Origin of the sequence: Pseudomonas sp. S37 (assembly GCF_016658545.1) — a bacterium.
GTDB lineage: Bacteria > Pseudomonadota > Gammaproteobacteria > Pseudomonadales > Pseudomonadaceae > Aquipseudomonas.
Map to the genome: position 1 here is coordinate 1 of NZ_JACVZC010000051.1, position 40,587 is coordinate 40,587.

At 63.0% G+C, this 40,587-nt stretch carries 29 protein-coding genes and 3 pseudogenes; 14 read left to right on the forward strand and 18 right to left on the reverse strand.

Annotation, left to right across the window (positions count from 1 at the left end):
- Positions 1–636: 636 nt before the first annotated feature.
- The 11 genes from bcsC to IAE39_RS16525 all read right to left on the reverse strand — a co-directional run bounded on the left by bcsC (position 637) and on the right by IAE39_RS16525 (position 17,210).
- Positions 637–4,155 (reverse strand): cellulose synthase complex outer membrane protein BcsC, encoded by a 3,519-nt coding sequence (gene bcsC / locus IAE39_RS16475; RefSeq protein WP_201204343.1) that lies wholly within the window; start codon positions 4,153–4,155, stop codon positions 637–639.
- Positions 4,143–5,258 (reverse strand): cellulose synthase complex periplasmic endoglucanase BcsZ, encoded by a 1,116-nt coding sequence (gene bcsZ / locus IAE39_RS16480; protein ID WP_201204345.1) that lies wholly within the window; start codon positions 5,256–5,258, stop codon positions 4,143–4,145. Before bcsZ ends, bcsC begins: the two co-directional genes overlap by 13 nt.
- Positions 5,258–7,555 carry a cellulose biosynthesis cyclic di-GMP-binding regulatory protein BcsB gene (gene bcsB, locus IAE39_RS16485; RefSeq protein ID WP_201204346.1) on the reverse strand — a complete coding sequence of 766 codons (2,298 nt, stop codon included), beginning with the start codon at positions 7,553–7,555 and terminating at the stop codon, positions 5,258–5,260. Before bcsB ends, bcsZ begins: the two co-directional genes overlap by 1 nt.
- Positions 7,552–10,161, reverse strand: a complete 2,610-nt coding sequence (gene bcsA / locus IAE39_RS16490; RefSeq protein WP_201204348.1) for a UDP-forming cellulose synthase catalytic subunit — start codon at positions 10,159–10,161, stop codon at positions 7,552–7,554. Before bcsA ends, bcsB begins: the two co-directional genes overlap by 4 nt.
- On the reverse strand, positions 10,158–10,865 hold the full coding sequence (gene bcsQ, locus IAE39_RS16495) for a cellulose biosynthesis protein BcsQ (protein WP_201204356.1): 708 nt from the start codon (positions 10,863–10,865) through the stop codon (positions 10,158–10,160). The genes bcsA and bcsQ overlap by 4 nt, the downstream gene beginning before the upstream one ends.
- Positions 10,862–11,080 carry a cellulose biosynthesis protein BcsR gene (gene bcsR, locus IAE39_RS16500; protein ID WP_201204358.1) on the reverse strand — a complete coding sequence of 73 codons (219 nt, stop codon included), beginning with the start codon at positions 11,078–11,080 and terminating at the stop codon, positions 10,862–10,864. Before bcsR ends, bcsQ begins: the two co-directional genes overlap by 4 nt.
- The gene (gene bcsG / locus IAE39_RS16505; RefSeq protein ID WP_201204368.1) at positions 11,077–12,690 is read right to left on the reverse strand and encodes a cellulose biosynthesis protein BcsG; all 1,614 of its coding nucleotides are present in this window, start codon (positions 12,688–12,690) and stop codon (positions 11,077–11,079) included. Before bcsG ends, bcsR begins: the two co-directional genes overlap by 4 nt.
- Entirely contained in the window at positions 12,683–12,871 is a 189-nt protein-coding gene (gene bcsF, locus IAE39_RS16510; protein WP_201204370.1) for a cellulose biosynthesis protein BcsF, read from the reverse strand. The genes bcsG and bcsF overlap by 8 nt, the downstream gene beginning before the upstream one ends.
- Positions 12,868–14,358, reverse strand: coding sequence for a BcsE family c-di-GMP-binding protein (locus tag IAE39_RS16515; RefSeq protein ID WP_201204372.1), 1,491 nt, complete (start codon positions 14,356–14,358; stop codon positions 12,868–12,870). Before IAE39_RS16515 ends, bcsF begins: the two co-directional genes overlap by 4 nt.
- Before the next feature lie 421 nt (positions 14,359–14,779).
- Positions 14,780–15,865 carry a polyamine ABC transporter substrate-binding protein gene (locus IAE39_RS16520; protein WP_201204375.1) on the reverse strand — a complete coding sequence of 362 codons (1,086 nt, stop codon included), beginning with the start codon at positions 15,863–15,865 and terminating at the stop codon, positions 14,780–14,782.
- A 46-nt stretch (positions 15,866–15,911) separates the two neighbouring features.
- A complete protein-coding gene (locus tag IAE39_RS16525; RefSeq protein WP_201204431.1) occupies positions 15,912–17,210 on the reverse strand; it encodes an NAD(P)/FAD-dependent oxidoreductase in 1,299 nt (432 codons plus the stop codon).
- A gap of 133 nt (positions 17,211–17,343) precedes the next feature.
- Between IAE39_RS16525 and IAE39_RS16530 the strand changes: the two genes are divergently transcribed.
- Positions 17,344–18,252 (forward strand): LysR substrate-binding domain-containing protein, encoded by a 909-nt coding sequence (locus tag IAE39_RS16530; protein WP_201204377.1) that lies wholly within the window; start codon positions 17,344–17,346, stop codon positions 18,250–18,252.
- An 8-nt stretch (positions 18,253–18,260) separates the two neighbouring features.
- On the opposite strand, the gene IAE39_RS16535 is transcribed toward IAE39_RS16530, so the two are convergent.
- Positions 18,261–19,592, reverse strand: a complete 1,332-nt coding sequence (locus IAE39_RS16535) for an MFS transporter (protein ID WP_201204379.1) — start codon at positions 19,590–19,592, stop codon at positions 18,261–18,263.
- A gap of 582 nt (positions 19,593–20,174) precedes the next feature.
- Here IAE39_RS16535 and IAE39_RS16540 point away from each other — a divergent pair.
- Positions 20,175–22,025, forward strand: a complete 1,851-nt coding sequence (locus tag IAE39_RS16540) for an ABC transporter ATP-binding protein (RefSeq protein WP_201204381.1) — start codon at positions 20,175–20,177, stop codon at positions 22,023–22,025.
- A gap of 150 nt (positions 22,026–22,175) precedes the next feature.
- Here the strand turns inward: IAE39_RS16540 and IAE39_RS16545 are convergent, their stop codons facing one another.
- Together IAE39_RS16545 and IAE39_RS16550 are read right to left on the reverse strand one after the other, a co-directional pair.
- On the reverse strand, positions 22,176–22,913 hold the full coding sequence (locus IAE39_RS16545) for an aldolase (protein ID WP_201204383.1): 738 nt from the start codon (positions 22,911–22,913) through the stop codon (positions 22,176–22,178).
- Between the two features lie 13 nt (positions 22,914–22,926).
- The gene (locus IAE39_RS16550) at positions 22,927–24,249 is read right to left on the reverse strand and encodes an MFS transporter (protein WP_201204385.1); all 1,323 of its coding nucleotides are present in this window, start codon (positions 24,247–24,249) and stop codon (positions 22,927–22,929) included.
- A 258-nt stretch (positions 24,250–24,507) separates the two neighbouring features.
- Here IAE39_RS16550 and IAE39_RS16555 point away from each other — a divergent pair, with 258 nt between their 5' ends.
- Positions 24,508–25,182 carry a GntR family transcriptional regulator gene (locus IAE39_RS16555; protein ID WP_201204387.1) on the forward strand — a complete coding sequence of 225 codons (675 nt, stop codon included), beginning with the start codon at positions 24,508–24,510 and terminating at the stop codon, positions 25,180–25,182.
- A gap of 76 nt (positions 25,183–25,258) precedes the next feature.
- Here IAE39_RS16555 and IAE39_RS16560 read toward each other — a convergent pair whose 3' ends face one another.
- Positions 25,259–26,029, reverse strand: a complete 771-nt coding sequence (locus IAE39_RS16560) for an IclR family transcriptional regulator domain-containing protein (RefSeq protein ID WP_201204388.1) — start codon at positions 26,027–26,029, stop codon at positions 25,259–25,261.
- 156 nt (positions 26,030–26,185) lie between these two features.
- On the opposite strand from IAE39_RS16560, the gene IAE39_RS16565 reads away from it, so the two are divergent.
- From IAE39_RS16565 to IAE39_RS16580, 4 genes are read left to right on the forward strand one after another with little or no spacing between them, the layout of a single operon-like run.
- Positions 26,186–26,995 (forward strand): shikimate dehydrogenase family protein, encoded by an 810-nt coding sequence (locus IAE39_RS16565; protein ID WP_201204390.1) that lies wholly within the window; start codon positions 26,186–26,188, stop codon positions 26,993–26,995.
- Between the two features lie 4 nt (positions 26,996–26,999).
- Positions 27,000–28,733: an FAD-dependent oxidoreductase gene (locus IAE39_RS16570; RefSeq protein WP_201204409.1), complete on the forward strand. Its 1,734-nt coding sequence runs from the start codon at positions 27,000–27,002 to the stop codon at positions 28,731–28,733.
- On the forward strand, positions 28,718–29,038 hold the full coding sequence (locus tag IAE39_RS16575) for an NIPSNAP family protein (RefSeq protein WP_201204411.1): 321 nt from the start codon (positions 28,718–28,720) through the stop codon (positions 29,036–29,038). Before IAE39_RS16570 ends, IAE39_RS16575 begins: the two co-directional genes overlap by 16 nt.
- 41 nt (positions 29,039–29,079) lie before the next feature.
- Positions 29,080–30,753, forward strand: a complete 1,674-nt coding sequence (locus IAE39_RS16580) for an FAD-dependent oxidoreductase (RefSeq protein WP_201204413.1) — start codon at positions 29,080–29,082, stop codon at positions 30,751–30,753.
- Positions 30,754–30,763: 10 nt separating this feature from the next.
- Here IAE39_RS16580 and tssM read toward each other — a convergent pair.
- Positions 30,764–32,452 (reverse strand): annotated as a pseudogene (tssM, locus tag IAE39_RS16585) (type VI secretion system membrane subunit TssM); the annotation flags it as partial.
- Here tssM and IAE39_RS29685 point away from each other — a divergent pair.
- Positions 32,439–32,825 (forward strand): annotated as a pseudogene (locus tag IAE39_RS29685) (hypothetical protein); the annotation flags it as partial. The pseudogenes tssM and IAE39_RS29685 sit on opposite strands and share 14 nt — an antisense overlap.
- On the opposite strand, the pseudogene IAE39_RS16590 reads toward IAE39_RS29685, so the two are convergent.
- Positions 32,819–33,268, reverse strand: a pseudogene (locus tag IAE39_RS16590) (toxin VasX); the annotation flags it as partial. The pseudogenes IAE39_RS29685 and IAE39_RS16590 overlap by 7 nt on opposite strands.
- Entirely contained in the window at positions 33,265–33,492 is a 228-nt protein-coding gene (locus IAE39_RS16595; protein WP_236548638.1) for a hypothetical protein, read from the reverse strand. The pseudogene IAE39_RS16590 and the gene IAE39_RS16595, both read right to left, overlap by 4 nt.
- Between IAE39_RS16595 and IAE39_RS16600 the strand changes: the two genes are divergently transcribed.
- The 6 genes from IAE39_RS16600 to IAE39_RS16625 all read left to right on the forward strand — a co-directional run bounded on the left by IAE39_RS16600 (position 33,476) and on the right by IAE39_RS16625 (position 40,458).
- Positions 33,476–35,995, forward strand: coding sequence for a DUF3742 family protein (locus IAE39_RS16600; protein WP_236548639.1), 2,520 nt, complete (start codon positions 33,476–33,478; stop codon positions 35,993–35,995). The two genes, IAE39_RS16595 and IAE39_RS16600, sit on opposite strands and share 17 nt — an antisense overlap.
- 2 nt (positions 35,996–35,997) lie before the next feature.
- The gene (locus IAE39_RS16605; RefSeq protein WP_201204415.1) at positions 35,998–36,885 is read left to right on the forward strand and encodes a hypothetical protein; all 888 of its coding nucleotides are present in this window, start codon (positions 35,998–36,000) and stop codon (positions 36,883–36,885) included.
- Between the two features lie 76 nt (positions 36,886–36,961).
- Positions 36,962–37,852, forward strand: a complete 891-nt coding sequence (locus IAE39_RS16610) for a DUF6708 domain-containing protein (RefSeq protein WP_201204423.1) — start codon at positions 36,962–36,964, stop codon at positions 37,850–37,852.
- A complete protein-coding gene (locus IAE39_RS16615) occupies positions 37,849–38,106 on the forward strand; it encodes a PAAR domain-containing protein (protein ID WP_201204425.1) in 258 nt (85 codons plus the stop codon). Before IAE39_RS16610 ends, IAE39_RS16615 begins: the two co-directional genes overlap by 4 nt.
- 335 nt (positions 38,107–38,441) lie before the next feature.
- Positions 38,442–38,855, forward strand: coding sequence for a histone-like nucleoid-structuring protein, MvaT/MvaU family (locus tag IAE39_RS16620; protein ID WP_201204427.1), 414 nt, complete (start codon positions 38,442–38,444; stop codon positions 38,853–38,855).
- 313 nt (positions 38,856–39,168) lie between these two features.
- A complete protein-coding gene (locus IAE39_RS16625) occupies positions 39,169–40,458 on the forward strand; it encodes an MFS transporter (RefSeq protein ID WP_442968449.1) in 1,290 nt (429 codons plus the stop codon).
- Positions 40,459–40,587: the final 129 nt, after the last annotated feature.

Below are 40,587 nucleotides of genomic sequence, written 5' to 3' on the forward strand. Positions count from 1 at the left end.
ATTCGCGGGTGAACCCGCTCCTACACTGGGCCGTGTAAAGGCAACCGGGGCCATACGCCGCGTCGGCCTCTTCCACATGGTTTCCTGGCCCATACGTTCGATGTAGGAGCGGGTTTACCCGCGAATACGTCTGTGGATTTGCCGGCGCATTCGCGGGTGAACCCGCTCCTACACTGGGCCGTGTAAAGGCAACCGGGGCCATACGCCGCGTCGGCCTCTTCCACATGGTTTCCTGGCCCATACGTTCGATGTAGGAGCGGGTTTACCCGCGAATACGTCTGTGGATTTGCCGGCGCATTCGCGGGTGAACCCGCTCCTACACTGGGCCGTGTAAAGGCAACCGGGGCAATACGCCGCATCGCCCTCTTGCATATGGCTTCAGGCCCATACGTTCGATGTAGGAGCGGGTTTACCCGCGAATACGTCTCTGGATTTGACGACGCATTCGCGGGTGAACCCGCTCCTACACTGGGCCGTGTGAAGGCAACCGGGGCCATACGCCGCGTCGGCCTCTTGCACATGGCTTCAGGCCAATACGGTCGATGTAGGAGCGGGTTTACCCGCGAATGCGTCTGTGGATTTACCGGCGCATTCGCGGGTGAACCCGCTCCTACAACGGGCCATGTGAAGCCCCTATCATCGCCACTCGCTGTAGGGCTCCAGGGGTGTCACCGGCAGCGCCAGGTTGCCGCGCCACGGCTCGAACAGGTAGCGCAGGTAGAGCATGGCATGGCTGGGCGCGTAATCATCGCTGTACTGCCAGTCGAAGCCGCCGCCCAATACCCACTGGTCACTCAGGCGCCGTTCGAACAGGCCGCGCAGTCGGTAGCCCAGCCCGTTGCTGTCGCTGGATGCCTGCATGGCATCAATGTTGGACTCGATGTCGTACTGCCCCAGCACCTTGCGGTTGAGGTGCTTGTCCGGGTACAGGCGGCTACTGTCACTGTGGGCCTGGGACCAGCTGACCGACCCTTCCAGCAGCACCGACCAGTCGTAGTTGCGCCAGGCATAACTGACCGGCACACCCACCGAGCTGTAGCGCTGCGGGCTGTAGTAACCACCCTGCCCCAGGCTGTAGCCACCCAGGTCCTTGTCGTGGCGCCAGTGCATCAGCGTCAGGCCCACCCGCACACGTTCGTCCGCCCTTTCCACCAGGCGATGGTAAACGCCAGCCATGGCTCGGGTGCGCTGGTTGTCGGCGACGTTCTCGCCATACAGCCAATGGTGCCCCAGGCTGGCCCAGACCCCGTTGTCGCCGCCTTGGTCCCAGCTCAGGCCAAGTGTGGCACCGTTGGCCGTGACCCCGCCCCAGCGCACACCCGTCGGGCGGTCACGTGCCCCGGCAAACGACAGCAGCGAATTGCTCATCGGCCGGCGGGAGGCCGTCAGCGACCAGCCGACCTGGCCAAGGTCACCGTTCAGCGTGGCACCACCCAGCCAGTTGTTGATCGCATAGCCCTGGGTTGTGCCCAGGTCGAAGGCCCAGCGGTTGTTCTGCCAGCCCAGCGCCAGCACGCTGCCGTCTGTGGTCTGCGAGCCGCCCCCACAGGCAGGCAGGGATCTACCGTCAGCCGTCCGACCGACAAACTGGCAACTACCGAAATCGGGCGTATAGCCACCCTCGTCATTCTGCTCGAATGACCCGGCATCCATGCCGATGCGCTCTACCCGCGCAAAGGCGGTGCCGTCCTGCCAAGGGGTGTCGACATGCAGCAGCGTCGACTGGGTACTGAGCCTGGACGTCCCAGGCGTACCGTCATCCTCGCGCCAGCCGTAGTCGTGCATCAGCGTCACATGGGTATTGCGCTGGCGGTACAGCGCATCGACGTCACTGCGCAGGCTGCGGGCCAGCCAGTCGTCAGCGTCCTGCTCACGGCTGGCAAAGGTCAGCGCGCGGTCGTCCCTTGGCGTCACGCCAGCGCGGTCGAGCAATTGCGCATCGGCCATTGCGGCTGCATAAAGGTCCAGCGCCCGCTGCGGGTCATGCTGCGCCACCAGGCGTGCGGCATCACGGCGCAACAACGGATCGGGGCGAGCCTGCTGTGTGGCAATACGGTCGAGCAACCTGGCCGCCTTGTCGTGCTCGCCCAAGGCGACCCACAGCGCCGCCAGGCGGCGCTGGGCACCGCTGTCATCAGCGGCGAACGCCGGTACCCGTACGCCCAGCATGTGCCGGGCCTGCGCCAGGTTGCCTTCGGCCACCGCACTTTCCATCACCCCTAAACGTGCATCCGGGCGCCCGGGCTGTGCGGCAAGCACACGCTGGTAATAGCCGCGGGCTTTGCCGGGCTCGCCGCGCTGTGCTGCCCAGTCGGCCAACAGCATCAGGTCGTCCGGGCTGCCATCACCACGCGCCAGGCTGGCTTCCAGCAGGGCTGTCGCCTCGGCGCTGCGGCCCTGGGCCTGCAGGTGCTGCGCCGAGGCCAGGGTCATGCGCCGCTGGATACGCTGCTGCAGCGCGCGCATGTCGGCATTCCAGCCGGCCTGCGGTACTGCGCTCAGGCTGTCCAGCGCCAGCGCATCACGGTCGCTGGACTCCAGGTACAGGCCATGGGCATAGCGGCTGGCCGGGTCGCGTGGCTGGTGCTGCACCAGCCGGGCAAATGCCGTGTCGGCTTCGCGGGTGCGCCCTTGCTGACGCAGGCTGTTGGCCAACTGATAAACCAGCCAGGGCTCATCGGGGGCCAGCGCAGCAGCCTGGCCGAGCACATTGCTGGCTGTCGCCCAGTCCTGCCGCTGCAGGGCCTCGTCCCCTTGCTGGCGCAGGCGCGCCAGTTGCAGGCTACGGCGCAGGTTGGCGAACTGTGCTTGCTGGCGTGGCGGCAGGCTGTCCAGGTAGGCCTGCGCCTTGTCGGGGGACTGCGCCTGGTACACACGTATCAGGCCACGTACGGCGCTCTCGTTGCCCGGCGCCATCCGCCGTACCTGCAAGTACTGCCGTTCGGCGGCCGCTGCATCACCCTCGGCCAGCGACACATCCGCCAGCCCCAACAAGGCGTATTCATCCTGCGGCCGTTGCTGGCGGGCCTGCAGGTACAGGGCACGTGCACCGCGTACGTCATTGGCCTGCAAGGCCCGCTCGGCCTTGTTCAGCGTGGCCCAATAGCGGCTGGATGACTCCAGGTCCTTCCATTGGCTGATCCAGTAGGTGTCCTGTTCCTTGCCGCTCGCGGCGCGGAACGCTGCATTGGCGTCCTCGTAACGGCTTTGCCGCATCAGCGCATAACCCAGTGAGCCGTGTAAACGCGCATCGTCCGGGTACTGCCGCAGCGCCCGGCGCAACTGCACCTCGGCTTCGGCATTACGGCCCTTGTCGAGCAAGGCCACGCCCCGCTGCCCGGCCTGCCAGGCCGGGTCGGCCAACAACTTGCGTTGCTGTTGCAGGGTTTCGCTGGCCTGGGCCTGCAATGGCGAGGCCGGGTAGCGCAGCAGAAAAGCTTGCCAGGCCGCCGCGCTGGCCGCGCTCACTGCTTGCCCGGACAAGTAATCGAATTCACGCTGGGCCGCAGCATCCCGTGCAGCGGGGTCGCGAGACAGTTGGTCGAGCAAGGCCAGGGCTTCGCGATCACGCTTTTCGGCAAACAACCAACCGGCCAGGGTCTGACGCAGCCCGGCACTGCCCGGGTATTGCAGGTCCAGCCGTTGCAATTGCCTGATCGCCTCTGGGCGTTGGCCTGCCAGGTTGCCGCGCACTCGCCAGTAGTCGAGGGCCAGCTCCAGGCTGGGCGGTTCGCCGGCGAACAATTGTTCGTACACCGCCAGCGCTTCCTGGTTGCGCCCGGTCACCGCCAGCAGGCGTGCCTGCTGCAAACGCTGCGCCTGCCCGGGTTGCTGCAGCGCCAGCAGGCGGCTGGCCTGGCGTGCCTGCTGGCTGCCAGGCGCCACGGCACTGATGCGGGCATTCAACTGCTCGGCTTCGCTGCTGTTCTTTTCGCGCAAGGCCAGGCTCAAGGCCGCCAGCAATACATCCGGGTTACGCGGTTCAAGCAGTTGCAGGCGGCCCAGGGCGTCACGCACCAAGTCGTCACGGTGCAATGCCTCGCCGCGACGAACCTGGTCCAGCAGCCATTGGCGTTGTTCGTTGGCATCCTTGGGTTGCACCGCCGCCTGGCAGGAAACGGCCGCCAGCATCAGCACACCGATCATTCGCTGCATGACGTGCTCCAGGCTGGTAACAGGCGGCCATTGGGGGCAAAACGGTAGCGGGACTCGTCCCAGCCCTGGCCGAACAGCGCCAGTACCTGGCTGTAGTAGGCCTTGGCTTCGACGGGCTGCTCGCGCAAGCGCTGGCGCTGCGCGGCCAACGCGGCGACGTGTTCGGGCGACGCCGCCAGCAATGGCAGCAACGCGGCAGAGAAACCGGCCGGGCCATGGCCACTGGCTTGGCCACTGCGCGCATCGACGCGCTCGGGGGGCAGCCCCTGGCGTTGGGTCAAGGCCGCCATCGGCGCATAGTGGGCCACCAGTTCGCTACGCTGCGCCGCATCCGGGGCCAACATGCCAACCCACAGGTACACGCGAATGGCGTCGTAATCACCGCCATTGCCGTGCGTGGGGTCTGCCGCAGGCGCACCGGCCGGCGTCCACAGCAACCAGTCCGGGGCAAAGCCCTTGGGCGAAGCAGCCAGCCACAAGCGCCGGGTGTTGGCCGCAAGCTCTGCCCACAAAGGATCTACTTCGCTGAAGCGGTCGAACAACTGCAGCGGCAGGTAACTGGGGTTAAGCCGGGTGCCATCAGCCCCCTCGAAGCCATAGTCGCCGGGCAGCAGCATCACCCCCAGGCCCGGTAGCTTGCGCACGGTTTGCGCGGCGATGCGCCACAGCAGGCGCTGGCCCAGCTGCGTGTACTCCGGCTTGTCCCACAGGCGCCCGGCTTCCAGCAGGCTGTAGGCAATCCACAGGTCTGCATCGCTGGCGTTGTTGGCGTCCAGCACCTGCCACTGCTGCTGGTCGTTGCGCCCCCACAGCCAGGCCGGCAGATGCCTGGCCAGGTCGCCCTCGGCGAGGTTGTTGCCGGTCCAGCGCAACAACTGGGCAAAGGCCTGGCGGTCGTTACCCACCAGGGCGAAGAACAGCCCGTAGCTCTGCCCTTCCGACGTGGTAATCAGGCGCTTGTCGCTTGGGTCGATGACCCGGCCGTCCACGCTGACCAGCTCGGCCTTGAAGCGCTCCCAGGCCGGCCACGGGCACGCGGCGCTGGCACTGGCGAAAACGGGCAAGCCCAGGGCCAGCAACCCTGCCAGCATCTGACGCGTCATCACTTGCCCTCACCCAGGCGACGCTGGCTTGCCCAGCGCAACGCACGCCACAGCAAGAAGGCGAACAACACCACGCAAACCGCCGCGATCACGGCCAGCAATACCGGGTGCTCGGACAAGTGGAACCACATCAGCAACCACCACGGCAGCGCACCAACAAAGTAAGGCTCGCCCACGAACTGGCTGCTCACGCCACTGCTGCGTACCAGTGCGACCGACCCGGCCACTGCATCCAGCTTGCCGACATCACCGAGCACGTCGCGCAGCAACGCGTAGTCGCTGTCGCTGTTGGCCAGCAAGGCGACTACGCTGCGCTGCTCGTGAAACGGCGATTTCAGCCCGGTAATGGCAGCAATCGGCGCCTGCGCGCTGACGGCTACCCGGCTACTGGCTGCCACCGCCCCGGTATCGAAGCGCTGAGTACCGGGCAACCCGGTGGTACGGCCTTGCAACAGCCAGTCGCGCTGGGCGCTGAGCAGCAGGCCGAGGTTGGGCGCATCGCTCAGGGCTTGCGGCAGGCTGCCAATCAACAGCAGGTCGGCATCGGCCGTGGCGGCCTGTTTCCAGTCATCGATCAGCTGCAGGCCAAGCGCCGGGTAACCGACCTGCCCGGCCAGCCCGCCAATGGTGTCGAGCAAGGTGCCGACCTGCATCGCCGTAGGCTTGGCCGGCATCATGACCAAGGTTTCGGAAAGGTCGGCCATGCGGCTGAACGGGAAGCCGCTGCGGGCAAAGGCACGCAGGTCCGGCATGGCAATGTAATGGTGGTAGCCGGACAGGTCGATGGTGGAGTTGTCGTCGATGGCGGCGCGCACGTCTACCGGCAACGAGGTCTGGCAGCGGTCGCGCTGGGCGCTGCCCAGGGTGCTGGCAAAGCTGAAATCGAAGCGCAGGCGATTACGGTCGCCAATTTTCAGCGCCGGTACCAGCGACTTCTCGCTCAAGGCGGTACTGTCACCGGACAACACCGCCAGGCGCATTTCTTCGAGGGTGCCGCTGCGCCGGTCATTGCCCACCAGTGGCATGCTGGTGATGTACTGGTCGTTGACGCTGATGCTCAGGCGCGATTCGTCGGTTACCGCCGGCGCCGTGTAACGGTACAGTGTACGCAGTGGGATGCCCTGGTTGCGCCAGACGAACAAGTCGGGCGGCAAGTTCAGCTCCAGCGTGACTGGCCGCGGTTGCAGGCCACTGACTTGCAGCTGCTCGGGGTAATCCAGCAGCTCGGCGAAACGCACCGGCCGGTCGGTGCGCGTCCAGTTCGGCGCATCGTAGGGTTGCCGCGGTTGCAGCGGCGTCACCTGCTCCACTTTCACCCGCGCGCCACGGAACAGATTGTTGCCCACCGCCAATGCCGAAGCGGCCTTGACCAGGTCGTCATCGTTACGCCCCAGCACCAGCAGCACTTTGCTGAAACGGTCATCCGGGTGGTCGATCATCTGCAGCACCGGGCCGTCGACCAGGGGGAACTGCTGCAGGTCAGCGAGGAACGCCGGGCGGCGGTCGTTGCTGGCGAACACAATACTTGGCGTAGGTTTGGCGCCACGCGCCGGCAGGCTGTTGTACAGCACAGGGAAGCTGGCCTTGCGCCAACCCGCCTGGCTGCCGAAGTAGGAGGCCAGGATCGCCGCCGCTCGTTGCTCGCCCATGCTCGGCGTGCCGCTGAACACCACCGGCAGCTCGACCTTGCCGGTGTCGCGGGCATCGAAGAACGGCAGCGGGAAGTATGCCAGGTCGTTGTCCAGCACCAGCGCCTGTTCATGCAACTGCACCTGGCTCTTGCGGTTCAGGTTCAGCCACAGGCCACTGTGCGCCGGGTCTTCGCAGATGTCGGTGTAATGCCCTACAAACTCCAGGCGCACCCGGTTGAAGTCGCTGAGCAGCTTCGGGTCTAACGGCAGTTGCCGCCGTACCCGCTGGCCCAACTGGTCTTTCTCGACCGGCACCACGCCCATGAGTTCGTCATTGAGGTAGACACGCAGGTGCGACAGGTTCGGCAACAGCGCTGGCGAAGGCGTGTAGTCCAGCTGCAAGGTGGCATCGGTGGCCAGGCGGTCGCGGCGCAGGCCGAAGTCGATCTGTTCGCTGTTACGCACACCCAGCAGCAGGCTGTCGGACGCATGCCCGAGCTGCTCGAAGGTTTTCGCAACCGGCCAGTTCGGTACCGTGGGTACTGCGGGAGATGGTGCGGGCTCGGCAAGCGGGGCTACGGCAGGCGCGGCAGCGGCGTTTTGCGACAACGCAGCCAGCAGCGCCATCGCCAGGCCCCAGGTACGCGCGGGATAACCAGTCATCATGCGTCTCGATCAACAGGGTTCATGGAAGGGATGGCCCGCGGTGTGCGGGGCCAATAGCTGGCCAGCCACAGCGCCAGCGTGCGCAGTGGGCGCACCCACCGCAGCAGCCACGGTGGCAGGTGCTCGACCAGGCGCAGGTAACCGACACCGCCCAGCTTCAGCACATCAACCAGGCTGCGCAACGGGCGCTCGACCTCATGCTGGTCGCTCCAGCCCAGCCAGGCATCGGCGCGGGCAAAGGTGCAGTGGACCAGGTCGATACGCTGCTGCCGGGAGAGCGCATGGAACACCAGGCCCACGTGCTGGCCAACGGTGCGGGTGACACAGGCCTGGAAGGCAAATTCGCGCTGGCCACGGCTGAGCAACAGGCGCACCTGTTCGCCCGCTTTCAGTTCAAGGCCCGGCTGCACCTGCAAGCCGACACCACCGTCGGAATAGTCGACCAAGGTGCAGGGGTAGGCATGCCCGCTGGCCAGTACCAGCGCCGCTGGCAGGCGCATCTGCACCCGGTGGGCACGGCGCACCTGGCGCACTTCGGCTGCCACGGCCACCGCAGCGCCAATGATCAGCAGGTTGTAGATCACCCACAGCGAGCTGACGATCACCGTGCCGACCTCCGCCGTGGGGCCGGTGAACAGGCGCCACACGGCAAAGCCCAGGCCGGCCACGTTGAGCGCTGCCAGGCACAAGTACGGCTGGGCAATGCGCCAGTCGAACTGGCCCTGCTCCATCAGCCCGCCCTTGGCGGTGACGTTGAACGTGCCCTTTTTCGGCGCGAACAGCGCGACCGTGGTCGGGCGGGCGATGTACCAGGCCAGCACGGTCTCGTAGACCTCGCCCCAGAAGGTTTGCCGGTACTTGCCCTGCATGCGCGAGTTGGTCAGGCTGGCGTGGATCATGTGCGGCAGCACGTACAGCAGAATCATCAACGCCGGTGCGTAGATGATGTAGGCATGCAGCAACAGGAACGCCAGCGGCGCAGTCAGGAACACCAGCCGCGGCAGGCCGGCCAGGAAGTGCAGCATCGCGTTGGCATAGCACACCCGCTGGAACAGGCTCAGCCCACGGCCGAACAGCGGGTTGTCGGTGCGAAAGATCTGCACCATGCCGCGGGCCCAGCGAATACGCTGGCCAATGTGCGCCGACAGGCTTTCGGTGGCCAGGCCTGCGGCCTGGGGGATGCTCAGGTAGGCCGACGACCAGCCCTGGCGGTGCATGCGCAAGGCGGTGTGGGCATCTTCGGTCACGGTCTCGACGGCAAAGCCACCGATGCTTTCCAGCGCGGTGCGGCGCAGCACGGCACATGAGCCGCAGAAGAACGCCGCGTTCCACATGTCGTTGCCATCCTGGATCAGGCCGTAGAACAACTCCCCTTCATTAGGGCGCCGGCGGAACGAACCAAGGTTGCGCTCGAACGGGTCAGGCGAGAAGAAATGGTGCGGGGTTTGCACCAGCGCCAGTTTCGGGTCTTTGAGGAACCAGCCCACGGTCAGTTGCAGGAAGGAACGCACCGGCACGTGGTCGCAGTCGAAGATGGCAATCAGCTCGCTGTCGGTTACGCCCAGCGCGTGGTTGAGGTTGCCGGCCTTGGCGTGCTTGCTGTCCGGGCGCACGATGTAGCCCACCCCGACTTCGTCGGCAAACACGCGGAATGCATCGCGGCGGCCATCGTCGAGAATGTATATACGCAGGCATTCACGCGGCCAGTCCAGGCCCAAAGCCGCCAGGACCGTGGTGCGCACCACCGACAGGTCTTCGTTGTAGGTGGGGATCAGCAGGTCGACGGTCGGCCAGTGCTGCGGGTTGGCCGGCAGGTTGGCCGGCTTGCGCTGCAACGGCCAGCTGGTCTGGATGTAGCCCAGGATCAGCACGAGCCATGAATAGGTTTCAGCCGCCAGCAGGATCACCCCGAACACCAGGTCGGTGGTGTCGTTCCAGTTCAGGGTCGAGGTGTAGCGCCACCACAGGTAGCGGCAAGAGATGATGGTCGACAGCACGATCAGCATCAGCGTCGGGAAACGCCCAGGCATGTGCCGCACCAGCATGGCGATGGCCAACAGCAGGCAGATGAACACCAGCTGCGCCAGGTAGCCGAACGGTTCGGTCACGCACAGCAGGGCCAGGCTGACGGCACACAGCGTCAGCACGCTGTAGAACACGCGCCGGGCCAGCACGCTCAGGCCGCGCAGCCGCGCCGAGGCGGCGTGGGTGAAGGCGCTGGCGCGGTAACGCGCGGGTACCTGTTGCAGCCTGGCAATCAACCGGCCGTGATAGTGCTTTGCAACCTGGCCTGCCCCGCGCAGCCGCGCCCGCAATGCGCCCCAGGTGCGGCGGCCTGGCCTTGGCGCCCGCGCCTGCGACTGGCGCCGCAACAGCAGCCACAGGCTCTGGATCAGTAGGCGTACCGGGTCACCCAGGCTCGGGCGCTTGCCCGCCAGTTGCGGGTACAGCCGCTGGCGCTCGGCCAGCAGTGCCTGCCAGGCAGGTGACTCAAGGCGCAGCAACAGATACGCCAGCCACACGCCAAGGGTAAACAGCCAGGCAACCGGCAGGCGCGCGCCACGGGTGGTGAACCAGGCATAGGCAGACAGCGGCGTCAGGGTCACGGCTGGCGCCTCGTCAGGCAGCGCACCGCCAGGCTCTGCACGTCTCGGCTGGCCAGGCTCTGGGGGGCGTAATGACCCAGCGGTGCCTTGCATGCCAGGGCTTCGAGGAACGCTTCGTCGCGGTGCACCACCTGGATCGGCAGGCGATCACGGAACAGGTCACGCCACACCATCAACACATCGCTCTGCAAGCGGCTGGCCGGGTCATAGCGGTTGACCAAAAGCAGGTCGTAGTGGTCCACCGGCTGACGCCCAAGCAACAAATGGCTGGCCATTTCGGCCTCGGCAACCAGCACCCGTACATCGGTTTCAAGGTTGTGGCCCGCGCTGCCGGCCGGCAATTGCGGCAGGTCGAACAGCAACCAGTCGAAGTGCTCGGCCAACTCGTTCTGGCGCGTGCGCCATACTTTCGCGTCGGGCGCGGTGTGCTGCATGCCGCCCGGCAGGGCACCGAATGGCAACACGCACAGGCCTTCGAACACTTCATACACGGCATCGCTGAACGGCCGCCCTTCCCGCTCTGCCAGCGCCCAGCCTTCGGCCGTATCCAGTGGCAGGTTGAAGTGTAGCCCCAGCAGGTTGCCGGGGCACAAGTCGATCAGCAGCACCCGCTCCCCCACGCCTTGCAGCGCATGGCCCAGCGCCGCCAGCAAGGCGCTGCGCCCCAGGCCACCGCGTACCCCGTGCAACGCCAGGCTGGTCATGACGTAATCCCTTCGCGCCGGGTTGCCGCCGCGTACAACGTACCCTGGCTGCCGGCCCGGCAGCTCTCACCCAGCAATGGCCAGCGTTGCAGGGCCTGCTGTACGCCGACCAGCAACGAGATGTCCTGATAGTTCAGCGCAGGCATGGCCAGGTGCTGACGCAGCTGGGCAATATCGTCACTACGGTCGGACGGGTCTGCCATGCCAGTGTTCATGGGCGCTCCTTGGGGATAGGCTGCCAGTCAGGCTGGCCTTGCAGGCGCATGTAGGCGCGCCCCTGATAGTCGAGTACCTGCGCCCCGGCGGTTTCAGCCACCTGCTCGGTGGTTGGCAGGTCGCTCAGCAGCGCGGGCACATCCAGCACTTGCTGTTGGCCCAGCCCCGCATAAACACGCGAGATCAGCTCGGACAACGCCAGGTAACTGCTGGCAGCCGTGACATGCAGCGCTTCGCTGCGGGCTGGCTGGCCCATGCCGATGAATTTCAGGCCGACCGGCACATGGGTGATCGACGGCGTGGGGATTTCGCGCATGCCGGACAGCTGCATGCGGTCGCCATGCAAGGCGGCGCCGTGCTCCGGGACGATCGCCACGACTACGCGGCGGCCACTGTGCTCCAGCTCATCGAGGAAGGCGCCGAGCTCACCGAACAGGCGATTGGCGCGGGTGGCATAGTCGGCCACTTGGGTACCGCCATCGGCGGTGACGATGCGGTTGCCGTCATGCAGGCTGATGCTGTTGTAGAACAGCGATACATGTTCGGCCGGTTTGCTGGTGCGCTGCCCCCACCAACGGCGCAGCACCTCCAGGTCGCTGGCAATCGGCGAGCCGTCGAAGCCCACCAGGGCCCGCGGGAAATCGGTGTTGCGCAGGCCCGGTTGCGGCATGTTCTGCCGGGTGATGTCACCGATGAAGTTGTCGAACCGGCCGCTGTGATTGAGCAAGGTGTTGCTCTGGAAACCCAGCCGGGCCAGGTTCTGGAACAACAGGCACTGCTCCGGTGCCGGCTGGTAGAGGTCGGCATGCGACGACTGCCCGCAGCTGGCACGCAACACGCGGATGGCAGCAGGCCCGCTGTAGGAGGTCGCCGAATTGAACTGGTCAAAAATCACGTCCATGCGCGACAACAAGGGGTTTTCGCGCAGCCCGACGGCGGACAGGTCGTCCCACGCCAGCGAGCAGATGTTGATCACCAGCAGGTCGAACGGCTGCTCATCGGCGTTCACCGCCGGGAACGCCGTCACCCGTTCGCGCTCACTGCTGAAGAAACGCTCGAGCCAGCTGTCGAGCGTGGCATTGTCAGCCGTTGCCGCAGCAGGCACCGGCTCGCCTCGGGTGCCTGCCACCCCACTGGCTGCCGGGCCTGCGCCCAGCAGCGGCAAACCGCCGACGGCCAGCCAGGCCAGGCCCAACAGGCTCAGGGTGCTCAGGCGCAGCCAGTGGCGCAGGTACAGGTAGCCCACCAGCAGCAAGGCCAGCGCGCCCAGCAGGTTCCAGTTGATGAAGCGGCCCAGCAGCTCGGCCAGGTATGCCCACGAAAAGTCCAGCACCCCGGGCTGCGCCAGCAGGCGGCTGAACGGCGGTAACCAGGTGTCTTGGTAGAACAGCGCGATTCCGATCGGTACGGCCACCAGCTGCCTGGCAACACGCAACCACCTGCCCGGCAACGGGATCAGCAGGAACGCTGCGAACAACAGGTTCGGCAACGCCTGGAAGTCGAGCATGCCGAGGGCGACCAGCAGGAATTTTGCAAAAAAATAGAGGTTCCACCCTCCCAGTCCAGGCCAGCGGGCCAGTACCGGGAGGGTGACGGTGGTGTTAGTCATTATTCTGGGGTTCCTGGCGTGCAGCGCGGTGGCGTACGCCCAGCGGTTTCAGGTAACGAGGGGGAAGGCGACGGCGCAGCCAGCCGCGCAATGCGCCGCCAAGGCGCATCACCAGCAGGGCCAGGCCCAGCGTGACCAGCGCGGTAAAGCTGATCACCTGCAGCAGTTGGGCGAAGTTCATGCGCCACCCCGCTTGGCCAAGGCGACCTTGCGCGGTGCCAGGGTCGGCCACGCCTGTGCGGGCACCTGCGCCGCCGGGTCGGGTCGCGGTTGCTGCGGCAAGCTGCTGTCGAGGAAGGCCGGGCTGGTAAGGCTGTCGATGTCGACCAGCAGCTCCTGACTGACGAACAGCTCTTTCCACGACAGCTGGAAGATGTGGTCAAGCGCTTGCTCGACCCCTTCAGAACGGCAGGCGAACAGGAACAGGAACAGAACGTCGCCCACCACGCAGGCGATGTCCCCATCACGGCGGAACACCGTGCGCGAGCAAGCCTGCAGCGGGGTCAGCCCGGGTGCCGGGCGCATCACCAGCAGTTGATGGACGATTTCGCCGTTGCGCAGCCCTTGCCACATGCTCTGCACGGCTTCGGCAAACGCCCGTGGCGCCACCAGGCCGCAGATGGCCTGCGGCCGCAGGCGGGCCAGCAAGGCATCGAAGTCGCCTGGCAGGTGCCGGCGCCAGACGTAACCCTGGATACTCTCGACCATGGTCAGGAAGCGCGACAGGCTGGCGCCAAACGGCACGATCAGGGTGGCGCCGCAGGCCAGCAGCAGTTGCTCATCCTGGTACCGCAGGGTAGGCGCCATCTCGCGCACCACCAGCTTCAGGGCGTTGCCGCGCAGCTGCCGCAGGCGGTGCAACTGGCGCGCCAGGTTGTCCAGGCGCTGCCCACCGTCCATGGCGAAGATCACCGTGGCCGATACCGCCCTGCTGGCACTTGCGCTCAGGCCCTCAATGCTTTCATGGACCTGCCAGTGTTCGGAGAACGCAGGCGCCCCTTCCAGTACCGGGCGCTGGGCCAGGCATAACAGCTCGTCGCCACCGGCGTCGATGGGTACCGGCGCCATGGCGGCAACTGCAAAGCCGCCAGCCAGCCGCACAAGCTCCATGTCGCGGGTGGCCGTCTTGCCAAGCGGGTTGCTCCAGAAATGCTGCAGGTAGCGCACGCCGCCTTTGCCGCGGTACACCTGGGCCAAGCCATCGAGGTGCTGGTTGTACGTGCGCAGGCACTCGACCAGCGCGGTGCCCTGCCCGCCACTGATGACCAGCAGCAATGCTGCCTCGGCCAACAGTGCCGGGCGCAGGGCATTGCACCATTGTTCGGCTGCGTCGCCCGCCCAGGCATCGGCCGACACCAGCAGCACCAGCACACGCTTACGCGGGGCAAGACGCGGCAAGTCCTGCAGCAGGTAGCGAATAGACTGCGGGGTGGTTTCAAACAGCGCCAGCTCGGCCGGGCCCTGTGCGGCATCCAGCGCACCCAGCACATCACGCATGGCTTGCGCGTCGGCGATCAGGGCTGCCCGGGCATCCTCGGGCATACCTTCAATCACCTGGCGGCATAGCAAGGAGGCGTCTTCGGCAGCGTCACAGGCTAACCAGTACAGTCCTTGTTCATGAAGCTGGCTGCTTTCGGCGCCCAGGCCGGAAATTGCCAACAACGGCATTCCATTTGTCAAAACACTGGCTCTGCAGAAATTAAAGAATCGGTTTTCGGGGGTGATCGTGGCACCTGAGGCGCTTGGGAGTGATGACCCATGTCAACAATCCGGCGAATAAGGTGGGCGGCACGCGAAACCGTCAATTCTACAGCACTGAAAAAAGATTGAATCAGCCAGAAATGTAATGAAATGCAAAAATATGTAAGCAACCACGCCTATCTTACGACTTTAGTCGTGAACACCGGCGAAGCCGTTTTTCGCAAGCGCACCGCACTCACATGAATCGAATACCCCTTGTAGGAGCGGCTTCAGCCGCGAACACCGGCAAAGCCGGTGCCACCCACCGCGTCGCCTCTTTCGCGGGTAAACCCGCTCCCACATCAGCACTGCTCATGCTTTTCAGATTTTGAACGAGGCAGTTACGCCCTCACCTGCCACTGGTCACCCGTGTCCACAAGCGCGTGCTCAAACGCATGCCGGCGGGTGACAGTGTCTGAATCGGGAACAACGTATCGAGTACCGCCTGGGGCGGGTAGACCGCGGGGTTGTCGCGCAGCGAAGGCTCCACGTATTGCAATGCCGCCGCATTGCCATTGGGGTACTTCACCGCATTGCTGATGTGCGCCATCACCTGTGGGTCGAGCAGATAGTCAAGGTAGGCATAGGCGGCATCAAGGTGCGGTGCTGCCTTGGGGATCACCACCATGTCCACGGCCACAGTCGAGCCTTCCCGCGGGATGCTGTAGCCCAGCTGCACGCCGTTGCCGGCTTGCTGGGCACTGGTCATGGCCTGCAAAACATCGCCACTGAAGCCGATCGCCACGCAGATATTGCCATTGGCCAGGTCACTGACGTACTTGGACTGATGGAAGTAGCTGATCGAGGGGCGCACGGCCAACAGCGCGTCCTCAACCTTTTTCAGGTCTTGCGGCCGCTCGCTGTGTGGGTCCAGCCCCAGTACCTTGAGTGTGATCGGCACGATTTGCGTCGGGTTGTCGAGAAACGCCACGCCGCAGGCGCTCAATTTGGCGATGTTTTCCGGGTTGAACAGCAGTTGCCAGGAGTTTGTCACCTCGGTGGTGCCAAAGATGGCCTTGATCTTTTCCACGTTGTAGCCAATACCCGTGGTCACCCACATGTAGGGGATGGCATGGCGGTTACCTGGGTCGCTGGCCTGCAGCAGCTGCATCAGTTTCGGGTCGAGGTTGCGCCAGTTCGGCAGCTTGCTGCGGTCGATTTCCTGAATGGCCCCGGCCTTGATCAACCTGGGCAAGAAGTGGTTGGACGGGCTGACCAGGTCATAACCACTGCCCCCGGTCATCAGCTTGGCTTCGGTGGTTTCGTTGCTGTCGATCAGGTCGTAGGTGGGCTGGATGCCCGTTCGGCGAGTGAACTCGGCCAAGGTGTCATCGGCAATGTAGCCGCTCCAGTTGGCGATGTTCACCGTGCCTGCAGCTTGCGCGCCAAGGCTGAACAATGCGCTCAGAACCACGGCCATGCGGGTGAATTTCATGTGCTTGCCCTCTATTGTTATCAGTGTGTGCAAGTGCCCCGCCGGGTCAACGCTCCAGCGCTGCGCGTCGGGTTTCCCAGGCCATGCGCAAAGCCGCACCAATGTCGAAAAACGGCCGCGGCGGCAGGTAGCCGGGACGCGACTGGCCAAGCACGTCGGTCAACAGCGCCGAAGGTTCGGCACAGGCCATCTCGACCAGCAGCCGCCCCCACAACGTGCCGCGCGCAACCCCCGAACCATTGCACCCCGCGACGGCATACAGCCCCTCGTCGATTTGCGCAAAACACGGCTCGCCCGAGCGGGTAGCGCTCAGGTGGCCCGTCCAGGTGTATTCCAAGTCCTGCGCGACCAGGCCAGGGAAGCGCTTCACCAGGCCCTGCAGGTGCTGCCGTTGGCGGGCCTGCAGCTGGCTGATGTTCAGGTCCCGCCGGCGGTACTCCACGGTGTTGCGAATCAGCAGGCGGCGGCCCGGCAGAAGGCGCAAGGTAGCGCCACCGGGCAAGGTCGAGAGCACGCCCCAGCGGCGTTCGCCGAACAGGCCCTGCCAGTGCGCCTCGCTTAGCGGGCGGGTAATGCTCGCGCTGAGCTCCAGTGCAAAGGTACCGCTGCGATGTACCCCGACCCTGGGCAGGAAAGCCCCGACGCAAGCCAGTACACGGCTGGCGGTAATTTCGCCGCCGTCGGTGCGCGCCTGCCAGCCCTGCCCTGCCCTGCGCAGGTCAAGCACCGCACTGTGCTCAAAAACCTCCACCCCCTGGGGCAGTGTTTCAGCCAGGCCGCGCACGTAGCTGGCCGGCTGTAGCAAGGCATTGCCACCGCTGCAATGAATGGCACGTTGATAGAACTCGCTACCAAGGCGCTGCTGCAAGGCTTCGCCTTCCACATAGCTGGCACGCGCCCCCACGGCTTCGAGCGTGTGCAGCAAGGCGTCGATCTGCTGTAGATGTGCCGGGTGGTGGACAGCGAAGTGATAGCCGCCGTCATCATACTCACAGGCGATCCCCAGCTCGGCGATACGCTGACGCACCTCGTTGCCCGCTGCCGCACCGATCCGCGAAGCCACCTCGTAGCCTGCAAAGCCAGGGCTGCCAAGCAGTTCGTTGGCGCCTGGCAGTTCATGGCTGACGGCAAAACCGGAGTTACGCGCCGAAGCACCCTGGGCAACGCGCTGGCGCTCAACAAGGATGACGCGTTGGCCGGGAAAGCGCGCGGCCAATGTATGCGCCGCCGCAAGGCCGGTAATACCGCCGCCGATAATCAGCCAGTCACAGGCCTGGCGGCCACGCTGGCGTGGATGCGGGCTGGGCTCGCCGGCCAGGGCGATCCATCCACAGCGGTTGTCGATTGCCATCAGCTCCTCCATTATCAATGCGCACGGTTTATTGGTATTAATCTGGCGCGCGCCTTCATGGCCTAATCTACGAGGGCTGAAGCCTTGTTTCTAACGTTGATTTTTCATTCAGCCATTCCCGGAACGCATGGATAAAACATTTCGCGCGCCTTCGTTGCAGGCCCTTCAGGCATTGATCCAGGTCGCCGACAGCGGCAGCTTCACCGCCGCTGCCCGGCAGTTGCACCTGACCCAGAGCGCCATCAGTCGGCAGATACAGCAACTGGAAGAGCACTACGCCGTTGCGCTGTTCGAGCGCACCAGCCGCAAGGTGGGGCTGACCAGCCATGGCCGCGATGTGTATGCCGTGGCGCGCCAGGCACTGGAGGAGCTACAGGCCCTGCAACAACGGCTGGCACCGGCACCGCTCGATCGGCCGTTCCGCATCCGTATCTTCGTGTCGTTGGCCGTGCGTTGGCTGCTGCCTCGGCTGAGCAGCTTCTATGCGCTCAACCCGGGGTTGTGCCTGTCCATCGAAACCGTCAGCGGGGACGTGGTGGAAACCAGCGGGGACTGCGACGCGTATGTGCTGTACCTGCGCGAAGGTGCAGACGAGCGCCCGCTGACGGTATTGTTCGACGAGTACCTTGTGCCGGTCTGTGCACCTTGCCTGGGCGAAGGCCAGCGACCACCCGGTTCACTGAAGGCACTGGCTGAGCATGCGCTGATCCATGGCTCGACCGGGCGCCATGAGTGGAACTTGTGGTTGCAGGCTCATCAGGGCCGCCCCGAACAGGCCTACAAGCACCTGATGTTCAACCTGGATGATCTGGCGCTGGATGCCGCAGCACGTGGCCTTGGCGTGGCCATGACCGACCAGGTGCTGGCCCATGATGCGCTGGCCCGGGGCGACTTGATCGTGCCCTTTGGCGAACCGTTGAAAACCGGTGGGGTCTACGCGCTGTGGCTTCGCGACAGCGGTGTTGCCCACCCGGCGTGCAACGCGGTGCTGCAGTGGTTCGAGACCCAACTGGAGCACACGCGCACCGCACGGTAAGGCCTGCCTCAGCGCTCCAGCGAGGCTGCGGCCTCCAGGCTCATGCCACGGGTTTCAGGCGCCAGCCACACCGACACCACCAGCCCGGCAAGCGATACCAGCGCCGCCACCAGCATGGTGTTGCCGATGCCGATGCCTTGCAGCGAGATCGGCACCAGCCAGGTACCCGCCGCCGAGCCGATGCGCGACATGGATGAGCCCATGCCCACGGCAAATGCGCGGATTTCGGTGGGGAACAGTTCGTTGGGGTAAACCAGTTCCAGCACCTGCGCGCCGCCAATGAACAGTGCATAGGCGCCGAACAGCACCAGCACCAGCACCTCCGAACCGTTGGAGAACACCCCCAGGCCCAACAGCGCCAAGGTCGACCACAAGAAGCTGTGGATGATCAACGGGCGTCGCCCAAGCGTATCGATCATGCGGGTTGCGACAACGCAGCCAACCACGAACAACAGGGTGATCAGTACCGAGCCATACGATGCCCAGTCGCCTTTGAGGTTAAGCGCCTGCAGCACCACCGGTGCAAACGAGTACACCGCAAACATCGGCACCACCGCAGCGCTCCAGAACACCGCGACGAACAGCATGCGCTTGCCGTAACCCGAGCGCAGCAGTGCTCCCAGCGAGACCTTCTGCTCCACGGCCTGCTCAGGCATGTTGGCCAGGGAGAACGACGGCCCGTACACCTGCTTGATAATGCGCTCGGCCTCGTCGAAGCGGCCCTTGCTCATCAGCCAGCGTGGCGACTCGGGGGTTCTCAGGCGGATGATGAACAGCAGCACGCCCAACACCCCGGAGCTGGCCAGCACCCAGCGCCAGGCATCGTCACCGCCGCGCGCGAGGATGAAGTTGCCCACCATGTACGACAGCGCTGCGCCGGCAAACCACAAGATGGTCAAGCCGGCCAGGCGCCGGCCACGGTGCTTTTGCGGCAGGAACTCGGTGAGCAGCGAGCCGGCCACCGGATACTCGAGCCCCACGCCAACCCCGACCAGGAAGCGCAACGCGAACAAGGCAATGCCCGACTCGACCCAAAAGGTGCCTACAGACCCCACGATGAACAGTATCGGCCCGACGAAAAACAGGCGTTTGCGCCCGATCCTGTCGGTCAGCCAGCCACCCAGGAAGCCACTGCAAAAGGTGCCGAGCATGGCCGAAGCCGCCACCAGGCCCTGCCAGAACGAGTCCAGTTTCAAGTAATCGGAAAACTGTACGATCACGACCCCGATAATACTCAGGATATAACCGTCGAGGATCCAGCCACCGCCGGCGCGCAGGGTCATTAATTGATGGAATCGGTTTAATGGTACATCTTCAATGGAAACTGTATTACTTGTCACCGCGAGAGCCCTTTATGGTCTTAATTATTGTTGGAACCTGAAGACGTTCGACTCGAACTTCATAGTGAACTTTGCGCCCTTTGCCGGCGCGCGCGCGCACCTGTCCGCTGGCGCTATCAGCCGCGTACAACGCACCGGAACGGCGTACTGTCTACTATGTGTAGACACAGGATAGGCGAGGCTTTCAGCCAGGGTCAACGCTGAAAATGGATGCAGCCCGAACATGCAGAAGCGAGTAATCAAGGCAAAATTCAGGCTGTGAAACCTGTCAAGTATCCGCCCCTGTCGAGCTGTGAAAAAATGTAAGAAATAGTAATATTTGATGGCGCAATTTGACATTCATACGGCGCTGGCAGAAGGTTCTGAAACGCGGCACAACGCTTGCCCAAGGCAAAAGAAATTTGCCCCGAAAGCGCATTTTTTTGTCGTTTAGCAGCAGGGCCATGTCGTCGCCCGGCAAGTTTCGTAATTGCCTGATTCATACTTGCCCAAAACCCATCATTTAATGCCCGATCACGACACGCGTAACGGATTTGCTGTAGGGTTATCGGCTAAGCAGAAACTGATTTTCCGGAGACAAGCATGCTTCGTATTTTTGAGCGCCGGCTCGACCCCTTCCCGCCCGACGAGGTGCCGCCACCCCCCATGGGGTTGTTGCGCTTCATGTGGGCCTGCACGCGCGGTGCTCGTGGCTACATCCTGGCGCTGGCGCTGCTCAGTGCCGGGGTGTCGATCTACGAAGCCTGGCTGTTCGCCTTCCTTGGCCAGGTGGTCGACCTGCTCTCTGCCTGGCAGGCAGGCGGCACCGTTGGCCCCGAGGAAACCCGTGTGCTATGGGGCATCGGTATCGTCCTGCTGGTCAGCGTCGGGCTGGTGGCGCTACGTACCATGGTTCAGCACCAGGTACTGGCAATCAACTTGCCGCTGCGGCTGCGCTGGGACTTTCACCGGCTGATGCTGCGCCAGAGCTTGTCGTTCTTCTCTGACGAGTTTTCTGGCCGGGTGACCACCAAGGTGATGCAGACAGCGCTGGCGGTACGCGATGTGTTGTTCACCCTGATCGAGATCCTGCCCGGCATTGGCGTGTACTTCATCGCCATCATTGCCTTGGCCGGTGGCTTTGCCCTGAAACTGATGCTGCCGTTCATTGCCTGGGTCGTGCTGTTTGGCCTGGCCATGCTGTACTTCGTACCCCGCCTGGGTAAAGTCGGGCAGGAGCAGGCCAATGCCCGCTCGTCCATGACCGGGCGGGTTTCCGACGCCTACACCAATATCACCACGGTGAAACTGTTCTCGCACTCCAACCGCGAAGCGCACTTTGCACGTGCCGCCATGGAGGACTTCAAGCAGACCGGTTTTCGCCAGATGCGCCTGGTCAGCCAGTTCGAAATCGTCAACCAGACGCTGGTGGTGGGCTTGATCATGGGGGCCGGCGGCTATGCGTTGTGGCTGTGGCACCAAGGCCAGGTCGGCACTGGCGCAGTGGCGGCGATTACCGCCATGGCCTTGCGTATCAACGGCATGTCGCACTGGATCATGTGGGAAATCACCTCGCTGTTCGAGAACATCGGCACCGTGCAGGACGGTATGGCCACCCTCACCCGCGGCCCCAAGGTAAAAGATGCGCCGGATGCTACCCAGTTGGTGACCACAGGTGGCGCGGTGACGTTCGAGAAGGTCAGCTTCAACTACAACGACGAGCGCCAGGTGCTCAACGACCTGAACCTGCACATCCGCCCCGGAGAAAAGGTCGGCCTGGTCGGCCGCTCCGGCGCCGGCAAGTCCACCCTGATCAATCTGCTGCTGCGCTTTTATGACGTGGACCGGGGTGAAATCCGCATCGACGGGCAGAACGTCGCCAAGGTCACCCAGGACAGCCTGCGCAGCGCCATCGGCATGGTCACCCAGGACACCTCACTGCTGCACCGCTCGATTCGCGACAACATTGCCTATGGTCGCCCCGATGCCACCGATGCGCAGGTTCGCGCCGCTGCGGCCAGTGCCCAGGCCGATGGTTTCATCAGCCAGCTCAGTGACCGCCAGGGCAACAGCGGTTACGACACGCTGGTGGGCGAGCGTGGTATCAAGCTGTCGGGTGGCCAGCGCCAGCGCATTGCCATTGCCCGGGTGATGCTGAAAAACGCACCGATCCTGCTGCTGGACGAAGCCACCAGTGCGCTGGATTCGGAAGTTGAAGTAGCCATTCAGGAGAGCCTGGACGAAATGATGCAGGGCAAGACCGTCATCGCCATCGCCCACCGGTTGTCGACGATCGCGGCCATGGACCGGCTGATCGTGATGGACGAAGGGCACATCATCGAGCAAGGCACCCACGCCGAGCTGCTGGCGAGGAAGGGTACCTATGCGCGGTTGTGGCAGCACCAGAGCGGCGGGTTCCTGGGTGAGGACCAAGGCGTGGCCGAGGCCATGTAGGAGCGGGTTTACCCGCGAATGCGATGGTGATTTTACCGCCGCATTCGCGGGTGAACCCGCTCCCACAAGGACAGCGACACGCTTGCGAGCTCTGTTCTCTGCGTGACAGCAACGCCGGTGCCACCCACCGCGTTGCCTGCTTCGCGCCCCCTACAACTTGCGCCCCAAAGCCTGGAAGAACAGCTCGGACTGCAACCGCTCGCTCTCGACCTGCTCCGCCACCTTCTGTGCCATGCGCGGGTCGGCCGGCTTCAGCTTCAACCCGGTCGAACGCGCCAGCACCTCTGCCTCACAGGCCCGCTCCAGGTAATAAAGGTCGTCGTAGGCATAATCGATACGCTCGGCACACACCACCACACCATGGTTGCCAAGGAACACGATGTCCGCCCCGTTCATGGCCCTGGCAATCCGCTCGCCTTCGCCGTGGTCCAGGGCAAAGCCGTTGTACTGGTCGTCGATTACCAGGCGGTTGTGAAAGCGCATGGCGTTCTGCGACAAGGTGGTGTCCAGCGCCCGAGCCTCGGTCAGGCTCAACGCCGTGGCGTGCGGCATGTGCGTGTGCAGCACGCAAGCCTTGCGCGCCACCCGGTGAATGGCGGCATGGATGAACATCGCGGTCGGTTCGATTTCATGGCGCCCGGCCAGGCGCTTGCCAACGTCGTCGACCATGACGATGTCATCGGCCTGTACCTCCTCCCACATCAGCCCCCGCGGGTTGAGCAGGAACAGATCGGGCCGGCCCGGCAAGGTGACGCTGAAATGGTTGCAGACACCTTCGGCAAGGCCATGGTGGGCGGCGGCGCGCAGGGCCAGCGCCAACTGCTCGCGCAACCGCGCCACTTGGGGTTGGTTATACAGGTCTTGTTCCAGGCTATGGACGGCTTGCATCGGTTGGTTCTCCTTATTGGCTGCTGCCGAAACGGTTGGGCACGAGTACGAACAGCACCGCGCCAAGGAACGCACAGCCCGCCACTACGTAAAGCGACAGGTCGGTGCTATGGGTCAGGTCCACGGTCCAGCCCACCAGGAACGGGCTGAAGAAACCGGCCAGGTTGCCGATCGAGTTGATCAGCGCTACGCCGGCAGCGGCATTGGCACCCAGCAGCGCGGTAGGCACGGTCCAGAAAATCGGGAAAGAGGCCATCACCCCGCAGGTCGCCAGGGTCAGCCCGAGCATGGCCAGCACGCCACTGTGGGAAAAGTGCGCGGCGATGATCAGGCCGATCATGCCGATGAACAGCGGGATCGCCAGGTGCCACTTGCGCTCGTTGCGCAGGTCGGCCGAACGCCCGACGTAGATCATCACGCCACTGGCAACCAGATATGGAATCGCGGTCAACAGGCCGACCGACTGCAGGTCAGCAAAGCCGGCGTTGCGGATGATGGTCGGCATCCAGAAGCCGAGGGCGTACTCACCCATTTCGATCAGGAAGTACACCAGGCTGAAATACCAGATCACTGGCGAGAACAGGAAGCTGCGCAACGAACTGCGTTGCGTGGAAGCCGGCCGGTGTCTGGCGTCCCTGGCCAGCGCCTCAGCGACCAGGTGCTTTTCTGCGGTGCTGAGGAAGCTCGCGTCCTGGTAGCTGTCCGGCAGGCAACGCTTGACCAGCAGGCCAACCACCACGGTGGGCATGCCATACAGCAAGAACAGCCACTGCCAGCTGGCCACCCCCATGGGGGCGTGCTGCATGGCCGACATGATCCACCCCGACAGCGGCCCGCCAATGATCCCTGACAGCGGGATCGCGGCCATGAACAGGGCAATGACCCGACCGCGCCGCTCGCTGGGGAACCAACGGGTGAAGTAGAAGATGATGCCCGGGAAGAACCCGGCTTCGGCCACGCCAATCAGAAAACGCAATACATGGAACGTGCTGGCCTGCTCGATGAACATCATGAGCGAAGTCAGGCAGCCCCAGGCCACCATGATGAAGCCGATCCAGCGCCGCGCACCGACGCGCTCCAGCATCATGTTGCTGGGCACCGCAAACACCAGGTAGCCAAGGAAGAAAATGCCCGCCCCCAGGCCGTAGGCGGTTTCAGAGATTTGCAGGTCGGCCAGCATGTCCAGCTTGGCGAAGCTGACGTTGATCCGGGCGAAGTACGCCAGCACATAGCAGACAAACAGGAACGGAATCAGCCGCAGCGACATCTTGCGGTAAATCGAATCGAGTTGATGGGCCGGCGCACGCTCTGCCCCATCAAGGATGGCCTCTTTCATGTTTTCACCTTGTATGCACGTTTGTTTTAGTTCTAGGCATTGATGAATAGGTACTGCTGTCGTTGTTGTTATGACTTGCATGCCAGGCCTGGCTGAGGTGAAACGCTAGAGCGGAAATTGGTGATTGTCAACAATCGACAATTTACTCGTTGTTTATCATGCAGTTGGCGTTTTTGTCAGGGTCATGATGGCCGCCTGGTGTACAGCCACCGGCATCGAGTGCTATATGTGGGCGCGTCGCCATCAGGACCTGTATCTATGAAATCCACCCAGCTTCGGCCGGTATCGAAGCTTTCTGCCGAACAGCAAGCCACCGAGAGCCTTCGCGAATCGATATTGTCCGGGCACTTGAAGCCCGGTGAGCGCATTACCGAAACGGCACTTGCCGATCAGCTGGGCATCGCCCGCGGTACGTTACGCACCGGCCTGAACCGCCTGGCAACGGAAGGGATCGTGGTGCAAACGCCCTATGTGGGCTGGCAGGTGGCAGAATTGACGGCCGACGATATCTGGGAGATCTGGACGCTGCGCGGCAGTCTGGAGCGGCTGGCGGCGACACTGGTGGCCAAGGCAGGCGATGCACAGGTATTGCAGGCGATCGAAGCGGCGTTCATGGCGCTGCAGAAAGCCTGCGCCAAAGGTACGCGCAAGGCCATCAACCAATGCGATTTCACCCTGCACCAGGCCATTATCGAAGGCACCGGTCACCAGCGCCTGATCCGCCAGTACGCACTGGTGCAGCAGCAGGTGCGTTGGGTGATCAACACCACCAACCTGCTGATGCACACCAGCCCCGAGACCATCCTGGAGCAGCACCAGGCGTTTGTGCAGGCGATTCTCAAGGGTGAGAGCGAGACGGCCGGTGAACTGGCCTGGCAGCACAATGCCCATGACGGCGAGCAGTTGGTACAGTGGGTGCAGGCGAATGCCTGACCGTATGGCGCCGGCTGCGCCAGTGTGCGCGGTCCTGTGGGAGCGGGTTCACCCGCGAAGCAGGTAACGCGCTACCTCAACCCAACACAGGCCGCAACAACACCTGTGCCTCATACAGTGCCGGCAAGTAGCGCAAACGTATTTCATCCAGGCTTAACCGCGAAGCACTGGTAGTGATGGTCAGCGTCGCCTTCAGCTGACCCGCCCGGTCCAGCAACGGCACACCCAGCACCCGCATGCCAATTTCATATTCCTGGTCGACGATGCAGAACCCCTGACCCTTCACCCGCTGCAACTCCCCCTCCAATTGCACCCGGTCGGTCTGCGTATAAGGCGTCAGCGCCCGCAGCGGATTACGCGCAAAGTATTCATCCCGCGCCCCCTCATCCAGCCAGGCCAGCCACACCCGCCCACCCGCCGTGCAATACATCGGCACCCGCGAGCCCGGCCTGATCGACAACGACGCCACATGGCTGTAGCGGCTGCGCACCAGGTGAATGATCTCGTCACCATCGCGGGTACCTACGGACACATGCTCCTGGGTCTGCCGCGCCACTTGCTCGATGATCGGCCGCAGCATGCGCGGCAATTGCGCCGAGTCGACATAGGCCTGGCCAAGGCGCAAGGCCTTGGGCGTCAGCCAGTACTCTCGGCTGTCCGTTTCGGCAAAGCCCTCGTGTACCAGGGTCAGCAGAAAGCGCCGCGCGGCACTGGGTGTGAGGCCGGATAACCGGGCAGCCAGCGGCACGCTCAGGCGCGGCTGCTCGGCGCTGAACAGCTGCATCAGCGCCAGGCCCTTCTGCAAGCCGGCAATCAGGTCACGGGAATGAATAGCGGGTGTGTTCATGCAGTGGGCTCGTGCGCAGGGGAACCAAAACAGCCGATTACTGCGATAACCGGATCATGAATGCGATTATCGCACTAAAAGCCCGACCCGCGCATTGTTGCTCGCCCGCGCCTGCCCCACCCTTGCCTCCACAACAACGCCAATAAGGAGGTCAGCATGATTCGTGGTTCCACTGAACTGGTCGCCATCGTCGGTTCGCCCATCGCCCAGGTGAAGTCCCCGGAAAACTTCAACACCTGGTTCGCCAACAACAACTGCAACTTCGCCATGCTGCCCATCGACCTGAACGAGGCAGCGCTGGACAGCTTTGCCAGTGCCTTGCGCGGCTGGCAGAACCTGCGCGGCTGCGTGGTCACCGTGCCGTACAAACAGGCCCTGGCCAGCCGTCTGGACGGCCTGAGCGAACGCGCAGCAGCCTTGGGCTCGGTCAATGTCATTCGCCGTGAGCGCGACGGGCGCTTGCTGGGCGACAACGTGGACGGCGCCGGCTTCCTGGGTGCCGCGCGCAAGCACGGCTTCGCGCCGATGGGCAAGCGCGCCCTGGTGATCGGTTGCGGCGGCGTCGGCAGCGCCATCGCTTATGCCCTGGGCGAAGCCGGTATCGCCAGCATCACCCTCAACGACCCCAGCACAGCGCGCATGGGCGCTGTGTGCGAGCTGCTCGGCAACGCCTTCCCCGGGCTCACGGTAGGCACGCAGTTCAGCGGCCTGGAGGACTTCGACCTGGTGGCCAACGCCTCCCCGGTCGGCATGGGCAGCAACACAGAGCTGCCCTTGTCTGCCGCCCTGCTGGCCACCTTGCAGCCCGACACCCTGGTCGCCGACGTGGTCACCTCGCCCGAAATCACGCCACTGCTGAACCGTGCCCGGCAGGTCGGCTGCACGGTACAGACCGGCCCGGAAATGGCCTTCGCCCAACTTGGCCACCTTGGCGCCTTCATGGGCGTGACGCCGCTGGAGATCTGAAGCCATGGCGACTGATGAACACACGCTACACAACTTTGACCTGGTTGTGCTGGGCAGTGGCGCGGGTGGTTTTGCCGCTGCCGCCACGGCGGCCCGCCGCGGGCTGAAAGTGCTGGTGGTGGAAAAGGCCCGTCATTTTGGCGGCACCTCGGCGATCTCCGGCGGTGCGGTGTGGCTGTATGGCACCGACCAAGCCCGCGCCGCCGGGGCCAAAGACTCCCCCGAGGCCATGCGTACCTACCTCAAGCACGTCATCGGCGACGGCTACGACCCCGCCTTGGCCGATGCCTTTATCGAACAAGGCCATCAAGCCCTGCGTTGGTTGGAGCAGAACACCGAACTGCGCTATGCCCTGCGCCCGCACTCGCCGGACTACTACCCGGACGCCCCCGGCGCTACCCAGTTTGGCCGGGCCCTGGAAATGGTCGAATACGACGGCAAGCACCTCGGCGCGCGCTTCAAGGACCTGCAGATGCCACCGCCCGGCATGCTGCTGTTCGGCGGCATGATGGTCAACCGCGTGGACATCCAGCATTTCCTCAGCATTCGCCAATCGCCCAGGTCCCTGTGGCATTGCCTGAAACTGATGGCGCGCTATGCGCGCGACCGCCTGCAGCACCCGCGTGGCACCCGGCTGACCACCGGCAACGCCTTGATCGCGCGCCTGGCCAGCAGCGCCTTCGCCCACGGCACCCAGTTGTGGTTGCGCAGCGAGGCCGTGGAACTGATCGTCGAACGCGGCGTGGTCACCGGCGTGATCGTGCAACGCGAGGGCCGCCGCGAGCGGGTAATGGCCCGCGGCGGCGTGGTGTGCGCCATGGGTGGGTTCGCTGCAGGCGCTCTGGCCGCAGACTACCGCCCGGGCCAGGGGGCGCCGCACCTGAGCATGTCACCTGCCGGCAACGACGGCGCCGCCCTGCGCCTTGGCGAGGCCGTTGCCGCCGCGGCGGGCGAAGGCCTGGCAGCCAACTTTTTCTGGGCACCGGTTTCCGAACTGCGCCATGCCAGTGGCCAGCGCGAGCGCTTTCCGCACCTGGTTACCGACCGCGCCAAACCGGGTGTCATTGCTGTAGACCCAGCCGGGCGGCGCTTCGTCAACGAGTCCGACTCGTACCACCATTTCGTGCAAACCATGTTTGCCAAGGGCATTGCCACCTGTTGGCTGGTCTGCGATGCCGAGGCGATGAACCGTTACGGCCTGGGCCTTGCGCGACCCAAGCCAGTGAACAACCAGGCGTTGATCGATGCCGGTTACCTGCACCGGGCCGCTACCGTTCAGGCTCTGGCCCAGGTCATCGGTGCCGACCCACAGGTATTGGCGCAAACCCTCGAGCAGTTCAACGCCGATGCCCGCAGCGGCACCGACCGCGCGTTTGGCAAAGGCGGCAACAGCTACAACCGCTACATGGGCGACCCGCAGCACACGCCCAACCCCTGCCTGGCGCCGCTGGCCAGCGGGCCGTTCTACGCCATCCGCATCCATACCGGCGACCTGGGTTCGGCCCGTGGCCTGGTGACCAACGCCGAGGCCAACGTGCTTGACCGTAGCGGCCAGCCCATCGCCGGCTTGTACGCGGTCGGCAACGACATGAATTCACTGATGAAGGGTACCTACCCCGGTCCCGGCATCACCCTGGGCCCTGCCCTCACCTTTGGCTGGCTCGCTGCCAACCACATCACCGCGCGCCTGCAGGCGCCGGCCACCCACATGGAGACCCCGGCATGTACTACGAACTGAGAACCTACACCCTCGACCCACTGAAAATGGCTGACTGGCTGGCCCTGTACCAGAGCCACGCACTGGAGGTGCAAAGCGAACACCTGGGCAACCTGGTGGGCTTTTTCACCAGCGAGTTCGGCGACGTCAACCAGGTGGTGCACATCTGGGGCTATGCCAGCCTCGACGAGCGCATCGCACGCCGTGCAGCCATGGCGGCCGACCCGCGCTGGGCGGAATTCTCGCGGCGCAACCGCGACTTGGGGGCGGTCGTGCGCCTGCAATCCCGGCTGCTGCGGCCGACCGGTTTTTCGCCGCTGCAGTAAGCCTTGCTTCCCCTCTCCTAACGCCCTGATGGAACACCTCCATGCAACCCCTCGAATGTGACGTACTCGTCATCGGCTCCGGCGCCTCCGGCCTGGCGGCCGCCGTTACCGCCGCACATCACGGCCTGCACGTGATCGTTGCAGAAAAAGCCAGCCAGCTGGGCGGCACCAGCGCCTGGTCGGGGGGCTGGCTGTGGATACCGCGCAACCCGCTGGCCATCGCCGAAGGCATCGTCGAAGCCGACGATGCCCCCGAGCGTTACCTGCGTGCGCAAACCCACACCCGCGCACTGGACCCGCGCCAACAGGCGTTCCTGCGTCATGGCCCGGAAATGGTGGCGTTTTTCCAACAGCACACGGCCGTGCAGTTCCAGAGCGGTAGCCGTATGCCCGACATGCGTGAGGGAGACGGCAGCGCACACGGTGGCCGGTCACTTTGCGCCCTGCCCTACGACGGGCGCTTGCTCGGCCCTTGGCTGCACAAGCTGCGCCCACCGCTGGACATCGTCAGCCTGGCCGGCATGGGCATCGCCGGTGGCGCCGACATGGCCGCGTTCTTCAACGCCACCCGCTCGCCCAAGGCGGCGCAGCATGTCGGCAAGCGCCTGCTGCGCCATGGCCGCGACCTGCTGCTGCACCGTCGCGGCCAGCAGTTGGTCAATGGCAACGCGCTGGTGGCACGCCTGCTGCGCAGTGCGCTCGATCTTGGTGTGACCTTGCTGACCGACAAACCAGCCACTCACCTGCTGGCTGAAGGGCGTGTCAATGGCGCGCAGTTTGCCGACGGCCAGGTGATCCATGCGCGCCGAGGCGTGGTGCTGGCTTGCGGCGGCTTCCCGCATGACCGCCAGCGCATCGCGCAACTGATGCCGCATGCGCCGGGGGGGGACCAGCATTACTCGGCTGCCCCCAGGGAAAACAGCGGTGACGGCCTGCGCCTGGGCGAACAGGCCGGCGGCCTGGTTGCTACGACTGCCGCCCATGCTGGCGCCTGGGCGCCGGTATCGCAGGTGCCACGCCGCGATGGTAGTGTCGGCCACTTTCCGCACTTGATCGACCGCGCCAAGCCCGGCTTTATTGCGGTACGTAGTGATGGTCGACGCTTCGTCAACGAAGCCGATTGCTATCACGATTTCATGAATGCGCTGTTTGCCACCACGCCGCCGGGTGAGCCGCCGCAAGCGTGGCTGATCTGCGACCATGTCGCGCAACGTCGCTATGGCATCGGCTGGGCCAAGCCCTTTCCCTTCCCGGCGCGCTTTTATCAACGCTGCGGCTATCTGCAGGTTGGCGCCAGCCTGGCGCAACTGGCGCAGCGTTGCGGAGTTGATGCTGCGCAGTTGCAACGCACGGTGGACGGCTTCAACCAACAGGCGAGACAGGGTGAAGACCCCGACTTCCAGCGTGGCGCATCGGCTTACAACCGGGCGCAGGGCGACCCGATGCAGGCGCCCAATCCATCATTGCGGCCACTGCTGAACGGGCCGTTTTACGCGGTCAAGCTGTTGCCCGGCAGCCTGGGTACCTTTGCCGGCCTGGCAACAGACCCTACGGCCCGCGTGCTGGACCACGCGGCGCAGCCGATTCCCGGGCTGTATGCGGTGGGCAACGACATGCACAGCGTGATGGGCGGGCACTATCCGAGTGGTGGTATTACCTTGGGGCCGGGGATGACATTCGGGTACCTGGCTGGCAGGGCGTTGAGTGGGTTGTAGGCTGCATGTTTCATAACGACTGTTCATCCGATAGCACCACCTGCATGCCATTGACTGGCTGTTGCAACAAGCCTCGCGGCAAGCGGAAGTCTTTGAAGGGTTGCTGGGTAATGGGATTGAAGGCCTTTTCTGCATTCAGCCGATAGCGCATCACACCATCGCCGGCCCTGAAGCTCAGGTCCACACTGGTCGCTGTGCGGCCATTGAGCGAGCCACGGCTGAGCAAGCGGAACATCGACCACGGGCCCCGGTACTCCAGGCTGCTGCTGTTGCCGTTCTGCCTCAGCAGCGTCAGGTTGCTACGCACGTGCTGCCCCAGCGTGTTGGGCCAGACAATGCCAATGATCTGCCTCGGGCCGTGGGTGTACGAAATCAACTGGCCGTCGAGGTCCAGCAGGCTGGTACGTTGATTGGCGCTCAGCCCCAAGGGTTCGATGCTGAACTGCACGCTGAGGTTACCGCGCTGATCAAAGAAGGTTTCACGGATGCGGTCTGCCAGTTCCAGCTGCTCGATCACATCGCTGCGGATCAGCGACTGCCCTTTCTGACCGGCCTGCAGCGCTTCGAGGTTGTCCTTCAGGAAGACCTTAAGGTACTGGTCGTGAAACTGCTGTAGTCGGCCCTTTGGTCCGAAGAACGCCTCAAAGTCGTCCAGAGACGCATCAGGTGCTCTCACCACAAAGGGATAACGACCTGCCAGACGCTGCTGGAAGTAACTGTAAACTTCAGCATCCCAGCGACGCTCCAGTTCGCGCAGGGCTTCGACGTTCATTACTTTTGCCGTTTGATCGGCCACTTTCCTGACGTGGTGGTTGATCGGCTCTGGCAAGCCGTTGGCCACCCGCTGCAAAGTGCCAATTGGATCCTGGCCCGTCATCGAGAAACGTTGATGCACAGCCTGGAGTGCCGCTTTGCCTCTGTCCGGGCTGTCCTGCACCGCCTTGGCGTAATCATGAACAGCGGCGATGGCGCCAAGGGTTTCATCGTAGTAGCTGGGCTTCTCCCCGGTTGCCCGCAGCATGGCGCTCAGCCCTGCAAAGGCACGCTGAATGGCCCACGCCTGTTGTTGCTCGGGCTTATCGGTTGTCGGTCGCAGCACTTCAGACGCCTCGGGGGCATCAACATCCACAGCAGATGACAGCGAAGTGTTTTCCTTCACGGTATCCAGCAGCCGATGCAAGGGGGCCGCAGGCCCGGTGAACTGCTGCAGGACCGCAACGCCATGATCAAGATCGCGGAAATCCGCCACCGAAAAAGCATTCAGGGCACGCCGCCAACTGTCGATGAAATCGGCGCTGTACAAATTACGCAACCGTTCGCTCAGCGCCACGCGGTCGGCATCCGAGTAATCCAGCTGGCCGCGCTCTCCCAACGCCCACTCATCAACCATCGCCAGTTCGGCGAACCGCTGGCTATGGGGTTCGAAGTACTCCTTGAAGCCCTTGGCCGTAAGCATTGGCGCCAACAATACGCCTTCAACCTGCCTGGCACCGGCAGATGATTGATACACCACATCGAAGGCCGGCCCGACCTGATGACGCAGGTCCAGGCCTGTATGCAACTGCTTTGCGGCCTGCTGTTTGAGGCTCGCATAAACCCGTTCTGGCAGCGGTAGCTTGCGCAAAATCTGCTGCACTTCAGCGATACGCTGGTTGTACTGTGGCAGTTCGGTGTCGGCATACGCCAACCGAACATCCAAAAAAATTTACTACCAACGATTGAGCAAATTATTCGTTTTTGACTGGAACAATACCGGTGGAGGCATCTTCAAACGTACTGAATTCGGAGGTTCATCCTTCAGCACCAGTTACGCCCTCGCCTTCGCCCCGCGCCGAGCTGACGGCACCCTCCACCAGAAAGACTGCCTGTGGGTCGACAGCAACGAACCCACCGAGCCCGGCGTCAAACACGTTGCCGAAGTCTGGGAGTACCTCCGCCATTTCATGGATCACGGCCCGGACAAACTCCCACCGCCCGGCGAACCCAACTGGTGGCACCGGCCTCTGCATGCCATCTGCCTGACCCCGGCAGAAGCCTGGCACCACTACGCCCCCTGGCGCACCGGCGAGCCGGTGATGCGGGCGGTCATGGCGTTGGTCCACAGGTGCGGGCTGTAGCCGATCCACACTTCACTGGCGGTATCGGGGCAGGTGTCGGCCCACACCCAACCCATGGTGCCGCTGGACAGGTAACGGTCCCGCAGGTGGTAGTCCTCCAGCCCGCGGTAGAGCAACTCTTTATAACGGCCCGCGCCGACGTATTCGTGAATGACCAGCCGTTCGCCCAGCGCGCCTTTCATGAACACATAGACATAGCCCAGGCGCAGCGCGCGCAGGGTGTAGGCGGAATGTTGCAGCGCCCCGAAGCGCTGTTCGAGGTTGAAACCTGAATCGGCATAGCGGCAGGCGGGCATGTCGCCGGTGCGCGGCACGATGGCGTAGCGCACTGGCAAGATGGGGATGCGTGCGCTGCAGGCGGGGCCGGAGGTGGCGCTGCTGACGGGGGCATCTGTCATGGCCGCTTCCTTTTGACTGTACCTGCTGGTGCTTCCTCAAACGCTTCCGGGGGAGGTGGAGCTGCGCGGACATTGAAGAGCTTGCAGACGAAGTACCAGGCGATGGCGACCGTGATGTTGTAGGGAAACAGCACGGCCCAGAACGGCAGCTGCCAGTTCTTCTTGCCCTGCATTTCACCCGGTTCGCCCGCCCTGCGCAAGCGGCACATGCGCCAGCTCGACATGGCCGAGCTGATCGCCGGCAACCAGGCCCCCTCAACCCAGGCCCATGTGCTGCCGGTCAGTGCCCTGCAAACCTGGGTCGAAGACTACAAACCCACCGACCGGCGCATGCCCCTGACCTGGAGCAGCGACCCGATCCACGAAACCTTGCCCATCGGCAACCTCGTCGCCGTCAGCCGCCACTACCCCTACACCCAGCCGAAGGTACCGGTCGTGGTGGCGCTCGCCGACGCCGAGGGCATGGCCCTGGACCTGAGCCTGACGGTGTCGGCTTACCAGCATCAACTGCGCGACCTGATACCCGCCGAGCAGCTGGAACACCTGAAGCCCGCACAACCGCCTGAACAGGAACGCGTGCCGGCGTGCTTCAAGCTGGACGCCGAACAGCTGAGCGTGCAAAGCCGCGACTTCCACCATCGCAACCTGGTGGCCATGCTGCTGAACAAGACCCTGGAAAGCCTGTACCCGGCCGATGCGCCTGCCGTGGAGCTGGCCGAGTTCCGGCTCGGCATCGAGCGCCGCGGCCCCGCCCTGTCGCCGTCCGAGTCACGCTTCCAGGCCCTCACCCACGAAGACTACTCCCCCCACGGCGCGCGCCTGGCACAGCGCCTGGACCTCGCCAAGTACCAGCGTTTCAACAGTGAACGCGATGTACTGGAACGGCGGATCATCGCGTTGCGCAACCAGGCCCTGCAAGCCAGCAACGACCATGACGCCTGGCTCGGGACCGCCGAACCCCAGCATGTCGATAACTACTACAGCCTCGCGGCGGCGCTGTCCTGTTACGACCGAAACGAAATTGCTTCGGCTCGCGGGCTGGAGATCTCACTGGCACTGCTGATTCAGCCGATGGGCCAGCCGACGCCCGGCACCGAAGAACAGGATCAGCGGTTCAAGCGCCTCGAACAGTGGCTGGATCAGCACGACAGCCCGCTGTACACCGCCCTGGCGCCGTTCAACCCGTTCAAGGACAAGGCCGATGCGATCGGCAGCCTGTTCGGCGCCAGCGACAACGTGATCGAAGGGTTGGCCGGCCGCTTTCCGGCCATGGCCGGCATTACCGACCTCACCGCCCAGACAGTAAACACCGTGGTGCTCAAGCGCCTGCGCGGGCAGACGAGGTGGGATGCCAGTCATGGCCTGCGTCAGCAGGTGTTGCTGGCCGCGCGTGAGGGCAATGCCGAGAAAGCCCTCGGGTTGCTGGCCGCGCGCTACCGCATCACCGGCCAGGCCATCGCGGAGAACCCCTTCAGCGAGGAGGTACACAAGTACTTGAAGAGCGGCATGGCGCAGGTTGAGGAGATGAAGCAAATCCGCCTTTCCGGTAGCCGGACAGTGTCGATCGAACTGACCACTACCGCACGGGTGAAACCCAACTTCCTCGGGTTGCTTACCACGGGGGTAGGTGGTGGTCTGAACGCGGGCATGCTGTGGTTCAACGTGATCTCGCTCAAGGCGGCTTACAACAGCCTGCAGAAGAGCGATGCACCGGAATACACGATGGGGTTTGCTTCATCGATTTTTGGGGTGATTGGTGCAGCATCGGCAACACTGGTAAGCGTCCGCGCAACGCAAAAATCCGTGGTGCTGAGGTTGAGTTCAACAGCGCCGGGGATGGCCTTTGGCAATGGGGTTGTCAAGTTCTTGAGCAGTAATCTTTACGCGCGATTAGCAGGATATCCGGCAATTGCATTTAGCCTATTTTCAGATTTCGTCAAATCGTGGCGCCAGAGCGAGAGCGGAAACCAAGCTGCCGCCTTATACACGGTGACGGGCGGCCTTACCATGGCTGTTGGTTCTGCTGTCGTCCTTGAGGCTGGACTTGCAGTTGCAGGCGCAACCTCGCTAGTGCCCTTTGCCGGATGGGCTGCAGCAGCACTTGTTCTTGTAGGGGTCGCAATCATTGCAGGCGGACTCTACCTACATGCAAAAGCCCATGAACACCTGCACAGCCCAATTGAGCTCTGGGCAGCACGCAGCATCTTTGGCAATCGCAATAACGATGGCGAGATCCACCCAGGTATCACCTTGGATCATGAAAAAAAGCTACCGCTATTCCCTTCGCTGCACGCGGAAATCAAAGCTTGGCACAACGAGTATTACGGGCCAAAGCTGCTATCAGCCGAACAGGCCCTCACACTTGGCGTAGCTAAAGCCGATACCCGATGGCATCAGAATAATCACTGGGCTCCGCCAAACTGGACAGCCATCACCCACAACGAAGTAGCAACGTCCCGACCAACCGTTGAGTTCACGGTACTTCTACCAGGGTTTGTAATTGGAGCAAGTCAGTGGTCTGGAAGTTTGAGCACCTTCCGTGATGACCAAGGACTGGATGTATTCCCCATCGCTCCAACCGGAAAAATGGTGGGTGCCGGATTAGTTCTGCACTTCGAGAACACGCTATCCCACCAAAACCATGTCTCACTACATCTAGCCTACAGTGCCAACCAAGGGCTAGAAGAAGACAATGAAATCCACTCATTTTTTCGTCTTGAGCGTTGATTATGACAACTATTTGGCTATTCAATACAGCATCCTGTCCAGGTCATAAACCGGCTATTGGCGGACAACTATTAGACGTATCCAACAATACCCTGTGCCTGCGAAACCCTTGGGTATCAGATTCCGTTTTCATGGGAAAGCTATACTGCGCACTGACAATCGTATTAATGATTGGCTTTTACCCTGTTCTATTGACCGAAAAAGCTTGGCATCCATCTACCTTTAACCCTGCCTTGATCACCGCAACAGCGCTTGGACCGTTCATCTTCACTCCATTCCTGATTTATCGAATATATTTTATTAAACGGTTATCTAGCCTATGCCTGAACCGGTTAACAAAAAAAATCTACTACCAATGTTTAAGCAAGACATTAGTCTTTGACTGGAACAATACCGGCGGAGGCATCTTCAAACGCACTGAATTCGGAGGCTCATCATTTAGCACTAGCTACGCCCTCGCCTTCGCACCACGCCGTGAAGATGGCAGCCTCCACCAGAAAGACTGCCTTTGGGTCGACAGCAACGAACCTACCGAGCCCGGCGTCAAACACGTCGCCGAGGTCTGGGAATACCTCCGGCATTTCATGGATCACGGCCCGGACAAACTCCCGCCGCCCGGCGAACCCAACTGGTGGCACCGGCCACTTCACGCCATCTGCCTGACCCCAGCTGAAGCCTGGCGCCATTACGCCCCCTGGCGTACCGGCGAACCCGGTGAAATGCAGGGCAAGAAGAACTGGCAGCTGCCGTTCTGGGCTGTGCTGTTCCCATACAACATTACGGTCGCCATCTGTTGGTACGGCATCTGCCGGCTCTTTAACGTCCGAGCAGCCCTGCCGCCTCCAGAAGCGTTTGAGGATACCTCAGCACACTCACTCAAAAGAAAGTAGCCATTATATAGGCCTCTATCGGCAACGTCAGATCAAATTCAATAATTCAAGTCACTTTTCCTTTTGAGCGTTAACCATGTCAACCATCTGGCTATTCAATACAACTTCAAGCTCAGGGCATAAACCGGCCATTAGCGGGCAATTGGCACAAGTATCTGAAAGCACCTTATGTCTGCGGAACCCATGGGTAACCGACTCGGTATTCATGGGAAAGCTGTACTGCGCGATGACGATCGCCTTATTGACATTCACATACCCCCAACTTTCTCCACACATTCTGGACATATACAATGAAGACATTCTATTAATGCTACTATTTTTAATATCACCCTTTGTATTCACACCCTTCCTAGCGTACCGAATATATTTCATAAAAGGCTTATCAAGCATCTGCCTCAACCGAACATCCAAAAAAATTTATTACCAACGTTTGAGCAAGACATTCGTCTTTGACTGGAACAATACAGGCGGGGGCATCTTCAAACGCACCGAATTCGGCGGCTCATCATTCAGCACCAGCTACGCCCTCGCCTTCGCCCCGCGCCGAGCTGACGGCACCCTCCACCAGAAAGACTGCCTTTGGGTCGACAGCAACGAACCCACCGAGTCCGGCGTCAAACACGTCGCCGAAGTCTGGGAGTACCTCCGGCATTTCATGGATCACGGCCCGGACAAACTCCCGCCGCCCGGCGAACCCAACTGGTGGCACAGGCCACTGCATGCCATCTGCCTGACCCCGGCAGAAGCCTGGCGCCACTATGCCCCCTGGCGCACCGGCGAACCCGGTGAAATGCAGGGCAAGAAGAACTGGCAACTGCCGTTCTGGGCCGTGCTGTTCCCGTACAACCTCACCCTCGCCATCTGTTGGTACGGAGTCTGCCGACTGTTCAACATTCGCCCGGCCTCGCCCCCGCCAGCAGCCTTCGAAGTGGCACCTGTTCAACCAGGCAAAAGGAAGCGCAAATGAAACCCATCGTACTTGTAGGCCATCGTCACAGCTGCCCGATCCATGGAGAGGGGACCGTTGAAACCGGGGCGAGTACAACATTCGTGGGTGGCAGGGCCGTTGCGCGTGTGGGCGACCGCATCAGTTGCGGCGCCGTCATCGAAACAGGCGCCGCCGGCACAATCATCGAGGGCCAAGCCGCAGCACGGGAGGGAGACACCACCAACCACGGAGGAACACTGATTGAAGGCGAACCTGGCTGGCTTGTAAATTAACAACCCATCTCGGCCACGCGGCCAAGGACAGTTAAGCGCAAGCATAAAAACAAGAAGGACACCTTTATTTCAAGCTTTGTCCGCTAGCGATTTGGGTCGTATCGCGGTCCGAATCGCGAACCAGTTTTCACCGGTACGACGTCCAAAGAAACTTACTGAAATCAATGAAACAAACAGTGTAGGAAATTTCCCACACAAACAACTTAAACCCAAACAACCCGACACGCGACCAAGCCATCAGGCTCAACCCATAAAAATCTATCAAATTGTTTCTCCACTTGATTTACCACGCTGTGGGCGCTAACACTGATCTCACCAAGCAACGGAGAAAACCCATGTCCCGTCTAGCCGAATATCGCGCCCTCGAATGGCTGCTCGCCAGCAAAAAAACTGAACTCCATTTCATTAAAATCGACCCCCGCCTAAAGCGCGAACTCGAATTTGAAAGCAAACTCCACGACTTGCTTGCCGAATACCAACTCAGCCGCTGGTATGTATTGAGCATGCTCGAACGCGAAATCCAGACGGCGCTCGACGCTATCGATCAGCAGCAACGCCCGCTCGCTGCGCCCCCTCGTTATAGAACGCGACAAAGCAAATACTATAAAAACCCGCACACGGGTGAAGTCGTAGAAGCCAAAAGCACCCTGCACAAAACCGTCCGCGCGTGGATCGGGCAATATGGCCGCACCGAGGTCGAAAGCTGGGCAACGGCGTGGTCTGTCTATACCAGCAAGCCCGATCTGTAGACAGCCCATACCTTGCGCGGAATAGCGCCCACCTGTGCTTCCCGTACCCCATCAACCAGCAACCAGGCTCAATGCCTTCTACCCTTGATAGACGTGAATCCCCGCCGCGCCCACAGACCACCGCAACCGTTCGATAACCGAACAGTTGCCCGTCTCTTGAATTGACGCTGCCGCCTTCACTGCTCACCATGCACCGGCCTTGCGTGCCCCCCTGCCTGGGACCCGGTCACGTACCGTTGCACCGCAGCTGAATACAATTTCAAGAAACGAGCAGTTTATGAACCACTCCAAGATCACCCCCGCCGCTACCCGGATGCCTCAGGGTACGATCGGCGACAAGCTTCGCGGCGCCTTTGGCGTCGGCAAGACCCGTTGGGGCATGCTGGCCCTGGTGTTCTTCGCCACCACCCTGAACTACATCGACCGCGCCGCCCTTGGCATCATGCAACCCGTGCTGGCCAAGGAAATGAGCTGGACGGCGATGGACTACGCCAACATCAACTTCTGGTTCCAGGTCGGCTATGCAATCGGCTTCCTGCTGCAAGGCAGGCTGATCGACAAGGTCGGGGTCAAGCGCGCGTTCTTCTTCGCCGTACTGTTGTGGAGCCTGGCCACCGGTGCCCATGGCCTGGCCACTTCGGCCGCCGGTTTCATGGTCTGCCGCTTCATCCTCGGCCTGACCGAGGCCGCCAACTACCCGGCGTGCGTGAAGACCGTGCGCCTGTGGTTCCCGGCCGGTGAGCGGGCCATTGCCACCGGGCTGTTCAATGCCGGCACCAACGTCGGCGCCATGGTCACCCCGGCATTGTTGCCGCTGATTCTGGCGGTGTGGGGCTGGCAGGCCGCGTTCATTGCCATGGGCAGCCTGGGCCTGGTGTGGGTGGTGCTGTGGCTGCTGAAGTACTACAACCCTGAAGACCACCCCAGCGTACGCCAGAGCGAGGTGCAGTACATCCAGCAGGATGACGAGCCCGAGCCGACCCGTGTGCCGTTCAGCCGTATCCTGCGTTTGCGTGGCACCTGGGCGTTTGCGGTGGCCTATGCGATTACCGCGCCGGTGTTCTGGTTCTACCTGTACTGGCTGCCGCCGTTCCTCAACCAGCAATACAGCCTGGGCATCAACGTGACCCAGATGGGTATCCCGCTGATCATCATCTGGCTGACGGCGGACTTTGGCAGCATCGGTGGCGGCATCCTGTCGTCGTGGCTGATTGGCCGTGGCGTGCGCGCCACGACGGCGCGGCTGGTGTCGATGCTGATCTTCGCCTGCACCATGGTCAGCGTGGTCTTTGCCGCCAACGCCAGTGGCCTGTGGGTCGCGGTGGCGGCCATCTCGCTGGCGGTGGGTGCGCACCAGGCGTGGACGGCGAATATCTGGAGCCTGGTGATGGACTACACGCCCAAGCATCTGGTGAGCACGGTGTTCGGCTTCGGCAGCATGTGTGCGGCGATTGGCGGGATGTTCATGACGCAGATTGTCGGCAGCGTGCTGACCGCGACCAACAACAACTATGCCGTGTTGTTCACCATGATCCCGGCCATGTACTTCCTGGCGCTGGTATGGATGTACTTCATGGCACCGCGCAAGGTTGAAAGCGCCTGAGGGCGCTAGCCAGTTACCTCTACGGGGCCCTTGCGGGCCCTTTTTTTGGGCTGTAGATCAATGCAGCAACACAGCACACTGTAGGAGCGGGGGGGGGGGGGGGGGGGGGGGGGGGGGGGGGGGGGGGGG

Excerpts from the sequence above, each read along its gene's own strand:
- bcsC (WP_201204343.1), bottom strand. The coding sequence starts at position 4,155 with ATGCAGCGAATGATCGGTGTGCTGATGCTGGCGGCCGTTTCCTGCCAG.
- bcsZ (WP_201204345.1), bottom strand. The coding sequence starts at position 5,258 with ATGACGCGTCAGATGCTGGCAGGGTTGCTGGCCCTGGGCTTGCCCGTT.
- bcsB (WP_201204346.1), bottom strand. The coding sequence starts at position 7,555 with ATGATGACTGGTTATCCCGCGCGTACCTGGGGCCTGGCGATGGCGCTG.
- bcsQ (WP_201204356.1), bottom strand. The coding sequence starts at position 10,865 with ATGACCAGCCTGGCGTTGCACGGGGTACGCGGTGGCCTGGGGCGCAGC.
- bcsR (WP_201204358.1), bottom strand. The coding sequence starts at position 11,080 with ATGAACACTGGCATGGCAGACCCGTCCGACCGTAGTGACGATATTGCC.
- bcsG (WP_201204368.1), bottom strand. The coding sequence starts at position 12,690 with ATGACTAACACCACCGTCACCCTCCCGGTACTGGCCCGCTGGCCTGGA.
- bcsF (WP_201204370.1), bottom strand. The coding sequence starts at position 12,871 with ATGAACTTCGCCCAACTGCTGCAGGTGATCAGCTTTACCGCGCTGGTC.
- IAE39_RS16515 (WP_201204372.1), bottom strand. The coding sequence starts at position 14,358 with ATGCCGTTGTTGGCAATTTCCGGCCTGGGCGCCGAAAGCAGCCAGCTT.
- IAE39_RS16520 (WP_201204375.1), bottom strand. The coding sequence starts at position 15,865 with ATGAAATTCACCCGCATGGCCGTGGTTCTGAGCGCATTGTTCAGCCTT.
- IAE39_RS16530 (WP_201204377.1), top strand. The coding sequence starts at position 17,344 with ATGGATAAAACATTTCGCGCGCCTTCGTTGCAGGCCCTTCAGGCATTG.
- IAE39_RS16540 (WP_201204381.1), top strand. The coding sequence starts at position 20,175 with ATGCTTCGTATTTTTGAGCGCCGGCTCGACCCCTTCCCGCCCGACGAG.
- IAE39_RS16545 (WP_201204383.1), bottom strand. The coding sequence starts at position 22,913 with ATGCAAGCCGTCCATAGCCTGGAACAAGACCTGTATAACCAACCCCAA.
- IAE39_RS16550 (WP_201204385.1), bottom strand. The coding sequence starts at position 24,249 with ATGAAAGAGGCCATCCTTGATGGGGCAGAGCGTGCGCCGGCCCATCAA.
- IAE39_RS16555 (WP_201204387.1), top strand. The coding sequence starts at position 24,508 with ATGAAATCCACCCAGCTTCGGCCGGTATCGAAGCTTTCTGCCGAACAG.
- IAE39_RS16560 (WP_201204388.1), bottom strand. The coding sequence starts at position 26,029 with ATGAACACACCCGCTATTCATTCCCGTGACCTGATTGCCGGCTTGCAG.
- IAE39_RS16565 (WP_201204390.1), top strand. The coding sequence starts at position 26,186 with ATGATTCGTGGTTCCACTGAACTGGTCGCCATCGTCGGTTCGCCCATC.
- IAE39_RS16570 (WP_201204409.1), top strand. The coding sequence starts at position 27,000 with ATGGCGACTGATGAACACACGCTACACAACTTTGACCTGGTTGTGCTG.
- IAE39_RS16575 (WP_201204411.1), top strand. The coding sequence starts at position 28,718 with ATGTACTACGAACTGAGAACCTACACCCTCGACCCACTGAAAATGGCT.
- IAE39_RS16580 (WP_201204413.1), top strand. The coding sequence starts at position 29,080 with ATGCAACCCCTCGAATGTGACGTACTCGTCATCGGCTCCGGCGCCTCC.
- IAE39_RS16600 (WP_236548639.1), top strand. The coding sequence starts at position 33,476 with ATGCGCCAGCTCGACATGGCCGAGCTGATCGCCGGCAACCAGGCCCCC.
- IAE39_RS16595 (WP_236548638.1), bottom strand. The coding sequence starts at position 33,492 with ATGTCGAGCTGGCGCATGTGCCGCTTGCGCAGGGCGGGCGAACCGGGT.
- IAE39_RS16605 (WP_201204415.1), top strand. The coding sequence starts at position 35,998 with ATGACAACTATTTGGCTATTCAATACAGCATCCTGTCCAGGTCATAAA.
- IAE39_RS16610 (WP_201204423.1), top strand. The coding sequence starts at position 36,962 with ATGTCAACCATCTGGCTATTCAATACAACTTCAAGCTCAGGGCATAAA.
- IAE39_RS16615 (WP_201204425.1), top strand. The coding sequence starts at position 37,849 with ATGAAACCCATCGTACTTGTAGGCCATCGTCACAGCTGCCCGATCCAT.
- IAE39_RS16620 (WP_201204427.1), top strand. The coding sequence starts at position 38,442 with ATGTCCCGTCTAGCCGAATATCGCGCCCTCGAATGGCTGCTCGCCAGC.
- IAE39_RS16625 (WP_442968449.1), top strand. The coding sequence starts at position 39,169 with ATGCCTCAGGGTACGATCGGCGACAAGCTTCGCGGCGCCTTTGGCGTC.